General features: G+C 36.9%; 57 protein-coding genes and 1 tRNA gene (1 of these 58 running past the window's edge). 26 read left to right on the top strand and 32 right to left on the bottom strand.

Annotation, left to right across the window (positions count from 1 at the left end):
* From rppB to CY0110_RS14050, 8 genes are all read left to right on the top strand, one after another.
* Positions 1–313, top strand: the final stretch of a protein-coding gene (gene rppB / locus CY0110_RS14085; RefSeq protein ID WP_008276124.1) for a two-component system sensor histidine kinase RppB. 1,061 nt of this gene lie to the left of the window's left edge; only the last 313 of its 1,374 coding nucleotides appear in the window; its start codon lies beyond the left edge, outside the window; the stop codon is at positions 311–313.
* A gap of 139 nt (positions 314–452) precedes the next feature.
* On the top strand, positions 453–653 hold the full coding sequence (locus CY0110_RS14080; protein ID WP_008276123.1) for a type II toxin-antitoxin system VapB family antitoxin: 201 nt from the start codon (positions 453–455) through the stop codon (positions 651–653).
* Entirely contained in the window at positions 650–1,051 is a 402-nt protein-coding gene (gene vapC / locus CY0110_RS14075) for a type II toxin-antitoxin system VapC family toxin (RefSeq protein ID WP_008276122.1), read from the top strand. Before CY0110_RS14080 ends, vapC begins: the two co-directional genes overlap by 4 nt.
* An 82-nt stretch (positions 1,052–1,133) precedes the next feature.
* Positions 1,134–1,361, top strand: coding sequence for a hypothetical protein (locus CY0110_RS14070; protein ID WP_008276121.1), 228 nt, complete (start codon positions 1,134–1,136; stop codon positions 1,359–1,361).
* 51 nt (positions 1,362–1,412) lie between these two features.
* Entirely contained in the window at positions 1,413–2,171 is a 759-nt protein-coding gene (locus CY0110_RS14065) for a hypothetical protein (RefSeq protein ID WP_008276120.1), read from the top strand.
* Positions 2,172–2,225: 54 nt separating this feature from the next.
* On the top strand, positions 2,226–2,930 hold the full coding sequence (locus CY0110_RS14060; protein ID WP_008276119.1) for a glycoside hydrolase family 24 protein: 705 nt from the start codon (positions 2,226–2,228) through the stop codon (positions 2,928–2,930).
* Positions 2,931–3,021: 91 nt separating this feature from the next.
* Positions 3,022–3,657: an efflux RND transporter periplasmic adaptor subunit gene (locus tag CY0110_RS14055; protein ID WP_008276118.1), complete on the top strand. Its 636-nt coding sequence runs from the start codon at positions 3,022–3,024 to the stop codon at positions 3,655–3,657.
* Between the two features lie 143 nt (positions 3,658–3,800).
* Positions 3,801–6,947: a CusA/CzcA family heavy metal efflux RND transporter gene (locus tag CY0110_RS14050; RefSeq protein WP_008276117.1), complete on the top strand. Its 3,147-nt coding sequence runs from the start codon at positions 3,801–3,803 to the stop codon at positions 6,945–6,947.
* A 213-nt stretch (positions 6,948–7,160) separates the two neighbouring features.
* On the opposite strand, the gene CY0110_RS14045 is transcribed toward CY0110_RS14050, so the two are convergent.
* The gene (locus CY0110_RS14045; RefSeq protein WP_008276115.1) at positions 7,161–7,661 is read right to left on the bottom strand and encodes an anthrone oxygenase family protein; all 501 of its coding nucleotides are present in this window, start codon (positions 7,659–7,661) and stop codon (positions 7,161–7,163) included.
* Positions 7,662–7,681: 20 nt separating this feature from the next.
* A complete protein-coding gene (locus tag CY0110_RS14040; RefSeq protein ID WP_008276114.1) occupies positions 7,682–8,314 on the bottom strand; it encodes an NAD(P)-dependent oxidoreductase in 633 nt (210 codons plus the stop codon).
* A 139-nt stretch (positions 8,315–8,453) separates the two neighbouring features.
* On the opposite strand from CY0110_RS14040, the gene CY0110_RS14035 reads away from it, so the two are divergent.
* Genes CY0110_RS14035 through CY0110_RS14025 form a run of 3 tightly spaced genes read left to right on the top strand, consistent with a single transcriptional unit; the run spans position 8,454 to position 11,595 of the window.
* Positions 8,454–9,293 carry an AraC family transcriptional regulator gene (locus CY0110_RS14035; RefSeq protein ID WP_035799440.1) on the top strand — a complete coding sequence of 280 codons (840 nt, stop codon included), beginning with the start codon at positions 8,454–8,456 and terminating at the stop codon, positions 9,291–9,293.
* An 11-nt stretch (positions 9,294–9,304) separates the two neighbouring features.
* The gene (locus tag CY0110_RS14030; RefSeq protein ID WP_008276112.1) at positions 9,305–10,843 is read left to right on the top strand and encodes an HsdM family class I SAM-dependent methyltransferase; all 1,539 of its coding nucleotides are present in this window, start codon (positions 9,305–9,307) and stop codon (positions 10,841–10,843) included.
* A 47-nt stretch (positions 10,844–10,890) separates the two neighbouring features.
* A complete protein-coding gene (locus CY0110_RS14025) occupies positions 10,891–11,595 on the top strand; it encodes a YqiA/YcfP family alpha/beta fold hydrolase (protein WP_008276111.1) in 705 nt (234 codons plus the stop codon).
* On the opposite strand, the gene purH is transcribed toward CY0110_RS14025, so the two are convergent.
* Both purH and CY0110_RS14015 read right to left on the bottom strand, forming a co-directional pair.
* Positions 11,592–13,142, bottom strand: a complete 1,551-nt coding sequence (gene purH, locus CY0110_RS14020; protein ID WP_008276110.1) for a bifunctional phosphoribosylaminoimidazolecarboxamide formyltransferase/IMP cyclohydrolase — start codon at positions 13,140–13,142, stop codon at positions 11,592–11,594. The two genes, CY0110_RS14025 and purH, sit on opposite strands and share 4 nt — an antisense overlap.
* 125 nt (positions 13,143–13,267) lie before the next feature.
* Complete coding sequence (locus CY0110_RS14015) at positions 13,268–13,486, bottom strand: DUF4327 family protein (RefSeq protein ID WP_008276109.1); 219 nt, start codon at positions 13,484–13,486, stop codon at positions 13,268–13,270.
* Positions 13,487–13,792: 306 nt separating this feature from the next.
* On the opposite strand from CY0110_RS14015, the gene CY0110_RS31525 reads away from it, so the two are divergent.
* Together CY0110_RS31525 and CY0110_RS14005 are read left to right on the top strand one after the other, a co-directional pair.
* Entirely contained in the window at positions 13,793–16,033 is a 2,241-nt protein-coding gene (locus CY0110_RS31525; RefSeq protein ID WP_008276108.1) for an NADP-dependent malic enzyme, read from the top strand.
* A 165-nt stretch (positions 16,034–16,198) separates the two neighbouring features.
* The gene (locus CY0110_RS14005; protein ID WP_008276107.1) at positions 16,199–17,293 is read left to right on the top strand and encodes a class I SAM-dependent methyltransferase; all 1,095 of its coding nucleotides are present in this window, start codon (positions 16,199–16,201) and stop codon (positions 17,291–17,293) included.
* A gap of 156 nt (positions 17,294–17,449) precedes the next feature.
* On the opposite strand, the gene dnaK is transcribed toward CY0110_RS14005, so the two are convergent.
* From dnaK to CY0110_RS13990, 3 genes are all read right to left on the bottom strand, one after another.
* Entirely contained in the window at positions 17,450–19,513 is a 2,064-nt protein-coding gene (dnaK, locus tag CY0110_RS14000; RefSeq protein ID WP_008276106.1) for a molecular chaperone DnaK, read from the bottom strand.
* Positions 19,514–19,720: 207 nt separating this feature from the next.
* Positions 19,721–20,482: a nucleotide exchange factor GrpE gene (gene grpE / locus CY0110_RS13995; protein ID WP_008276105.1), complete on the bottom strand. Its 762-nt coding sequence runs from the start codon at positions 20,480–20,482 to the stop codon at positions 19,721–19,723.
* Positions 20,483–20,773: 291 nt separating this feature from the next.
* On the bottom strand, positions 20,774–21,622 hold the full coding sequence (locus tag CY0110_RS13990) for an Hpt domain-containing protein (RefSeq protein WP_008276104.1): 849 nt from the start codon (positions 21,620–21,622) through the stop codon (positions 20,774–20,776).
* 305 nt (positions 21,623–21,927) lie between these two features.
* Here CY0110_RS13990 and CY0110_RS13985 point away from each other — a divergent pair, with 305 nt between their 5' ends.
* Positions 21,928–22,602, top strand: coding sequence for a pentapeptide repeat-containing protein (locus tag CY0110_RS13985; RefSeq protein WP_008276103.1), 675 nt, complete (start codon positions 21,928–21,930; stop codon positions 22,600–22,602).
* Between the two features lie 11 nt (positions 22,603–22,613).
* Here CY0110_RS13985 and CY0110_RS13980 read toward each other — a convergent pair.
* Positions 22,614–22,686: transfer RNA gene (locus CY0110_RS13980), tRNA-Ala, on the bottom strand.
* A gap of 179 nt (positions 22,687–22,865) precedes the next feature.
* Positions 22,866–23,558, bottom strand: a complete 693-nt coding sequence (locus tag CY0110_RS13975; protein WP_008276102.1) for a PHP domain-containing protein — start codon at positions 23,556–23,558, stop codon at positions 22,866–22,868.
* 221 nt (positions 23,559–23,779) lie between these two features.
* Here CY0110_RS13975 and CY0110_RS13970 point away from each other — a divergent pair, with 221 nt between their 5' ends.
* Positions 23,780–25,393 (top strand): 2-isopropylmalate synthase, encoded by a 1,614-nt coding sequence (locus tag CY0110_RS13970; RefSeq protein ID WP_008276101.1) that lies wholly within the window; start codon positions 23,780–23,782, stop codon positions 25,391–25,393.
* Between the two features lie 63 nt (positions 25,394–25,456).
* Here CY0110_RS13970 and CY0110_RS13965 read toward each other — a convergent pair whose 3' ends face one another.
* On the bottom strand, positions 25,457–26,719 hold the full coding sequence (locus CY0110_RS13965) for a class I SAM-dependent methyltransferase (protein WP_008276100.1): 1,263 nt from the start codon (positions 26,717–26,719) through the stop codon (positions 25,457–25,459).
* Positions 26,720–26,875: 156 nt separating this feature from the next.
* Between CY0110_RS13965 and glsA the strand changes: the two genes are divergently transcribed.
* Entirely contained in the window at positions 26,876–28,867 is a 1,992-nt protein-coding gene (gene glsA / locus CY0110_RS13960) for a glutaminase A (RefSeq protein ID WP_008276099.1), read from the top strand.
* Here the strand turns inward: glsA and CY0110_RS13955 are convergent.
* The gene (locus tag CY0110_RS13955; protein WP_232285724.1) at positions 28,861–29,313 is read right to left on the bottom strand and encodes a CU044_2847 family protein; all 453 of its coding nucleotides are present in this window, start codon (positions 29,311–29,313) and stop codon (positions 28,861–28,863) included. The two genes, glsA and CY0110_RS13955, sit on opposite strands and share 7 nt — an antisense overlap.
* 45 nt (positions 29,314–29,358) lie before the next feature.
* On the opposite strand from CY0110_RS13955, the gene CY0110_RS29345 reads away from it, so the two are divergent.
* Both CY0110_RS29345 and CY0110_RS13940 read left to right on the top strand, forming a co-directional pair.
* Positions 29,359–30,307, top strand: a protein-coding gene (locus CY0110_RS29345) for an IS630 family transposase (protein WP_085961785.1) whose coding sequence is annotated in 2 segments (ribosomal slippage) — positions 29,359–29,699 and positions 29,698–30,307 — 951 coding nt in all. Because the reading frame shifts where the segments join, the coding sequence is not laid out codon by codon here.
* Positions 30,308–30,309: 2 nt separating this feature from the next.
* Positions 30,310–32,922 carry an nSTAND1 domain-containing NTPase gene (locus CY0110_RS13940; RefSeq protein WP_198139169.1) on the top strand — a complete coding sequence of 871 codons (2,613 nt, stop codon included), beginning with the start codon at positions 30,310–30,312 and terminating at the stop codon, positions 32,920–32,922.
* Positions 32,923–32,964: 42 nt separating this feature from the next.
* On the opposite strand, the gene CY0110_RS13935 is transcribed toward CY0110_RS13940, so the two are convergent.
* Both CY0110_RS13935 and CY0110_RS13930 read right to left on the bottom strand, forming a co-directional pair.
* The gene (locus tag CY0110_RS13935; RefSeq protein ID WP_008276096.1) at positions 32,965–33,390 is read right to left on the bottom strand and encodes a PIN domain-containing protein; all 426 of its coding nucleotides are present in this window, start codon (positions 33,388–33,390) and stop codon (positions 32,965–32,967) included.
* A gap of 13 nt (positions 33,391–33,403) precedes the next feature.
* On the bottom strand, positions 33,404–33,619 hold the full coding sequence (locus CY0110_RS13930; RefSeq protein ID WP_008276095.1) for a ribbon-helix-helix protein, CopG family: 216 nt from the start codon (positions 33,617–33,619) through the stop codon (positions 33,404–33,406).
* 226 nt (positions 33,620–33,845) lie between these two features.
* Here CY0110_RS13930 and CY0110_RS13925 point away from each other — a divergent pair, with 226 nt between their 5' ends.
* Positions 33,846–34,052 (top strand): DUF4258 domain-containing protein, encoded by a 207-nt coding sequence (locus CY0110_RS13925; RefSeq protein WP_232285723.1) that lies wholly within the window; start codon positions 33,846–33,848, stop codon positions 34,050–34,052.
* Between the two features lie 80 nt (positions 34,053–34,132).
* Positions 34,133–34,357 (top strand): type II toxin-antitoxin system MqsA family antitoxin, encoded by a 225-nt coding sequence (locus CY0110_RS13920; protein ID WP_035799446.1) that lies wholly within the window; start codon positions 34,133–34,135, stop codon positions 34,355–34,357.
* 36 nt (positions 34,358–34,393) lie between these two features.
* Here the strand turns inward: CY0110_RS13920 and CY0110_RS13915 are convergent, their stop codons facing one another.
* From CY0110_RS13915 to rpaB, 5 genes are all read right to left on the bottom strand, one after another.
* Positions 34,394–34,858, bottom strand: a complete 465-nt coding sequence (locus CY0110_RS13915) for a helix-turn-helix domain-containing protein (RefSeq protein ID WP_035799435.1) — start codon at positions 34,856–34,858, stop codon at positions 34,394–34,396.
* 59 nt (positions 34,859–34,917) lie between these two features.
* Positions 34,918–35,307 (bottom strand): hypothetical protein, encoded by a 390-nt coding sequence (locus CY0110_RS13910; protein ID WP_008276091.1) that lies wholly within the window; start codon positions 35,305–35,307, stop codon positions 34,918–34,920.
* Between the two features lie 2 nt (positions 35,308–35,309).
* Entirely contained in the window at positions 35,310–35,651 is a 342-nt protein-coding gene (locus CY0110_RS13905; protein ID WP_008276090.1) for a DUF6883 domain-containing protein, read from the bottom strand.
* A gap of 23 nt (positions 35,652–35,674) precedes the next feature.
* Positions 35,675–37,174 (bottom strand): asparagine synthase B, encoded by a 1,500-nt coding sequence (gene asnB, locus CY0110_RS13900; RefSeq protein WP_008276089.1) that lies wholly within the window; start codon positions 37,172–37,174, stop codon positions 35,675–35,677.
* A gap of 246 nt (positions 37,175–37,420) precedes the next feature.
* The gene (rpaB, locus tag CY0110_RS13895; RefSeq protein ID WP_008276088.1) at positions 37,421–38,152 is read right to left on the bottom strand and encodes a response regulator transcription factor RpaB; all 732 of its coding nucleotides are present in this window, start codon (positions 38,150–38,152) and stop codon (positions 37,421–37,423) included.
* 247 nt (positions 38,153–38,399) lie between these two features.
* Here rpaB and radA point away from each other — a divergent pair, with 247 nt between their 5' ends.
* On the top strand, positions 38,400–39,959 hold the full coding sequence (gene radA, locus CY0110_RS13890; protein ID WP_008276087.1) for a DNA repair protein RadA: 1,560 nt from the start codon (positions 38,400–38,402) through the stop codon (positions 39,957–39,959).
* Between the two features lie 269 nt (positions 39,960–40,228).
* On the opposite strand, the gene CY0110_RS13880 is transcribed toward radA, so the two are convergent.
* From CY0110_RS13880 to CY0110_RS13850, 7 genes are all read right to left on the bottom strand, one after another.
* Entirely contained in the window at positions 40,229–40,495 is a 267-nt protein-coding gene (locus CY0110_RS13880; protein ID WP_232285722.1) for a DNA repair protein, read from the bottom strand.
* Between the two features lie 80 nt (positions 40,496–40,575).
* Positions 40,576–41,061 (bottom strand): universal stress protein, encoded by a 486-nt coding sequence (locus CY0110_RS13875; RefSeq protein WP_008276084.1) that lies wholly within the window; start codon positions 41,059–41,061, stop codon positions 40,576–40,578.
* 218 nt (positions 41,062–41,279) lie between these two features.
* Complete coding sequence (gene fabG / locus CY0110_RS13870; RefSeq protein WP_008276083.1) at positions 41,280–42,035, bottom strand: 3-oxoacyl-[acyl-carrier-protein] reductase; 756 nt, start codon at positions 42,033–42,035, stop codon at positions 41,280–41,282.
* 35 nt (positions 42,036–42,070) lie between these two features.
* Positions 42,071–43,630: a hydantoinase B/oxoprolinase family protein gene (locus tag CY0110_RS13865; RefSeq protein ID WP_008276082.1), complete on the bottom strand. Its 1,560-nt coding sequence runs from the start codon at positions 43,628–43,630 to the stop codon at positions 42,071–42,073.
* A 212-nt stretch (positions 43,631–43,842) separates the two neighbouring features.
* On the bottom strand, positions 43,843–44,319 hold the full coding sequence (locus CY0110_RS13860) for a hydrogenase maturation protease (RefSeq protein ID WP_008276081.1): 477 nt from the start codon (positions 44,317–44,319) through the stop codon (positions 43,843–43,845).
* Between the two features lie 80 nt (positions 44,320–44,399).
* Positions 44,400–45,461, bottom strand: coding sequence for a threonine-phosphate decarboxylase CobD (gene cobD, locus CY0110_RS13855; RefSeq protein WP_008276080.1), 1,062 nt, complete (start codon positions 45,459–45,461; stop codon positions 44,400–44,402).
* A gap of 10 nt (positions 45,462–45,471) precedes the next feature.
* Entirely contained in the window at positions 45,472–45,753 is a 282-nt protein-coding gene (locus CY0110_RS13850) for an HU family DNA-binding protein (protein ID WP_008276079.1), read from the bottom strand.
* Positions 45,754–46,072: 319 nt separating this feature from the next.
* Here CY0110_RS13850 and CY0110_RS13845 point away from each other — a divergent pair, with 319 nt between their 5' ends.
* The 3 genes from CY0110_RS13845 (at position 46,073) to CY0110_RS13835 (ending at position 47,367) form a co-directional block, all read left to right on the top strand.
* Complete coding sequence (locus tag CY0110_RS13845) at positions 46,073–46,459, top strand: hypothetical protein (RefSeq protein WP_008276078.1); 387 nt, start codon at positions 46,073–46,075, stop codon at positions 46,457–46,459.
* 208 nt (positions 46,460–46,667) lie between these two features.
* On the top strand, positions 46,668–46,913 hold the full coding sequence (gene psaC, locus CY0110_RS13840; protein WP_008276077.1) for a photosystem I iron-sulfur center protein PsaC: 246 nt from the start codon (positions 46,668–46,670) through the stop codon (positions 46,911–46,913).
* A 190-nt stretch (positions 46,914–47,103) separates the two neighbouring features.
* On the top strand, positions 47,104–47,367 hold the full coding sequence (locus CY0110_RS13835; protein ID WP_008276076.1) for a GlsB/YeaQ/YmgE family stress response membrane protein: 264 nt from the start codon (positions 47,104–47,106) through the stop codon (positions 47,365–47,367).
* Positions 47,368–47,452: 85 nt separating this feature from the next.
* On the opposite strand, the gene CY0110_RS13830 is transcribed toward CY0110_RS13835, so the two are convergent.
* The 3 genes from CY0110_RS13830 to CY0110_RS13820 form a co-directional block, all read right to left on the bottom strand.
* On the bottom strand, positions 47,453–49,084 hold the full coding sequence (locus tag CY0110_RS13830; protein ID WP_008276075.1) for a mechanosensitive ion channel: 1,632 nt from the start codon (positions 49,082–49,084) through the stop codon (positions 47,453–47,455).
* A 129-nt stretch (positions 49,085–49,213) separates the two neighbouring features.
* Positions 49,214–49,915, bottom strand: a complete 702-nt coding sequence (locus tag CY0110_RS13825; protein WP_008276074.1) for a hypothetical protein — start codon at positions 49,913–49,915, stop codon at positions 49,214–49,216.
* A gap of 88 nt (positions 49,916–50,003) precedes the next feature.
* Positions 50,004–51,152 carry a histidine kinase gene (locus CY0110_RS13820; protein ID WP_008276073.1) on the bottom strand — a complete coding sequence of 383 codons (1,149 nt, stop codon included), beginning with the start codon at positions 51,150–51,152 and terminating at the stop codon, positions 50,004–50,006.
* A 158-nt stretch (positions 51,153–51,310) separates the two neighbouring features.
* Here CY0110_RS13820 and CY0110_RS13815 point away from each other — a divergent pair, with 158 nt between their 5' ends.
* Positions 51,311–52,933 (top strand): glycoside hydrolase family 57 protein, encoded by a 1,623-nt coding sequence (locus CY0110_RS13815; protein WP_008276072.1) that lies wholly within the window; start codon positions 51,311–51,313, stop codon positions 52,931–52,933.
* Positions 52,934–53,011: 78 nt separating this feature from the next.
* Here CY0110_RS13815 and CY0110_RS13810 read toward each other — a convergent pair whose 3' ends face one another.
* Together CY0110_RS13810 and pth are read right to left on the bottom strand one after the other, a co-directional pair.
* Positions 53,012–53,323 carry a 30S ribosomal protein PSRP-3 gene (locus CY0110_RS13810; protein ID WP_008276071.1) on the bottom strand — a complete coding sequence of 104 codons (312 nt, stop codon included), beginning with the start codon at positions 53,321–53,323 and terminating at the stop codon, positions 53,012–53,014.
* Positions 53,324–53,384: 61 nt separating this feature from the next.
* Complete coding sequence (pth, locus tag CY0110_RS13805) at positions 53,385–53,999, bottom strand: aminoacyl-tRNA hydrolase (protein WP_008276070.1); 615 nt, start codon at positions 53,997–53,999, stop codon at positions 53,385–53,387.
* Positions 54,000–54,049: 50 nt separating this feature from the next.
* Here pth and CY0110_RS13800 point away from each other — a divergent pair, with 50 nt between their 5' ends.
* Positions 54,050–54,550: a hypothetical protein gene (locus tag CY0110_RS13800; RefSeq protein ID WP_035799432.1), complete on the top strand. Its 501-nt coding sequence runs from the start codon at positions 54,050–54,052 to the stop codon at positions 54,548–54,550.
* A 158-nt stretch (positions 54,551–54,708) separates the two neighbouring features.
* On the opposite strand, the gene CY0110_RS13795 is transcribed toward CY0110_RS13800, so the two are convergent.
* A complete protein-coding gene (locus tag CY0110_RS13795; protein WP_008276068.1) occupies positions 54,709–55,791 on the bottom strand; it encodes a TIGR00341 family protein in 1,083 nt (360 codons plus the stop codon).
* A 242-nt stretch (positions 55,792–56,033) separates the two neighbouring features.
* Positions 56,034–57,671 (bottom strand): phosphopantetheine-binding protein (locus tag CY0110_RS13790; protein WP_008276067.1); only part of this gene is annotated, 1,638 nt, incomplete at its 5' end.

Here is a 57,671-nt window from a genome sequence, read left to right as displayed (position 1 = left end):
CATTCAATATACACCTAACAGTGGTCAAGTTATGGTTAGTTTAATCCTTAAAGAACACAGTGCATTAATTAAGATTAAAGATACAGGAATTGGCATTCCAAAAGAAGCACAAAAGCAAATTTTTGAGCGATTTTATCGTGTGGATAGCGATCGCGCTCGAAAAACAGGGGGAACTGGGTTAGGTTTGGCGATTGCTCAAGCGATAGCTTATCATCATCAAGGTTATATTACCGTTAAAAGTCAACTAGGGGGAGGTAGTGTATTTAAGATTTCTTTACCTCAAGTTATATCTTGCACCTTTGACTTCCACTAATAAAATTCGCATGGTTTTGTTATCTTAGTAATTTTCTTTATATAATACAATTGTAAAGATAAAAAAGATTATTTTACAGAATATAATTTTGTGGTTTATTTTGTAAAAGGGTCTGGACAACTCTAAGGTAAATAGTGATATGGCGACCAATTTAGAGATTGACGACAAATTAATTCAAGAAGCATTAAAACTCGGTGGACATAGAACTAAACGTGCAGTAGTTGAAGCCGCATTAAAAGAGTATGTTCAACGACGAAAACAACTAGAAATTACCGAATTATTCGGTACAATTGAGTACGAAGATGACTATGACTATAAACAACAACGTAATCAATCATGAAAGTCATTGTTGATACTTGTGTTTGGTCATTGGCATTAAGAAAAAGACAACAGACTAACGATGTCATAACAGACAAATTGAAGAATTTAATTGCTGATGGGCGAGTCGTCCTTTTAGGAACAGTTAGACAGGAAATTCTTTCGGGTATTAAACACAAAGAACAGTTTGAAAAATTGAGAAATAATCTTCAAGCTTTCCCTAATTTATTAACAGATATAGAAGACTACGAATTAGCGGCAGAGTATTTTAATGTTTGTCGTCGTCATGGTATTCAAGGATCAAACACAGACTTTTTGATGTGTGCAACGGCAAATCGTAGAAATTATAAAATTTTTACAACAGACAAAGATTTTATTAATTTTAGTCAGTATTTACCAATACTTTTGACACAAATGTAAACCATCATTTTTGTGATAGACTTTAGTTAATTTAGGAAAGATTTATATATTTTCTAATCTTATACTCAGAGGAAATGAACCCATGAAATTACAAGAAATGATTAACTCTCTTGATGATTTATCTAAGGAAGATATAGCTTATTTGTTTGAAATATTACGTTTAAAGTTATCAGACTTGAACACAAATAATCAGGAACAAATTATAGATGATGATGATACTTTGTGGGATATGACCCTTAGATTTCGGGAACAAATGGATAAGGAAGGGGTTGAATTTATAGATGAGGACTTAACTAATTTAAGAGTATGAGAGGATAATATTGTTTATAATAGAAGTTGTTTGAATTTTTGTCTAGTTTCAATGGATACTCAAGATTTACCTAATAATTCAGCTAAACGATTACTAGAAATTTTGTTAAAAATAAATTATCGAGGTAATATTGCTCTTTCAGAAAGTATTACTGAGTCATTCATGATGGTTTTTTGTAATGCTTTAGATATTGAAGAAACATCAGAGATATTTTACTTACAGTTAGGAAAATTATTTATATTGATAGAAGATTTAGAAAATGATATACAAAAATTACCAAAATTGAAAATAAAAGGCTATGAAAAGAGTTTACAGAAAATAAAACAATGGTTTTCAGAGGAACATCATAATGTTCATTGGCATGTTGTCAATGAACATTTAAGAGAATCTGATTCTTTAGGTTTTCATATGCTTTATAATTGTGCAATCGATTTAGGAGAACAAGAAGTTATCATTAATCAAGAGCAGTTAACTGAATTGAAGGCTCAGATATCCTCTTTATTGGAAAAAATAATAGAATCTGATCTTAGCCAACCTTTAAAAAGTTTACTAAGAGAAAAGTTAATAGAACTTAGAAAAGTTGTTAAAGATTATCAATTTTATGGCGCAGATGGTATTAGAAAAATTGCTGAAGAAAGTTTAGGCGCATTAATAATTAATAGTAGTGAAGTTAAAGCAGAACAAGATAAAAAACCAGTTCAAGACTTTTTCAAACTATTGAAAGACATCTTAGATATTGCTACTAAAACAAAACAATTGTTACCCGAAGGTATTGGAGAAACATTAAAAAATATTTTACCTCCTGGTTAATATTGTTATATTGTTTGTCTCACGATAAATCATCACCGTCTAATCCATACTTTTATGATTATTAAACATTTTATATTTGAACGCAATCTTAAAAAGAAAAGACTAAGAAAACCTTACAAGATCATATTAAATTTAATCATTATTATTACATTTTTGGGGTTAATATCTAGTTGCAAAAACAATAATCTATCTGTATTTAATCCATCATTAGTTGCTCATTTGCCTGAACTGGAAATGTCTGGAGGTGATCCTTATATTCGGGCTTTAATGTTAACAATTTCTGCTAGTGAATCTAATCATAATAATTCCTATTATCTCTTATATGGTGGTAGTCATGTTCATAATTTAAAACAGCATCCTGATCAGTGCATACCGATTAATATTGGACCCAATAAAGGTAAATGTTCAACCGCAGCAGGACGCTATCAATTTTTGAATTCTACTTGGCAAGAAAAAGCTAGGAAATATCATCCAAATCCTCAAACAAGTTACAGGGAATATATCTATAGTTTTGAACCAAAATATCAGGATATTGTTGTTTATAATTGGCTCAAAGATCATCATCAATGGAATGTAGATATATTAACTTTACTCAAACAAGATCGAGTCGAAGAGGTATTAAGAAAATTATCCAATGTTTGGACAAGTTTAGGGGGTGGGATTGAAGATAATTCTATGACTCCTCATTTACCTAGTATTTATCGTTATTTTTTGGCACAAGAATTGAACAAAGAAAACCTAGACCAAAATAGTTTGTAAATTTCTTAAAGAGATTTCATCTAGATTTCACCTACCCTATGGCAGACTATTAAAAATTTTGGATCAACCCTGCTTTTTGTGAGGAGTTATGATGAAATCTCTGTCATTGATTAGTCTTTTAAGTCTTAGTTTAACCCTTGGTGCGCCTACTGTTGTCCTTTCCCATGTGGGTCATGGAGATGAGTTTCAAGCGACGGGTGGTATAGAAAGAGTGGAAGTTAACCCCGAAAATGATCAGATGTTGGGTATTGTGGTTACTCCCATTGAACAAAGTGCAGCTAATGGGGTAATCATTCCTGTAACTGCGTTGGTAGAAGCGGACGAAAAACAACTGGTTTTTGTCCAATATGAAAATTTTTACGAACCAGTGGAAGTTACCATAGGGGAAACCCAAGGGGACTTAATTGAAATTAGCGAAGGGTTATCCGTTGGGGAACAATTAGTGACTCAGGGGAGTTTATCCCTATATGCTGAGTCTCGCAAGACGAAAACGGCGGAAACTGAACCAACGTCTGAACCCATGATTGTTTCTGAAACTGAAACTGAAACAACTTCTAACAATAATGATAATGCAGGAAATTCGGTTAAAGCGTCTGAGCCAGCAACGGAAGAAAAATCAGGGGGTTTTCCTCTGATGACAGTAGCTGCTATTGGTGGGGGAGTTGTTGTATTAGTGGGTGGTGCATTAGCGGTTATGGGTAGCGGTGGCAAAAAGGAAAATTCTTGATCAAATAGAAACACATTTTAACTCAAATGATGGGTTACGACGGATTGTTATATTCTTTGTTTCACCATAAATTATCACCGTCTAACCCATCCTACTTTGATGCTAACTCCTGACTTCGTTAAGCTCACCGACTAAATTTTAAAATGCTGAATTCTCTTCTTAATCAGATTATAAAAAGCTCTATTGCTCAACGATGGTTAATTGTTATTGGCGCAATTTTAGTTACCTTATGGGGCGTTTTTAATATTACCCAAATGCCCTTAGATGTGTTTCCTGAATTTGCTCCCCCACAAGTAGATGTTCAAACAGAAGTCCCAGGACTTGCCCCAGAAGAAATAGAAGCACAAATTACCGTACCCATCGAAAGCGCAGTGAATGGCTTACCAGGAGTAACAACGGTGAGATCCTCCTCGAAAGTGGGGTTATCGATGGTTCAAGTAGTATTTGACCAAAATGCCGACATTTACAAAGCGAGACAAGCAGTGACCGAACGACTGCAACAAATTAGTAGTCAATTCCCCGAAAACGCCCATCCTCCTGAAATTTCGCCGTTAGTTTCCCCATTAGGGACGATTTTACAATACGCCTTCACTGTTAAGGATCAAACCTCTTTAATGGAGTTGCGTCGCTTGGTAGAAGGAACCGTCAGTAATCAAGTTCTCTCGGTTCCAGGGGTTTCTCAAGTGACGGTATATGGGGGAGATGAACGACAAAAACAGGTATTAGTGAACCCCCAAAAATTGCGATCGCTCAACATCTCCCTCACAAATGTTACAGAAGCAGCCAAAGGCTCTAATTCTAACGCCCCTGGCGGTTTTCTCATTGGAGGTGGCCAAGAATTATTAATTCGTGGTATTGGGCAAGTACAGTCCATTGAAGACTTACAAACATCGGTAGTTAAAGTTAAAGACGGTGAACCCATTTTGCTCAAAGACGTGGCAACGGTGAAAACCGGATCAGCATTAAAACGGGGTGATGCTAGTTTTAACGGGCAACCTGCGGTAGTCATGATGATTAATAAACAGCCTGATGTAGATACCCCTACCGTTACCAAAGCAGTAGAAGCAGTTATCGCTAGTTTAAAGCCTAGTTTTCCAGAAGATGTAGAAATTACCAGAACGTTTCGTCAAGCCAATTTTATTGATGCTGCCATTCGCAATGTTAGTGGTTCTCTCATACAAGGCATCATTATCGTTTCGGTGATTATGTTGCTATTTTTGATGAACTGGCGCACTGCAATAATTACCCTTAGTGCCATTCCCCTCTCTTTAATCATCGGTTTATTGTTCATGAAAGCCTTTGGTTTGGGCATTAATACCATGACGTTAGGGGGTTTAGTGGTTGCTATTGGTTCGGTGGTAGATGATGCCATTGTGGATATGGAAAACTGTTATCGGGGACTTCGTACTAACCAAGCACAGGACAACCCAAAACATCCCTTTCAAGTGGTTTATGATACTTCCGTCGAGGTAAGGCTGGCGGTAATTTTTTCTACCGTGATTATTATTGTTGTCTTTGCCCCTATTTTTAGTTTGACGGGGGTAGAAGGGCGAATTTTTGCCCCCATGGGGTTAGCTTATTTATTCTCTATTGCTGCGTCTACCTTAGTAGCAATGACCCTTTCTCCTGCGTTGTGTGCCATTTTATTAGCGAATCAAACGTTACCCCCAGATGGGACGTTTATCTCTCGTTTTGTCATACGGGTTTATCGTCCTTTGCTCAATTTATCCCTAAAATTACCAAAAATTATCCTCTGTTGCGCTTTAGCTGCTTTAATTGCTACTTTTGCCATCGTTCCCAGTTTAGGACGGGTGTTTTTACCCGAGTTTCAAGAAAAATCAATGGTCAATTCAATGGTGTTGTTTCCTGGGGTATCTCTAGACATGACTAACCGTGCAGGAATGGCTCTCTATAACTCCCTCAAAGATAATCCTCTATATGAATGGGTACAAGTACGGGCTGGTCGTGCGCCAGGGGATGCAGATGGGGCAGGAGTGAGTATGGCTCATGTGGATATCGAATTGAGTGATTTGGCCTTAAAAGACCGTGAAACCAGCGTTAAACAGCTACGGGAAGCGTTCTTAGAGTTGCCAGGGGTTGCGCCCAATATTGGGGGGTTTATTTCCCATCGCATGGATGAAGTGTTATCAGGGGTGAGAAGTGCGATCGCTATTAAAATTTTTGGTCTTGACTTAATTGAACTGCGTCAAGTAGGGGAACAGGTACGAGATGCTATTGCACCCATCGAGGGCGTGGTTGACTTACAGCTTGAACCGCAGTTACCTATTCGTCAAGTACAAATACATTATGATCGCAGGGCGGCGGCCAATTATGGTTTAACCATGCAAACTATTTCTGAAGTAGTGGAAACAGCATTGAATGGTCAAGTTGTCTCTCAAGTACCTGAAGATCAGCAATTAATTGATATTACCGTTGGTTTAGAACCTTCAGCCCGCAATAATTTAGATGCTATTCGTTCTATTCCTATTTCTACCCCCACAGGAGAGATGATTCCCCTAAGTTCTGTGGCTAAAGTAGAGTATGGTATGGGGGCAAATGTGGTCAACCGTGAAGATGTTTCTCGTTTAATTGTGGTGTCTGCGAATGTGGCTGAAAGAGACTTAGGTAGTGTGGTGGCAGATATTCAAGCAACCATTAATCAACAAGTACAGTTACCGAAGGGTTATTTTATTCAATATGGAGGTCAATTTGAAGCGGAGCAAAATGCGACAAATGACCTCTTAGTGTATAGCATTTTAGCTGCGATTATTATCACCATTTTGATGTTCTTCTCGGTCAAATCTTTCCCTGCTACTATCGCCATTATGATTAATTTACCTTTAGCTTTAGTGGGGGGTATTGTTTCCATTATTTTCAGTGGTGGAGTGATGTCTATTGCCTCTTTAATTGGCTTTATTACCTTGTTTGGGGTAGCTGTTCGTAATGGTTTATTACTGGTGGATAATTATAACCAGAAATTTGCTCAAGGAATGGGCTTTAAAGATGTCATTGTTAAAGGTTCTCTTGACCGAGTAAATGCCATTTTAATGACCGCTTTAACCTCTGCTTTAGGGATGTTTCCGTTAGCCGTTGCTTCGGGTGCCGGTAATGAAATTTTGCAACCTTTAGCGATTGTTGTATTGGGGGGTTTATTTACTTCTACCGCTTTAACTTTATTAGTTATTCCTGCCCTTTATGCTCAGTTTGGTAAGTGGTTGATGCCTAAATATCCCCCAACTAACCAGACAAAAAATTATCAGTCAAAGAAACAATTCTTGAGTGTTAAGTAGGTCAGCATATTTAAACACACAATATCTGTAAGGTGGGCAATGCCTACCCTACCTTTATTTATCACTAATGAATCCGCTTATTATGAAAAAGGTATTGCTATGTGTTTAACTAGAAAACAAGAAATTACTGTAACATTTAATTCAATTCAATAATAATAAGAAGAGTTAGTGTAAAACACTAACTCCCCTGAATAAAAAATCCTTCTGTTTCGGCTAAATTTTTAACAGTAGAATGATTAACAGAGTCGATGTAAAACACGCAAAAATTGTTCTAATGATATTCCATCGATTCCAACGGGATTCAAAATCAAAACGGACTACTTTTAATGTGGTTTCATTCATATTGATAACATCCCAAGTTTGTAGTTTGTTATTCAAGGGAACATTGATCATGAAAGTCGGTAATTGAACCCCAAAAATGTAAACCAATGCACAGATAATCAGCAGAGGCACAAATTCGTTTAATTGCCCAATACCAAGCATAGCAGAAGTGATTAAAAATACCACTGAACCAATCCAAACTAGGACAAAAATCGGCTGATTGTTCTGAATAATGCCATCGATAACCTGAAAACTGCGAATAAACTCTTTATCATTTAAACGTTGTATTCCTGGCATGACGACTAAACCAAAAGCAAACAAAAATCCAGCGACTAAAGAACATAAAAGTGTGGCTATACTCAAAAAAATTGGTAATATTACTTCTGTTAACATGAAAAACTCCTTTTATTAATTTAATAAGATAAACTTGGTGCTTGATAGAGATAGAAATCATCAACCAATTGCTTCAAGATAAAATCAGCCACATCAGCATGGGTAATTTTTAGTTTTGAAGTCTTATCCGTTCCTGGAAAACCGTGGCGATACTCACCGGTACATTCACCCTCTATAAACGCTGCTGGTCGAATAATTGTCCACTCTAAATCACTGTTTTTTACCGTCTCTTCTTGTTGTTGATGGTCTGCAAACACATTCCGCAAAATGAAGCCAAACATAATATATTTCCAGTAAAAATTGAGACTTCCCCAACTCTCACCCAGTCCTAACGTAGTTTGACAAATTAACCGTTTCATCCCACATTTTTTCATAGCTAAGATAATGTTTTGAGTGCCTTGTGAGCGAACAGTCCCCGTTAATTTTTTTCCAGAACCCAAGGTACACACCACGATATCTTGACCTTGTAGTGCTTGTTGGACCCTTGCGCTCTCCATGACATCTCCCTGAAATAGCGTCAGTTTGGGGTGCTTAATATTGAGTTTGAGGGGGTTTCGTGCAAAAGCTGTCACCTCATGGCCTTGTTCAAGTGCTTGTTTTACCACTTGCTGACCAACATTTCCAGTTGCACCAAATACTACGAGTTTCATCATTAATATCTCCTAAATCGTAACAACACTGTCAGCTTAGAGATTTTTCTGTTGAGAAACTATCCTATTCTTGCTTTACTTAAACAATCTTGCGGTCAATTTTCATTTTCTTGCCTATAATTTAGCCAAAACGTTAAATAGTATGAATTCCCTTTCTTTACCGAAACAGACGCAACGGCCTGAAAATATCCGAGTTGAACACCTCCAAAACCCCCCTGGAGAAGGTAACTATCTTTGTGAGGATAAACATACTATATTTATCTCCCTCGCATCCCGTCCCCTTGAATATTTGCAGATTCAGGATGGTGTGACTTATAACGGGTTATATCGTCCTGGGGAAATATTGATTACCCCGGCTAATGTCCCTTTATTTGTTCGCTGGAAGGGTCAAGAAAATTGTTTACAGATTCAAATTAAAACCGAGTTTTTGCAGAATATTGCTCAAGAAACCCTTGATTCTGATAGTAATTTTTTTGAACTCATGCCTCAATTTCAGGTGCATGATTCCCATATTCAAGGAATTACAATGATGCTGCTTGAAGAATGTCAAAAAGAAGTGTCTAACAATCAACTTTATTTTGACTCTTTAGCTAATGTTTTAGCGGTTAATCTTATCCGAAATCATGGCATAACTAAACCTATATTATCAACTTATCAAGGAGGATTATCTCCTTATCAACTCAGCCAAGTTTTTGACTATATTGAAGCTCATCTTGACCAAAATCTGAAACTAGAAAATTTAGCTCAATTACTTGATATTAGTCAATTTCATTTTAGTCGTTTATTCAAGCAATCTGTTGGTTTATCTCCTCATCAATACTTAATTGAGCAACGAATAGAACGAGCTAAACAATTATTAAAACAAACTAATCAATCTATTCTTGATATTGCTTTAAATTGTGGATTTAGTAGTCATAGTCATTTAAGTAAACAGTTTCGACAATTAACTGGTATGACTCCAAAAGCTTATCGTATAAGTTAGGTGAAAATGTAATGCGTCAATCTGATTATATTAGTAACATTCCTATTAATTATAGAAAAGAGTATGGACAATTTTTTACTCCTTCTCTAGTTGCTCAAATGATGGCTAAATGGGTCACAGAAAATCATCCTGAAAAAATACTCGACCCTGCTTTTGGTTTAGGTATTTTTTATGAAGAAATTAGCAAACTAAAATTACAATATCAATGGCATTTTACCGCTTATGAAATTGATAATAATATTCTTAACTACCTACATAATATCCAAAACAATAATAATCTTACTATTTTTAACCAAGACTATTTAGAATCAGATATGGACTACTATGATGCAATTATTTGTAATCCTCCTTATCTACGGTTTCAGAAATTTAAGAATAGACATGATATACTTCCAAAAATAGAACAACAAATCGGTAAAAAATTAGGGGGATATTCTAATATTGCTTCTATTTTTCTCATTAAAGCATTACAACAACTTAATCTTAATGGAAGACTTGCTTTTATTCTTCCGTTTGAATTTTTTAATACAGGATATGGAAAAGAAATAAAAAAAACACTCATAGAAAATTATTTATTAAAACAGATTATTATTTTTGCTAACGAAAAAGACATTTTTCCCGATGCAACGACCACTATTTGTATTTTATTGTGTCAAAATGATCAACTTAAACAAGAGATTAAAATAACGAACATTCATAACACTCAAGAAATTAAAGAAATAGCCAATATTAGTAACTATTATCATCATCAATTAAATAATAGTCAATTACCTCCCCAGAAAAAATGGACATCGATTATTTTATCTTTAGTTTCAGATCAAAAAATTCCTGAAGGTTTCTGTAAAATTTCAGAATATGGTAATTTTAAGCGAGGTATTGCCACCGGTGCAAATGATTTTTTTGCCTTAAATAAAAGTAAAATTGAACAATTACAACTTAATGATAATAATCTGTGTTTATGTATCACTAAAAGTAATTTAATTAAGAAAGCTATTTTTACTGATGATGAATTAGAATTATTGATTAAACAAGATAAACCAATATACTGTTTAGATGTGCAAGAAGCAAATACTCAATCAGTAATCAATTATATTAAACTGGGAGAAGAAAAAGATTATCATGAAAGATATTTAACCCAAAATAGACAACCTTGGTATAAACTAGAAAAACGAGAACCTTCGCCTATTTTATTCGGCGTTTTTAATCGAGGAAAATTAAAAGTAATTCGGAATTTTACCCAAGTTATTAATTTAACTTGTTATCATGGTTTTTATCCCAATATTTTCGGAACCAATATTATTGATCAACTATTTATCTATTTCATTAGTGATATTGGACAAGATATTATTAAAATGAATAAACGAAGCTATGGTAATAACTTAGATAAATTTGAACCAGGAGACTTAAATAATAGTTATTGTCCTAATATTGAGCAATTTGATGCTATGGATAAACAAAAAGTCAATGAAATCATTGAACTTGCTAAAATAGATGAAAAAGAGGCCATTTTAATGAGTAACAAATTAATTAAATCAATAATTAATAGATAAATTACCCATTATTATTACGAGGATGTGGAGATTTCTCGTTCCTCGGAATGACAGTTGAAACAGACAAAAAATATTCTAACCAATTTTTATATCACTATATGTTAAATCATCAATCAAAATATATTTACTTACATGGATTTGCTTCTAGTCCTCATTCTATCAAAGCTCAAAAATTCAAAGCTCTTTTTGCTACTAAAAATATTCCTTTAATCATTCCTGATTTGAATCAAAACGATTTTTATCATTTAACCTTAACTCGACAAATTCAACAAATATCAACTTATCTTAAAAATGAACAAAATTCTGTTATTTTAATCGGCTCAAGTTTAGGAGGATTAACTGCAGCTTGGACAGCAGAAAAATACCTAAATGTAAAACAACTAATTTTGTTAGCACCTGCTTTTAATTTCTTTACTGATTGGTTACAAAGTATTGATCAAAATACGCTAAATAATTGGAAAAAACAAAGAGAATTATCTATTTATCATTATGGATATGATCAAGAATTACCCTTAAGTTATCAATTTATCACTGATGGTCAAACCTATGACGAAACTACTTTAAAGCGTTCCATTCCTACATTAATATTTCACGGTAAAAACGATGAAGTTATGCCCATTGAATCGAGTCATAGTTATGCTAAAAATAGAGAATGGGTTAAATTAATAGAACTGGATAGTAATCATGGATTAACTGATATGATTCCTGAAATTTGGAAACGCATTAAAAACAATATTAGATACAATTATTAATGAAGAAAATGGCGCATTTTAGTTAACACCATCACTAACCCCAACTCATTGGCTGCAGCAATAGAGTCTTTATCCCGTAATGAACCTCCAGGTTGCACGATCGCCCTTATTCCTGCTGCAGCAGCAGTGCGTACAGAGTCGTCGAAAGGGAAGAAACCATCACTGGCGAGGTATCCTCCCTTAGCGGTTTCTCCCGCTTCTTCTAGGGCAATTTTCACCGCTCCTACTCGATTCATTTGACCAGCACCTATACCCAAGGTGGTACGATTTTTTGTTACCACGATCGCATTAGATTTAACGTGCTTGGCTACTTTCCACGCAAACAATAATTCAGCTAGTTGTTCGGGGGTGGGTTGCTTTTCTGTGACGATTTCCCAGTCATTCGACACATCTACTGCGTCATCGGAATCTTGTACCAACAATCCTCCTGCGATTGCTTTGACGGTTTGTTTGGGTCCTTGGGTTAAATCAGGTAATAATAAGACTCTCACCTTCCCTTTTTTAGCAATAATCTTCTTAGCTTCTTCGGTACAATCGGGAGTTACGACACATTCTAAGAAGGTTTTGGTTAATTTGTCGGCGGTTTCTCCGTCTAAAGGCTGATTTAAGGCCACAATGCCTCCAAAGGCCGAAATAGAGTCAGCATTAAAGGCTTGTTCGTAGGCATCCGCTAAACGATTAGCTACGGCAACCCCACAGGGGTTCGTATGTTTGAGAACGACTGCTGCTGGTTCTTTGGGGTCAAATTCAGCAATAATGCGTCTAGCTGCTTCTAAATCTACCAAATTATTGTAACTGAGTTCTTTTCCTTGCAGTTGCGTGGCTGCTGTCCATCCTGTGACTTTGGTTCCCCGTTGATACCAAGTGGCATTTTGATGGGGATTTTCTCCATATCGGAGAGTTTGGAAGGCGGTTCCTGCAACGGTGTAACGACTGGGTAAGGTGGTGGTGTCTTCTGTAGAAAGATTGACAAAATAATCCGTAATAGCCCCATCATAAGCATTAGTTAAGGCGAAGGTTTCACCGGCCATTTTTTGTCGAAAACTTAAGGAGGTTTCTCCGTTATTATCTTTTAATTCTTGTAAGTAACTATTGTAATATTTGGGGTTAGATAAAACTGTCACATGGGCAAAATTCTTAGCTGAGGCGCGTAGTAAAGTGGGGCCTCCAATATCAATTTTTTCGATGGCTTCGGCTACGGTGACATTGGGTTTAGCGATGGTTTCTTCAAAGGGATAAAGATTAACTACTACTAAATCAATGGGACTAATATCATTACTGTTCATATCATCCACATCTTGAGGGATATCTCGACGGGATAAAATACCGCCATGAATACGAGGATGGAGGGTTTTAACTCTTCCTCCTAAAATTTCAGGAGAACCGGTATAATCACTAACTTTAGTAACTTTTAGTCCAGCTTCTTGTAGCGTTTTTGCTGTTCCTCCACTACTGATTAATTCAAAACCAAATTCATTGACTAATTGACGGGCTAATTCAACAATTCCTGTTTTATCTGATACACTCAGTAGGGCTAACGGTGCCATTGGGCAATTATCTCTCAAGTAAACATCCAATTAGTCCCATTATCCTATGAGTCAGCTTATCCTAAGCTAAAACAAATATTAATATTAGGGGTGTAGTCGCTCCATCCTTACACCCCTAATATTGTTTAATCGCTAGTCCAGTCTTGCATTGGAATCAAATCAGCAATAAAATCTCTGAGTAAGAAATCATTTCTTTCTAATTCAGTTTCGATGCAGCACCATTCCCCTGAAGGAAGATATTGACACAAAGTATAAATTCTTTGTTGTTTATCTACCTTACCTTGTTCTACTAGATGCCGTGCCTCATCTTTGATGTCTTCTATGGTGTATCTTGTCATTAACATAATTCAGTTTCTCCTTGCGCGTTAACTCTAATCGTGTTTAAATTTTGGTTAATATAGACTTGTAAAAAGAAAATAAATAGACAGCATACAAAGACAACCAGTTCAGATTGCTGGTTTCATCTGACTGCGGCAAGCATTTGCCCCTATTCATATTGTAGCCATTGTAACATTCTAGTAGGGGTAAAAATATTAAGAGTTAATTAAAGTTAAATTAACCTGACAAAACTTAAGGGGTAAAATAAGTTTTATTGATAATTATCGCTAAAAATCATTATCATTATCGATAATTTTTTTGGAGTCACTAAAATGGGTTCTTTAGGTGAAGATGCGCTGGAGTATCATCGTTTGGGTCGTCCGGGTAAATTAGAGGTAAATGGGACAAAACCATTTATTACCCAGAGGGATCTTTCTTTAGCTTATACTCCTGGTGTTGCAGAACCCTGTCGTCACATTCATCAAGATTCTGAACAGGTTTATGATTATACAACAAAAGGAAACTTAGTGGCAGTAGCAACTAACGGCACGGCAGTTTTAGGGTTAGGAAATATTGGACCATTAGCAGGGAAACCGGTAATGGAAGGAAAAGCAATTTTGTTTAAACGGTTTGCAGATATCGATGTTTTTGACCCCGATCAATTTATTGCAACTGTTAAAAGTTTAGAACCGACTTTTGGCGGAATTAATTTAGAAGATATTAAAGCACCAGATAGCTTTTATATTGAAGAAACCCTAAAAAAAGCGATGAGAATTCCTGTTTTTCATGACGATCAACATGGAACCGCTATTATTACATCTGCTGCTTTATTAAATGCTTTAAAAATCGCCAACAAATCCATTGAAACCGTTAAAGTAGTTTATTGTGGTGCCGGTGCTGCGGCCATTGCTTGTGCAAAACTCCATCTAACATTAGGAGTACATCCTGAGAATTTAATGATGTGTGATAGAAAAGGCGTAATTTATCAGGGCAGAAAAGAAGATATGAATCCATATAAAACCCTATTTGCTTCGACCACTAAAGCCAGAATATTAGAAGAAGCCATTAAAGATGCTGATGTGTTTATTGGACTATCAGTTAAGGGGGCTTTATCGGTTTCTATGTTGAAATCAATGGCTGAAAATCCGATTGTTTTTGCCTTAGCTAATCCCGATCCAGAAATTGAATATGATGAAGCAATTAATGCTCGATCTGATGTCATTATAGCAACAGGAAGATCGGATTATCCCAACCAAGTTAATAATGTTTTAGGATTTCCATTTATCTTTCGGGGGGCTTTAGATGTACGAGCAACAGATATTAATGAAACAATGAAAATTGCTGCAGTTAAAGCGTTAGCAACACTGACTCATGAAGAAGTTCCTTATACTGTTTTACGAGCTTATGGATTAAAAGAGCTTAGTTTTGGACGAAATTATTTAATTCCTAAACCATTTGACCATCGTGTTCTTTTTTGGGTAGCTCCTGCCGTTGCTCAAGCAGCTATGCACACAGGAGTAGCTCGAAAATCCCTTGATTTAGATAGTTATAAAGAGTCCTTAGAACAACGGATGGGAATCTCAAAAGAGATTATTCGTCACAGTATTCAAAAAGCAAAAACTAATTCTAAATCTATCGTTTTCTCTGAAGGAGAAAACCCAAAAATCTTAAAAGCCTGTCAAATTTTAATAGAAGAAGGAATCGCTAAACCCATTCTTATTGGTTCCGTGGAAAAAATTAATCAAAAAATAACAGAGTTGGGTTTAGAGTTAGACAATATTCCTATTATCGATCCTTTGAATTTTAGTGAACAAGATCACTATATTCAAAAATTATTTACCCTACGTCAACGTAAAGGAATGACCCTAACTCAAGCTAAACAAAGTGTTCTTGATCCCACTATTTTCGCTTTGTTAATGGTACAGTTAGGGCAAGCTAATGCAATGGTTGCAGGAGTCAGTCAAGCGTATCCTAGTATTCTGAGATCAGCCTTACAAATTATCGGAACTAAAGCCGATGTTAACTGCGCTTCTGGCGTGTATTTAATGTTATTTAAACATAGGGTTTACTTCTTTGCAGATACCACCGTTAATATTGAACCCAGCGCCGAAATTTTAGCGGATATTGCCTTAGAGAGTGCCACCTTAGCCAAAAGATTAGATATTGTTCCTCGCATTGCCATGCTGTCTTTTTCTAACTTTGGCAGTGTAAAACATCCCTTCTGCGATCGCGTTAAAAATGCCGTTCAATTAGTCAAAATGAGACAACCAAACTTAATCATTGATGGAGAAATGCAAGCAGATACGGCAGTTAATTCTAATTTAGTTGAAGAACATTATCCGTTGAGCGAAATAAAAGGAAACGCTAATATTTTAATATTTCCTGATTTACAGTCGGGAAATATTGCCTATAAATTACTCCATGAATTAGGAGGTGCAGAAGCCATTGGTCCTATTTTATTGGGAATGAAAAAGCCAATTCATATCCTACAGAGAGGCTGTCAAATCAATACCATTGTTAATATGTCTGCTATAGCTGTATTAGATGCCCAAGACTTAGGAAATCATTCTTAGAAATCATTATATTTCTTATAGTATGTCCCAATGCTATTCTAATTATTAATTGACTTTTGCCTATTTTCCGTTGCCTTAAAGAAAGATATTGAAATAACTGTTTTGAGTCGATATACTAATAAATAGTTTTTTAATATTTGCTTCCGTTACTAAAAACTGTTGTCAATGCAATCTACCCCTAATCCTGACTTACTATCATTCTTTTCTGAAGCGTTAACTAAGCTGGCTTATCAAGGATTCCAACAAAGTAAAAGTGTGTTCAGTCTAGCACATAAAACCATCAGCGATCGCTTGACGGATACTGTCATTCCGAGTCGTCAAAATCTAACAACTCCCCTGTCTCCAGAACTATTATTAGAGTTACAAAAAAGACGGAATAAACTGTGTGAAATCGATTGGCAAGATGCCCAAAAAGGAGTTTATCCTGTGGACATTTTATTTGATACTTTCTTACCAGATTTCTTGCGTTATTATCCTGAAATGTGGCTAGACTTACCCAAAATCTGGACAAGATTACAACAAAAACAATATCAAACCTTTGCAGAGGATATCGAAAAAGAAGGCTATCCCCGTTACTATTTACAAAACTTTCATTATCAAACCGATGGTTATCTTAGTGATTCATCAGCCAATCTCTACGACTTACAAGTAGACATTCTTTTTAATGGGGTAGCTGATAGTATGCGTCGACGTATTCTTGCCCCTTTAAAAGAGGGTTTAAAAACATTTTCATCTCTTCCACCTGATCAAATTAAAGTGTTAGACGTTGCTTGTGGTACTGGACGTACCTTAAAAGGGATTTGTGCTACCCTTTCTAAAGGCTCTTTATTTGGGGTTGACTTATCCCCTGCTTATTTGCGAAAAGCCAACCAGCTTCTCTCAGAAAATCCGAAGAAACTCCCCCAACTGACTCAAGCTAATGCAGAAGATTTACCCTATCCAGATAACTTCTTTCATGGATTAACCTGTGTGTTTCTCTTCCATGAATTGCCTGAGTTTGCCCGTCAGGAAGTCATTAATGAGTGTTTTCGGGTGACAAAACCAGGAGGAACTTTTATTATTTGCGATTCAATGCAATTATCAGATTCTCCTGAGTTTGAAGTAATGATGAATAATTTTTCTGCTATGTTTCATGAACCCTATTATCAAGATTATATTAGAGATAATATAGGAAAAAAGTTAGAAAAAACAGGGTTTGAACTGATCGAAACTCAACTGCATTTTGTGAGTAAATATTGGATTGCCCGTAAACCTATGTAAATTGACATTTACATTTAGATTTTAAATCGCAACCTCCTGTTTGTAAGCAGGGGTCAATTTATAATCTACAATTATATAAAACTGAACTTTCCCATTAAAAAATCGCTGAAAACCTTTTCCAAAGGTATCTTATAACGAGTCATTGATCCATAATCACTAATCTACTGCCTCATAGTCATTAGAAATAGTTTCATCATCATCAAAACTAAAAGTTACTTCTAGCTCCTCTATATCAACATCTTCAAGATCATCAAACTCTCCTAAAGAATCCATATCGATAGAAGCAGTCGTTTGATAAGAGACTGTGCTTTCAAAAGAAGACTCAGTTTGTGGTTGTGAGGGAACGTGAGTAGTTAAAGGTTCTCCTAAGGTTGCCTCAAAGGTATTTTGAAAGTCATTAGCGTTGATATTACCCTGTTGATAAACTTCTGTCCCCATCGTTAATATAACTTGTCTAAACTCATCTACGTAAGCTTTTAACTTATCTAAACTGATACCAGAATTGGTTAACGCTGCTTCAAGTTGTTCTTTCTTCTGCTTAGTTTTGACTTTTAACTCATCACTAATATACTCACTATTTTCATTAAGGGTTGTTTCATAGGTGTGAAATAAGCTGTCTGCTTGATTTTTGACTTCGATCATCTTCATTTGACGACGATCTTCTTCGGCATATTTATGAGCATCTTTCTGCATTCGCTCAATTTCACCAGATTTTAACCCTCCTGTATGGCTAATGACAATACTCTGTTCTTTCCCTGTTCCTTGGTCTTGGGCAGCCACTTTTAGAATACCATTGACATCAATTTCAAAACTGACCTCAATTTGTGGCACCCCTCTAGGGGCAGGAGGAATACCCGCTAAAAGACATTTACCTAAACTACGATTATCTCTCGCCATCGCTCGTTCCCCTTGTAAAACATGGATTTCTACAGAGGTTTGACCATCCGTTGCCGTAGAAAAGACCTGAGATTTACTGGTGGGAATAGTAGTGTTGCGTTCAATAATTTTGGTAAAGACTTCCCCTAGGGTTTCAATTCCCAAAGATAGGGGGGTCACATCCAGCAATAAGACATCTTTGACTTCGCCCCCTAAAACACCTCCTTGAATGGCAGCCCCTAACGCTACTGCTTCATCTGGATTAATTGAACGTTCCATTTGACTATTGGGAAAGACTTGCTGAATGACGCGGTGAATCGCTGGCATTCGAGTTGACCCCCCCACTAAAACCACTTTTTCTAATTCTTCTGCCTCAAGTTCACAATCATTGAGGGCTTGGGTTAGAGGTTTTAAAGTAGCTTGGGCTAAATTTTTGGTTAAGTCTTCAAACTGGGCGCGAGTTAGTTCTGTTTCTAGATGTTTAGGGCCACTATCATCGGCAGTAATAAAGGGTAAGTTAATCGAAGTCGTTAACATACTAGAAAGTTCGATTTTGGCTTTTTCGGCTGCTTCTCTGAGCCGTTGCAAAGCCATTTTATCGTTGCTGAGATCGATACTTTCCTCTTGTTTAAAATTGTCCGCCATCCACTGTACGATGGCGTTATCAAAGTCATCTCCTCCGAGATGGTTATTCCCGGCGGTGGCTTTAACTTCAAAGACTCCATTTCCCAGTTGTAAAATGGAAACGTCGAAAGTGCCACCCCCTAAGTCAAACACCAGTATATATTGTTCTTCGTCTTGCTTATCTAAACCGTAGGCTAAAGCAGCAGCAGTGGGTTCATTAATAATTCTACGTACATCTAACCCGGCAATGGTACCAGCATCTTTAGTGGCTTGTCGTTGAGCATCGGTAAAATAGGCAGGAACCGTAATGACTGCTTCGCTAACGGGTTCTCCTAGATAATCTTCGGCATCTTTTTTTAATTTTTGTAAAATCATTGAGGAAATTTCTTGGGCAGTGTAATGTTGCCCCCGAATTTCCACGTTAACCATATTATCTCTTCCTGTAACTGATTGATAGGGAACTCGCGATCGCTCTTCTGCGGTTTCGTCCCAACGCCGTCCAATAAACCGTTTGATACTGTAGATCGTATTTTCGGCATTCGTGACTGCTTGTCTTTTGGCTAACTGCCCTACTAATCTTTGATTCCCTTTACCAAAGGCCACAATACTCGGTGTTGTTCTTCCTCCCTCCGCATTAGGAATCACTATGGGTTTGCCCCCTTCTAAAACGGCGACACAGCTATTTGTCGTTCCTAGGTCAATACCAATAACTTTTCCCATAGCACTTGTTTTCTTAAATAGTTCATCATTAATCAGCTAAAAGTCACAGGAGACTTAAGAATAACAACAAAAGTAGAACCTATTCTTGATAGTTTAATGGATCGTTGTCTATTCCCTAGCTTGTAGCACTATGGTTCCTGCGACTTCTCTCCTTGATCTTTATCTTACCCATTAATTTCCCTAGTATTTTAGGGATAATTGCTTAATTTACTCGGCTGAGTTAGTTTGATCTGGGGTAGAAGTTTCGGGGTTTTCGGGGGACTCTGCAGGTTTTTCGGCTGCTACTTTAACCATAGCATGGCGTAAGACTTGGTCTCCTAACATATAACCGCGCATCAATTCTTCTATGACAGTTCCTTCAGGATATTCATCGGTATATTCCCGTAACATAGCTTCATGGTAGAGAGGATCAAAGGGTTGACCTTCTGGACGCATAGGACTTACCCCTAACCGTTTAAGACTATCAACTAGATTTTTGTAAACTCCTTGATAACTTTTGTGAATAATCGCTTCTCCATCATTATTGGGATTAATGGAGTTACGCGCCCTCTCAAAGTTATCCACGACGGATAATAGTTCTCCAATGGTTCTACATTTAACCTGAGTTTCTAAATCTTGTTTTTCTTTGGCTGTTCGTTTGCGATAGTTGTCGAACTCTGCTGTTAGGCGAATATGACTGTTTTTGAGTACATCGTACTGTTGAGCTTGTTCTTGCAGTTTGTTTTGTAGCCCTTCTAATTGTTCGGTTAAGGCTGTGATAGTTGCCTCTGGGGTCTCTGCTTGAGAAGATTCAGAGACAGGAGTAGGCGTTTCTACTTCTTCTGTTTCAACGGGTTCATCCGTTGGAGCGGTACTGTTTGTTTCTATTACAGTTTCTGTCTCAACAGTTACAGGGGTGTCCTCTGTTGCTTCAACTTCAGGGGTTTCTATGTTTTTTTCTAGTTGTTGTTCGTTTTGTTTAGTAGACATTCTGCTAAAATATATAAGCCGTCGGTATAATAAATCCTATGCTTTATTATATAGGGTAACTTGTCAGAGTTTTAAATTGATACTACCATCATTAACAATAATCTTCCCTTAAACCTATCAATATTTCCTTGAAGTAAGTCTGGTAGGTCTAGAGAATTTGAGGAATGCCGAAAGATTGTTGAGTTTGGTCGTCAATCCTAAAGCAGTTCAACTCAAAATAAAATCTTCTTACCTATCCTCACTAGCTAGTCTTATCAAAAGTGCAAGATATGAGTCTGAAAAAATTTTGGTTTAGGTTAAGGCTTTAGCCAATTGAGATAATTGTTGATTGTTTAAGACATTCCGTAAAGTCTTAGCAATATGATTAGGATCTAAACTAACTAAAATATAGGGTAATTTGGCTGAAGCTAATTGTTGTAAAGCTTCACTACACTTTATTTTATTTTCTTGTTTCAGTTCAATATAATCACTATTTTGCTTTAATTCCTTAATAATTACTGGAGCTAGGGTTGCGTAAGAATGTTGAGGATTAGCAATGGCTTTTGATGCAGTTTGAGTTAAAGTTTTCCAATTTTCAGTATCAGGAAAAATTTGCCCTAACTGAGTGCATAATTGTTGCAAACTTTGGCGATTTTGCTGATTTGCTTTTTCTTGGAATAAGGATAGCATTTGTGTTAATAAACCTTTAATCTGAGTAGAAACGTTCTCCTCATTTGAACTTTCATCTTGATTGATAATTTGATTAAGATAAGCTTGAAGTTCAACAAAGAAAGGTTCTGTTTCTTGAACAATTTGATCAGCTTCTTCTGGATTTAATCCAAAAGTTCCTTGAAGTTTCTCAATTAAATTCTGTAAAACATCATATCCTTTTAAAAAAAGAGATTCTAACTTTTGATCAGGAGAAATTTTATTTTCTCTGAGAATTTTAAACGCATCTTCTAAACGGTGAGCAATTTTTTGAATACTACTATAACCTAGCATAGCTGCTCCCCCTTTAATAGAATGAGCTGCCCGAAACATTTCATTGAGTTGTTCTTGATCTTCGACCACATTAGACAATTCTAAAAGTCCTGTTTCTAGGGTTTCTAGATGTTCTTTGGCTTCTTCAATGAAATAACCGAGTATTTTTTGCTGATCCAAAATTGTTCCCTCCTGTGATCTGTCAAATAGTTGTGACAGACAATCAAATCCTTAAGAGTACAATTTTATGATTCCCTGAAATAATTAAAAAATAACACAGGCTGGTTAAAAAGGAGGTAGAAGTTAAAAAGGATCAAAACAACAGTCCGCTTTTTGAAAATTGTTGATAGGGATGGTTAGATTTTTATATATTTTAAGCCCCATTTGCCGAAACAGCATTTATCCTAAAAGATAGAGTCAGTTTAGTTTAGAAACTATGCCCCATCTTATCTAAATTGGTTCCATTGTCGTTAAGTCGCGTGGTAATGAAAGAGATAGAACGATACTATAGAGTATTAGGATTAGAGGTTGGTGCCTCCCTTGAGGAAATTAACCAAGCTTATCGAGACTTGGCTTTTATTTGGCATCCCGATCGCCTACCAAAAGACAATGAAAGATTGTTGGCTAAAGCGGTGGCTAAATTACAAGAAATTAATTATGCTCGTGAACAACTAAAAACTCACCAATTAGTCTCCCATCCTTCAAAAACTGTCTCGTCTCCTCGAGAAACTTATTCTTCTGCTTCCCAAAGTCATTATAATCAAAATTATCAAACCTATGCCCAACGTCCCTATTATCGTGACTGGAGTGGAGCGGATTTAAAAGGGGCTAATTTGAAAGAAAAGGATCTTTCTGGACGCAAGTTAATCCAAGCAGATTTAAGTTACGCTGATCTCAGCGATAGTTTTTTGCACAAAATTAATTTAGAAAAGGCTAATCTGTTTCGGGCTAACCTGTTTCGAGCCAATTTATTACGGGCTAATTTACGATACGCTAATCTACAACAAGTTAACTTAGTAGGAGCCGATTTAAGTGGGGCTGATTTGAGTGGGGCTGATTTGAGTGGGGCAAAAGTTGGCTCAGGTAATCGAATTATGGTGAAATTAACAGGAACCATTCTCAAAGGGTCTATTCTACCTGATGGTAGTATTCATCGATAGTTCTCAAGGTATGGAGCTAAGCGGACTCGAACCGCTGACTTTCACAATGCCATTGTGACACTCTACCAACTGAGTTATAGCCCCTAAAAAGTCCCATTAGGAACTTAAGGAATAAAGCGCATTAACTACAATGCCTTAATTGATGATGTTTCGTCAAGCCCTTCAACAAAATATGTTTAATAATTGAACCAAGTGGGTAGGGAAAAGAATTAATTATGTTGTCGACTTAGCTCTAATAAAAGATTGGGCTAATTTGCGATCGCTTATATTCTTTGCAATAAATTAACTCCATGAGTATCTGTGCCACAAGTATGATACAGTCCGTAAAGAAAACTAAGATTGAGGACGGTTTCGGTTTGACGAGGGCTAGTTTTCCAAGGTTTAGGGTTATTATAAGCGTAAAAAGCTTCAACTCCATCAATGCCTAAATCGGCTGCTGCAGGAATTACTTTTGTCGCCGAATAAGGGTATCTTTCAGGATGAGCTAAAACTGCCATTCCCCCTGCTTGATGAATAGCATAGATAACCTGACTGGCCAGAGCTTGAGTTCCTTGAGGAGACTCTCCCCAGAGATAAGGTTCTATTACTCGGTGTTGAGGATTAAAACCATAGCCTAAAATATGAACTTCGATATCGAGTAAACGAGAGGTGATCTCAATTCCTGTCCATAGATGAGGTAAACTTTCTTTTGGCTGTTGAAGGGAAGTTTTCTCAAGCCATTGTTGAGCAATTTGATAACCTTCAACGGAATGATGATCGGTAATAGCGAGTCCTTTTAGTCCGATTTGAGTGGCTTGTGTAATCAGTTGTTCGGGGGTTAATTGTCCATCGGAACAGATGGTGTGCATATGAAAATTATATTCATGGGGACAACTGTGAGGGTTGAGTCTTGACCAGACTTCTTGTAACGCTTGAGTATCTTGAGACGATGGTTTCGTTGAAGTTGAAACAATCATAGTGAGTGATAGTAATCCGTTAAAGATTGCAATTTGTTACATATCGGTAACATTTCTAAGTATAAGCTGTTTTTACTGGATTGGGTGTGATCTATAATGTCAACTTTACAACTTAACCAATCGAGTCATAATAGATAGTCTTAATGTAGAAGCCTAGGACTTTAAGATATAATTGAATAGTAGAAATTGTGTTCTTGATGAAATTCTCTTAAGTCGTTCCTATGAGCAATCAACCCGATCGCATTATCATTTTTGATACTACCCTCAGAGACGGAGAACAGTCCCCAGGTGCTAGTTTAACGGTTGAAGAAAAACTTACCATTGCTCGGTCATTAGCACGACTTGGAGTCGATATCATAGAAGCAGGATTTCCTTACGCTAGTCCAGGAGATTTTAAAGCGGTTCAAAAAATTGCTCAAACCGTGGGAACAGAAAACGGGCCGACTATCTGTGGCTTAGCTAGGGCTACGAAGAACGATATCAAAACTGCAGCAGAAGCCCTTAAACCTGCCTTTAAGTCGCGTATTCATACCTTTATCGCTACATCAGATATCCACCTCAAACATAAACTGAAAAAAACACGAGAAGAAGTCTTAGCGATCGCACCAGAAATGGTGGCTTATGCCAAAACCTTCACCGATGATGTGGAATTCTCCCCAGAAGATGCAGGCCGTAGTGATCCTGAATTTATGTATCAAGTGCTAGAAGCAGCGATCGCGGCCGGAGCAACCACGATCAATATTCCTGATACGGTTGGTTATACCACCCCCAGTGAGTTTGGGGCTTTAATTAAAGGCATTAAAGACAATGTGCCGAATATTGATCAAGCCATTATTTCTGTTCATGGACATGATGATCTTGGCTTAGCCGTAGCTAACTTCCTAGAAGCGGTGAAAAATGGAGCCAGACAGCTAGAATGCACCATTAACGGGATCGGAGAAAGAGCCGGCAATGCAGCCCTAGAAGAGTTGGTAATGGCTCTCCATGTACGTCGTCAATATTTTAATCCCTTCTTAGGTCGTTCCGTGGATGCAACCGAACCGTTAACCAATATAAACACTCAAGAAATTTACAAAACCTCTCGCCTGGTATCTAACCTGACGGGGATGATTGTACAGCCCAATAAAGCCATTGTAGGAGCTAATGCTTTCGCTCATGAATCTGGGATTCATCAAGATGGGGTACTGAAAAATAAGTTAACCTATGAGATCATGGATGCAGAGTCCATTGGGTTGACCAATAATCAAATTGTATTAGGTAAACTGTCAGGCCGTAATGCTTTTCGGACTCGTTTAAATGAATTAGGTTTTGAACTCTCAGAAACTGAATTGAATAATGCCTTTCTGCGGTTTAAAGAAGTTGCAGACAAGAAAAAAGAGATCACCGACTGGGACTTAGAAGCGATCGTCAACGATGAAATTCAACAAGCTCCCGAATTGTTCCGTTTAGAATTAGTACAGGTATCCTGTGGGGATCATTCGGCTCCTACGGCAACTGTTACCCTAAGAAATCCTGAAGGCAAAGAATTAACCGATGCAGCGATCGGGACTGGTCCGGTAGATGCAGTGTATAAGGCCATCAACCGAGTGGTTAATGTTCCCAACGAGTTAATCGAGTTTTCCGTTAAGTCTGTCACCGCAGGTATTGATGCTATGGGAGAAGTCACCATCAGGTTACGGTATGAAGGTCGTATCTATTCAGGTTATGCAGCTAACACAGACATTATCACCGCTTCGGCTCGTGCCTATATTAGCGCGTTAAATCGGCTCTATGGATCGATTCAAGAGGAAAGTAAAGAAAATTCTTCTCAAGGGGTTTTAACCCCTCAAGGTTAAATCTGATATTAGAAATTAAGTCCCCTAACTGTTTGTTTTGAGCAGTTAGGGTGTTTTGTCATGTTATTTTTTAATCTTCAACACAGCAATTAAACCATGACCACAACCCCAACCCCGTTGCATCTCATATTCTAAGGTTCTCAAAGCGTAGCCTAACTGGGGTTCAATAATGTTAGCGCGAGGATCACCGTACCACATCCAACCTACATCAGCAATAACGCGATCAATGGTCATTAAAGCGAATTGTAATGGCTTAGGAAAGTCATCCCATCCTTTGATTTCAGGTAAAGAAAAATTATGGGACAGACGACGTTGTGTAAACTCAAGTAAAATATTCCAAGAGTTAATCAATTCGTGGAGTAGGGGAGTAATGAAGGGATGATCAGGAAAAATACTTGAATCTAACATTAATTCATCTAAATTAGTTCGCAAATAATCTTCATGAAGAGAATTAATAGAGCGACGAATGGGTTTTAGTTTTGAATTAAAGGATCTTGTATCGGTGTGACGGCCTACCAAAATAGAACGGTCAACTAATCTGACCACTTCAAGTTCGACCCCAACTTGAGCCGTAATTTCTTGTGTTAATTCTCTAACTTCTTCTCCAGTCCAAAAACGAATGGGGAAAGACTCAATGTCAGCCGTTTGACGGACTTCATCTGAGTAGAGATAACCCATATTATACTGACGGACTTTCTCATCTTCTGATTGAGCATACCAAAAATCAGGCCATTCAATCGAGTAGCGTCCGATGAGATCCATGACGATATAACTACCATCTCGACCATGATGGCAAATATCCCCTAATAAGGTGACTAAATCTTTTCGTGCTAAATGGGATAATGAACCGTAGGAAGAAAAATATAAATCAAAGGGTGATTCTGTCTGTTTTATTTCTCCAAGTCCTTGACTTAAATCTGCTTGTTGAAATTGAACATAGGGATGAGTTGAAAATAAGGTCTGGCCTTTTTCTACCATTGCTTGGCTAATATCTAGACCCAAAAACATAGACAAATCATCGGGGGGTAAAACTCGTTTATGTTGCAGACCTAAATCGAGGTCTCGACGGTCAATTTTTGTGAGGATATCGTAACCTTGACCCGCACCACAGCCGAGATCAACAATTCTGACTCCTTTTTGTTCGGAACGACAATTTTCAACAATTTCCCAGAGATACGGACGTAAAACAATTCGAGTTAGTTGATCTTCCCAATAGGTACGAACGTTATCATACTTACCGAATAAATTGCCAACATAGAGATCATATTTACCCTCTTTGACGGCTTGTGTATAGGTTTTGAATCCATCTAAATTAGCTGGTTTCATAAATTTTTATCTCAATAAACAATAATAATCGTTCTAAAGCGTGGTAAATTTCTCTAACATTCTTGTTCCTTTAGTAGGTTACTCCTTTGTTGTGATTTTGTACATTAAGATTCAGAAAAGTTCGATTAACTCACTTGGTGCAGCAATTTTCTTAATATGACATTATCTAACGACTCAAAAAGTTGGCCACATTTATCTCTTGACGATCCCTTGTTTGGTGAATCTTGTTTAGCATTTCTTGAGGATTTATATCAACGCTATCTTACAGTGACAGAAGGAGAGAACGCTGACTATATTCCAGAATTAGCCCAGATTAATCCCGATTTACTGGGAATTGCCATTGTTACGACCCAAGGAAAAATTTATAGTGTTGGAGATGCTTTGGAATTATTCACTATACAATCTATTGCTAAACCTTTAGTTTATGGCATGGTTTTAGAAGACTGGGGGTGGGAGTCTGTTTTTAATAAAATTGGAGTTGAACCTACGGGAGAACCGTTTAATGACATTATTGACCCCGATGAAATTCAACAGAAAAAATATAATCCGATGGTTAATGCTGGTGCGATTACGACTACCAGTTTAATTAAAGGTAACAGCTTAGAAGAACGTCAACAGCGATTATTTGAGATGTTTCAACTCTATTTTGCACGGGATGTTGAAGTGGATCAATCTATCTTTTGGTCACGAAAAACCAGGGATAATTTGAATCGAGCGATCGCTTATATGATGCTCCATTTTAATTTGATTGAAGACAATATAGAAGAGGTGTTAGACCTTTATTTTCAGCAATGTTCAGTGTTAGTTAATTGTCAAGATTTAGCGTTAATGGCTGCTACGTTAGCCAATTCGGGTTTAAATCCGATTACGGGAGAAAGGGTATTACAGTCTGACAATGCAAAACGCTTAATGAGTGTGATGTATACCAGTGGATTGTATCAATTTTCGGGTCAATGGGCTTATCAAGTGGGTTTACCAGCTAAAAGTGGCTTATCGGGGGCGATTGTGGGTATTGTTCCCCATCAAATGGGGATTGCTGTTTTTTCTCCGCCTTTAGGAGAACACAGAAAAAGTGTGCGAGGGGTGAACATTTTTAAGAAACTTTCCCATCACTTTAAACTACATATTTTTAATGAAATACAGAGTAATAAATCAAAGCATAAAGAGAAAAACAAACCTTTTCTTTTTTCATCGGAATCCCCTTCAATTAATAACTTTTTAGAGTATTTATATGCAAAATATTTACCTCTTAATGAAGGAAATAGTTATGTGAGTGAACCTGATATTACTGAAGTTGATCCTAACTGGTTTTCTATTTGTATAGTTACCACTGATGGTCAATTTTATGGAGTGGGAGATGTAGAACAATCTTTTTTGATCCAGTCTATTTCTAAGGTATTTGCTTATGGTTTGGCATTAGAAGATCATGGTAGAGATTATGTTTTAAAAACCGTTGATGTTGAACCTACAGGAGATGCTTATAATTCTATTATTAAAGTAGAAGAAAATTCTAAACGTCCCTATAATGCAATGGTGAATACAGGGGCGATCGCTATTACCAATTTAATTAAAGGAAAAAGTCAGGCACATAAGCTAAATCGTGTTTTAAAAATGTATCAACGTCATATTGGTCATCCTGTTTATGTGGATACTGGAGCGGTGGTTTCCGAGCAAACTAAAGGCGATCGCAATTGGGCGATTTCTTATTTATTGCGTAATTTTGAGATGATTTCTGGTGATATTAAAGAAACATTGCAACTCTATTTACAACAATGTTCTGTTATTATTAATTGTCGTGATTTAGCGATTATGGCTGCTACTTTAGCGAATAATGGAACTAATCCTATGACGGGAAAACAAGCAATTAACCCCGATTATATTCAGGATTTATTGAGTGTTATGTTTACTTGTGGGATGTATGATTTTGCAGGAGAATGGGCTTATAAAGTGGGGTTTCCTGCTAAAAGTGGTGTAGGTGGTGGTATTTTAGCAGTGGTTCCTGGGGTAATGGGAATTGGTGTATTTTCTCCTCCTCTTGATCAACGGGGTAATAGTATTAGAGGAATTAAAGTTTGTGAGGAATTATCTCACCATTTTCGCTTACATATTTTTGAACCGATTTCTTCTCCGATTGAGAAAAATTATTGAGGAAATTTACATTTGATTTCTATCTCGATGTTGCTTTCTGCTGTCCCTTTGCTAATATAAGGAATACCAGCTTCTCCTCCTAATTTTATACCGAATTTTAAGGTAATTTCATCGACTTCAGCAGCAGCAAAATTCTTGAAAGAATTGAGAGTATATTCTGCACAGTCTCTTATCATTTCTTGTGCTTTATCAAGTTGTTGAGTAACATCAATGGGTAAACCTCCCATTTCATCAATTCCATCATCTTCTTCAGGGGGAATTATAACAGGATTGACATCAATATTATCTAATCCTTGATCGGTTTCAAAATAGAGTTTTGTTGTTACATCAATATGGAGATTATGACATAACAAGATTTCCCAGAAAAGGAAATGCTGATACAGCAGACTACGAGATGAAAGCAGGAAAAGTAACAGATGAAGATTTATAGCATTTCCCTGACTCATGAGGTACATTATAGATTGTAATATCTATTACTGATGTACTAAAAAATGAAGCCTTATTCTATAGACTTTAGAGAAAAAATCATAGAAGTGTGGAAAAAAGAAAACCTCTCTATCAGGAATCTAGCTAAGCGTTTTGGAGTAGCGAAAAGCTTTATTCAAAAATTGCTTAAACAATATCAACAAACTGGAGATATTAGACCTTTACCGCAAGGAGGAAGCCCATCTCCTAAGCTTAATAGTGAGCAATTGGTTATTTTAGTGGAAATCATGGAAAAAAATAATGATGCAACTCTCGAAGAATTATGTGAGTTACTCTATAAAGAAACAGGAGTGCAAGTCAAAAAAACCACAATGGGAAGAATCAGCCAAAGATTGAATTATAGTGTCAAAAAAAACTTTATATGCACCTGAAAAAGACAATGAAAAAGTCCATCAAAAAAGAGTGAAGTTTTGGGAAACCATTCGAGATGTAAAGACAAATAATTTAATTTTTATAGACGAATCAGGAGTGAATTTAGCAATGCTGAGACTATACGCTAGGTCGCTAAAAGGCACGAGAGCTAGGGGAGAAAAACCCCAGAAGCGAGGCAAAAATATTTCTATTATTAGTGCATTATCCTTAGATAAAGTTCTGGCAACAAAGAATATTTACGGGTCAGTAGACGGAATTACATTTGAAGCTTTTATCCTCACAGAATTAGTACCAAAGCTATGGAAAGATGCTTGTGTTGTTATGGATAATGCTAGAATTCATCTGGGAGAAATGGTCAAAGAATCTATTGAAAAAGTCGGGGCTAATGTAATTTACCTACCTCCTTATTCTCCTGAATTTTCTCCGATTGAAAATTTCTGGTCAAAAGTCAAAGCTATTTTGAGAAAAATCAAAGCAAGAAACTATAAAGACCTAATAGAAGGTATTACATCAGCTATGTTACAAGTTACCAAACAAGATATTCGTAACTGGTTTACTCATTGCTGCTACTGTACCTCATGACTATGGGAATTGCTATATATAATGAATTAGAACTATTTTTAACTAAAAAAGCAAACAATCAACCAGCTTTAATTTATTTTACAGGTCATGGGTTTACGATCTGCGATCGCTTGGGAAGAGAAAAGGGATTTTTAGCGACTTCAAATTGTAAAGTGACAGTTAAAGATAATCAGATTATTAAACAAGATAATGCTTTACCTTTGGAGGATTTAAACTATTTAATTGAGCAAGCAAATTTAAGTGAACTGGTTTTATTGTTAGATGCTTGTCATAGTGGCAATTTTATTGAAACTCATTTAATACAAAAGAGTTTACAGATGTTTGAATATAGAAAGAATTATTATTTAATAACCGCTAGTCGTTTTTTTGAAACAGCGAAAACAATTAAAAAAGAAGACCATAGTGTTTTTTCGTGTGCAGTTATTGAAGGATTATCTGAGAGTAATAAAGATGAAACAGGGAAGATAAGTTGCGATCGCTTGTTTGATTTTGTCAATACAAAAATCGGTGGTAAGTTACAAACGCCAATGCGGATGGGAATTGGTGGATCAATTACTTTGGTTAAGCATCCTCTATCTAATAGTGAAGCAATTCCAGAAATTGAACCGATACGAGATAATAATGGTGAAATTGTTTGTCCCTATCAGGGTTTAAATGTGTTTACTGCGAAGGAAAAAGTCTTTTTCTTTGGAAGACAGCGATTAACGGAAAACATTAAACAAAAATTAGAGAATTTTGGCGTTATTCCCATTATTGGAGCTTCTGGGAGTGGTAAATCTTCGGTGGTGTATGCAGGTGTGATGGCATGGTTAGAAGTAGACAATCAAGAATGGTGTATTTTACCTACGATTAAACCAGGAATCGAACCTTTAAGCGAGTTGAGGAGAGTGTTTAAGGATTATGTCAGTTTAGATGAAGTTGAGTTAAAAGAGATTATTGAGGATGAAGAGAGAGAAATGAGCAATATTATTGAATTTTTGCCCAATTCTAAGAAATGTTTTTTATTTATTGATCAATTTGAAGAAATTTTTACCATTTGTCGTTCAGAAGACGATAGAAGACGATTTATTGAACTCATTACTGATTTTAGGAACAAAAATGAGCAAAATATAGTGATTGCGATCGCCATGAGAGCAGACTTTTTAGATCGCTGTTTACAATATCAATCTCTATGTGAAATTATCCAACATCAGGCGATTTATATGCCTCCCTTAGAAGGAAAAGATAGACAAGACATTATTATTAAACCGGCTGAAAGACAAGGATATAGAATAGAAAGTGATTTATTACTACAGTTACTAAGTGATGTAGGAAGAAAGCAAGGATTTTTGCCTTTATTGGAGTTTGCTTTGTTGCTTTTATGGGAAAAACGAGACGAAGATAATAAAGTGTTGACGTTAGATGCTTATAAAAAGTTGGGAGAAGAAAGATCCCCCCTAACCCCCCTTAACCAAAGGAAGAATGATGTGTCAAAAACAGGGTTAACAAAAGCTTTGAATATTTATGCAGAGAAAGTGTATAACTATCAAGACTTTAACAGGGATAATCCTCAAAAAGAGCGAACAGAGATAGAAAAAGAGTTAATTAAGTTGATTTTTCTGCGATTAATTCGTACCAATAATCAAGAACAAGATACTAGACAACGACAACCAAAAGAAATTTTATTAAACATTGCCAATGAAGACGAAGAAAAGCAGAAAATTCTAGAAAAACTAATTTATGGTAAGCAAGGATTAGTTAATGCTCGTTTATTAGTTACAGGTAGTGATATATCTTCTAAGAATATTCATAGTGTATGGGTTGATTTAGTACATGAGGCATTAATTGAAGGATGGCAAAGATTTAAGCGGTGGCGAGAGGAAGATAGAGATTTATTGCGACTTAGTGAAAGATTAGAAGATCAACGCCAACAATGGCTAAAAAATCCCATTGATGAAAATTTAATGATGGGAGGGTTGTTAATGCAGGTAAGACAGCAATGGGAAAAGTTACAGCCTTATTTACTGTATCCCACTGAAGCAGCAGAATTTTATAGGGAGAGTGATGAATATGAACAAGAACAGCGTGAGAAAAGAGAAGAATTAGAAATCAAACTTCAAAAAATGTCTCGTCTAACTTATCTTGATGGTTTAACGGAAACATATAACCGTCGCTTTTTTCAACAAGAGTTACAAAAACAATATCAACTGACAAAGGAAAATAGCAGTTTATTATGCTTAATTTTAGCAGATATAGATTATTTCAAACACTACAACGATACTTATGGTCATTTGCAAGGAGATGAGTGTTTAAAAAGGGTTGCAAAAACTCTTAAATATATAATGAATTCTTATCAAGATTCCTCCGTCTGTCGTTTTGGAGGAGAAGAGTTTACCATCATATTACCAAATACCTCAAGCTCTGAATCGGAAAAAATTGGAGAGAAGATATTAAAGGCAGTCCATCAACTGAAGATACCTCATAAAAATTCACCAATTAAGCCTTACGTTACTTTGAGTTTAGGAATCGCAACTGTTAATTCTAATCAACTATTAGAGTCATTTTCGATGCAGGATTTAATTATGGAAGCTGATAACGCTTTATATCAGGCAAAACAGCAAGGACAGGGTTGTTAGATTATGGTAAATTATGAACAAATTTATGCTTAATAGAACTATCTAAATATATTTCCAATTGATTATTCTTAAAGGATAGCCTAATAATTGAATTTTTTTATAATGTTTAGTATTGTTAGTAACCAAAATTAAGTTATTGGATATAGCAATTGAGGCTATTAATACATCAGCTAATCCAATCGGTTGACCATTCTTTTCTAATTCTGCATTAATCAAGCCTAATAATTCAGCACTTTTTAGGTCTACGGGTAATATTTCTATTTGTTCTAAATCTTGTAAAAATTCTCTAACCCGATCATCTCGATTAATTTTTTTCCATCCCTTAATAATTTCCGAAACGGTGATTACTGAGATAGTATATTTTTTAAAGATTGTTTTATAAGCAATAGCTTGTGTAATGACATTAATATTTTTACCTTTCCTAATTTCTGAAAATATATCTGTATCTAGTAAACATTTTTGACTCATAAACAATCACTTTTTAGATTCTATTATGAACAATTTCTGCCATAATTTCGTCAACAAGTTCAGCATCATTTGACCACTTTCCAATTGATGAATCATTCATTATTTCGGGTTGAGTTAATTGTTCAACCATCGCTTTAATTAAGTCAGAAACTTTACAATGATGGGTTTTTGCTAATTGTTCAATCTTCTCGTAGGTTTTTTCGTCTAGTTCAATTTCTAATCTTTTCATTGATTTTTTTACACTAGATTTTTGTCTATTGTAACATAAAATATAGTTATTCTATTTTTACGAATTTTACGAAAATAAATGACACCAGTTCTCAGAAATAGCGAGTAAGGTTACTTCGGGGTATTTTTAGTAAAAGTGAAAGCTTACAGTTTATATTACCCCTCACAATGACTATTTAAGTATCCAGTTACTTTTGAGAATTGGTATTAGTTTAATAAGTCAAAATTTGAAGTACGAAAATTTGTTTTTTTCGAGTCATGCTATTCAACAAATGTTTTTTCGACGGATTACTAAACAAGACGTGAAAACTGCTATTAATTATGGAGAAGTTATTGAAGAAAAACCTAATGATAGTCCCTTTCCTAGTTATTTAATTCTAGATTTCATTAACTGCAAACCAATTCATGTCGTTTTGTCTTATGATAAAGTTTAAAAAATAGGATATATAGTCACTGCTTATATTCCTGATCATCAATTATGGACTAATAATTTTAGAAAACGGAGATAATGATTATGGAATGTGTAATTTGTAAACACGGAAAAACTAAACCAGGATTTGTTACCGTAACATTAGAAAGAGATAACTGTATTATCATTTTAAAACAAGTTCCGGCAGATGTTTGCGAAAATTGTGGTGAATATTATTTAAGTGAGTTAGTCACAGAAACAGTTTTAACAAAAGCTGAAGATGCAGTTAACAAAGGGAGTGAAGTCGAAATTATTCGATATGTTGCTTAAACTAATATAGTTTTAACGAATAAAAAGAATTAGTTTTTACCCAAAACATTGAGTCGCCAAAGGATTAGATAATTCTATCCTTCGCAAAATCTCTGGATTGACTTCTACCCAAACCGTCGCCCCACAGGGTTTCGGATGGTCAGGACTATACACCACTGTACATAAACCTCCTAAAATCTCAACTTTGTCGCAATATCGTTCTTTTATACCTTCCCTCACACAAATAACAGGCTCTCTTTCCGCTTTATGATGATTATCTCGAATTCTATTACTATTCACATGAATATAAGTGGTAGCTCTTTGGGGACGCTTGCGCCAGGTTCCCTTACGACCTCGTTCTGTTGGTATAACTTGGGGCATATCATGCTCTAGGAACGGAATTTGCCAAAATCGCCCCTCTTTAAACGCTCCTTTGATTCTCCCTGCATATAATAACTGTTGTACCCGTTGACGGGAAATACCTAACAGATAAGCAGCTTTTGCAACACGAACGTACATCATAATAGTAATAACCTAGCGCTAGATTTAATCATATCCGAATACTATATCTGAATAGAAGATTAAAATTCTTTTACCTGCTTCTGCTGTAAAAACTCAGCAAAATCCCGAACTTCTACTACTTTTTCGTCGGATAACTCATCAAGCAAACTTAACAAATGTCCTCGAACACTTATCATTTCTGACGCTTTTTGAACTAATTCTAATTGGTGAGGATAAACTGTCTCAACTCCAATGGTTTCCATGAAAGACTCCTTCTCTTGGAAAGCAACTGATACAAAATTTTCTGACTCATTATATTTAACCCATCGACCAAATAACTCGACTAAATAAGCTTCTCCTTCATTAAACACTTCAACAATTGTACCCAGAGTTCCCACAGGTGCTATTCTTCCATCGCTCAAGGAAACACCTTCTTTTAATTTGACTGAATCAAAAAGTTTGTAAGGCATAATTATAATCCTCCTAAAGAATCAGGGACTGCGGTGACAAACCTGGCTATATCTTCATTGAATCGTATAATCCAAACAGTACGGATTCGTCGCGATAATCCATGAAGCCCCGTAATTCTGACATAAGTGCGATACAGATAACCAAAATTATTTTGTCCTTGGAATTGTAACATGAGAGGAGAAACCTTTGACAAAATAGCCTCTCGAATTGCCTCGGCTGATTCAAAACCCATGTAAATCCGCCAAAAGCTTTGTTTGTCACCCCCAACGCCTTGGCTGGTTTTATAGGTCAGGAGATATTCAGCTTTAGCCCAAGAAAATTCAAACCGTGTTGCTGAAGTCATAAAAAGGGTTATCTGACTTAGCTTTAAATTGGACGTTCTGCCCAACGGGCAACATTATTTAAGATAGCTGTAGGGTTGTCAAACACCTCCATGAAAATTTGATGATAGTAACATTCTTCTGCCGATCGCAAATTAACATGGTTATGTTCTTTTTGATAAGCTTGTGCCTGTTCTTCACTCATCACATCTTTTAAAGTATCCACTAATAGATCCACCGTGCCACTGCCTTCGTCAAATTGTTCTTTTTTGCGCCAAACAATTTCATCGGGCAGAATATCTTCAAAGGCTTTTCTTAAAATCCATTTTTCTATGGGTGGATTACCTCTCAGTTTAAGATGCGCTGGAATTTTTTGACCTAATTCAATCATTTTCAAGTCTAAAAATGGCACTCTTCCCTCAATAGAATGAGCCATCGTTAAGCGATCAACCCGTTGCAAATTAATATTATGTAAACTAGAAACTGATCGCCTTAATTCTGTGTGTAAAATATCATCACTAGGAATATCTTTATAGTAAGTATAGCCAGCAAATAGTTCGTCAGCCCCTTCTCCTGTGAGAATCACTTTCACATATTGGGCTGCTAAACGAGAGGTAAAATAACAGGGGATCGCACTTCTAACTAAATCTTGATCAAAGGATTCTAGGGCATAAATAATCTCAGGAAGTTTCGCGATCGCTTCAGAGGGTGTGATTAAATATTCATGGTGAATAGTTCCTAAATAATCCGAAACAAAACGGGCTGCTTTAATATCTTTACTCCCTTCTACTCCTACAGAAAACGTATGTAATTCAGATTTATGTTTTTTAGCGATCGCTGCAATAATACTACTATCTAATCCTCCCGAAAGAAATGCCCCTAATGGTACATCAGCCATCAACCTTTTAACAACTGAAGCTTCTACAGTTTCCTGAATTTCTTTAACAATATCATCGACATTAGCATCCATTTCTGGGGGAATATCAGGTAACTTATAATAAGTTGAAAATCCCGTTTCTGAAGAGAAGAAAGTGCCGGGGGGAAATTCTTTTACCTCTTCGCAAAATTTAGTAATGGCTTTTAGTTCTGAAGCAAACCAAAAATTACCATCTTTTTCACTGTAATATAAAGGCTTAATGCCAATGGGATCACGAGCAGCAATAAATTTATTATTATCAATAATGGCAAAACTAAACATCCCATCCAATTCAGGGATAGCGGTTATATTTTTGTCGTCATATAAATGTAAAATTGCTTCGGTATCGCTTTTCGTAACGAATTGATATTTTGACTCTAAATCTGAAAAAAGTTGAGGATAATTGTAAATTTCTCCATTACCGATAATTGCTTTTTTCTCATCTCCATAAATGGGTTGATCCCCTCCTTCAACATCCATAATACTGAGTCTTTGATGGCCTAAAATTCCTGAGCCATCAGGAACCACAAAAATTCCTTTTGCATCTGGTCCACGATGAACTAGACTTTCCATCATCGCCTCAATATTACCCTGACTGGTTTTTCCCCAAATCCCAGCAATCCCACACATAAGCTTTCTTGGTTGGTTATCCAATAATTATATTTTGAATTCTATTGTACTAGACTCAGCAAAAGAGACTGTTTTTGTTTTTACTTTCTTCACTTTTAGAGCGTCATTTCCATACTGGTTAGGTCTCGAATTTTTTAGTTTTTGGGAACAGGGAATAGGTTTACAATGAGCTTAGTCGAAGTGGAATAGGGAACAGTTTGATTCGTGTGATTTTAGGGTTTAATCCGATTAAACCCCTAATCATAATTAAGGTTCTTCTCCTGGTTCTAAAATGCGTTGAAATAAATAGCCTGTTCCCCTAGCAGTCAAAATTAATTCAGGATTACTCGGATCATCTTCCAATTTTGCTCTTAAACGAGATATATGCACATCCACTACTCTAGTATCCACATGACGTTCCGGAGTATAGCCCCAAACTTCTTGTAAAATTTCAGAACGGGAAAAGGGTTCCCCTGAACGACTGACGAGTAACTCTAATAAACTAAATTCCATCCCCGTCAAACGAATGCGTTCATCGCCTTTATAAACTTGCCGTTTATTGGTATCAATTTTAATCGAGGCAATGGAAATAACTCCAGAACTGGGAATACCCGGTGCGCCATTTTTTTCAACTCGTCTAAGAACTGAACGAATTCTCGCTTCTAATTCTTTGGGAGAAAAAGGTTTGACCACATAATCATCAGCCCCTAATTCTAACCCTGTAATGCGATCGGCTACATCTCCTAAAGCGGTTAACATAATAATAGGAATGTCTGATTCTTTGCGTAACTCTTGACAAACTCCATAACCGTCTAACTTAGGCATCATCACGTCTAATACCACTAAGTCGGGAATGGCTTCATGAAAGATGTCTAACGCTTCCTCTCCGTCGGCTGCGGTAACCACATCATAGCCAATCATAGAAAGACGGGTTTCTAGAATGCGACGAATACTAGCTTCGTCATCAACGACTAAAATTTTCTCTTTATGTGTTTCCAATTTTGGCCAAGCTCCCTAATACTAAGTAAAATTGCTAATCTTTAAGTTAAATGGTTTCCCATTGATCTTCCTAAGATCCAGAATATCCCTTTTTTGCTATCCTTAAGCCTCAATTCTTGCTTTAGAATCTAAACATAATCTGAGTTTAAGGCGGGTTATCCTCTTAATACTCCTTATCATTTTCTAGGGTCTTTTTGTTGAAATCCAGTATTTTTTTAATTTTTTTAACGTTTCTTTAAATTTCATTATGGCTAAAACACGAACTATCTACATTTGTAGTGCTTGTGGTGCAGAATCGGTTCAATGGTTTGGTAAGTGCGAAGCTTGTCAGTCCTATGGAACCCTAGAAGAACAAATGGTTAGCACCTCGAATTCTCCTGTGGGAGTCGCCAGAGGTGGCTGGCAATCTAACGGCAGAACAGATCATCGTGCCAATGTTGCCCCAAAACCTCGTATTTCTGTCTCTTTTAATGATATTACCGAAGAAGAACAAGCTCGTTTTCAATCCGGTTATGGGGAATTAGACCGAGTGTTAGGGGGTGGTGTGGTTCCTGGATCTTTGGTTTTAATTGGGGGAGATCCTGGCATTGGTAAATCTACATTATTATTACAAACCGCTAACCAATTATCCCAAAGATTACCCCGTATTTTATATGTTTCGGCTGAAGAATCAGGCCAACAAATTAAGTTAAGGGCTTCTCGTTTAGGAGTAGCAGAAGCCAGTAGTGTGAATGAAGCTAAAAAAGCAGACAGTAATGGCAAAAATGGCAATGGCAAAGTTGCTAAAAAGAAAGAGAAGGACTTAGATAAGGCTAACCTTTTCATTCTCCCAGAAACGGACTTAGAAGAGATTTTACGAGAATTAGAATCCTTACAACCTCAAGTGGCCATTATCGATAGTATTCAAACCTTATACTTTGCTGCGTTGACTTCTGCGCCGGGTTCAGTTGCCCAAGTTAGAGAATGTACCTCCGCTTTGATGCAAGTAGCGAAACGGGACAATATCACTCTGTTTATCGTTGGTCATGTTACCAAAGAAGGGGCGATCGCAGGGCCAAGAGTTTTAGAACATTTAGTGGATACGGTACTCTATTTTGAAGGCGATCGCTATGCTTCCCATCGTCTGTTGCGATCAGTTAAAAATCGTTTTGGAGCAACCCATGAAATCGGTATTTTTGAAATGGCTGAACATGGGTTAGTGGAAGTAGAGAACCCCTCAGAATTATTCTTAGGCAACCGAGATGAGTTTGTTCCTGGAACGGCAACCGTTGTCGCTTGCGAAGGAACTCGTCCTATTGTGGTGGAGTTACAAGCGTTAGTGAGTCCCACCAGCTATGCGTCTCCTCGTCGCTCTACTACGGGAGTGGAATATAGTCGCTTACAACAGATTTTAGCCGTGTTGGAGAAACGGGTAGGGATACCGTTATCCAAATTAGACGCTTATGTGGCTTCTGCCGGGGGTTTAGGGGTAGAAGAACCGGCTGCTGATTTAGGGGTAGCGATCGCCGTTGTAGCGAGTTTTCGAGACAGGGTAGTTGATCCTAGAACCGTATTAATTGGGGAAGTTGGCTTAGGGGGACAGGTTCGTTTAGTCGCTCAAATGGAATTACGGTTAAAAGAAGCAGCAAAATTAGGATTTAAACGGGCGATCGTTCCCAAAGGACAGAGTTTTGCTGATGATATTGGCATCGAAATTGTCCCAGTTGGTAAAGTAATTGATGCTATTATTGCTGCGATTCCTCCTCAACAAAAGTTCGGTAAAGATTTAGAGGAGTTTGCAGAAGAAGAGCATTCTGAAGACTTTTAAACCTCAGAAAATTTATGGTTAATTATCAATCTAGAAATCAAAATTTTATTATTAATGCTATTAATGATTTCATTAAAATTGCTAATAATAAAGGCATCCCCGATGACACCATTTATAAATTAGGGAAAAATCGGTACATAGTAGTTCTCATATTTGTCTTTGTACCTTACAAGTATAGGGACTGCTATAATTATAATGCTTGAGATTGATATAAGTAGTGAAGTTGACAATTAATGAGTCGCTCTTCACTAATGGAATAGTTTGAAAAACTAATATTCAATGCCTCGATATCGGCGTTTTTTCTCTTGTAATTGATTACTGTTTTTAGCTGTGATTTTAGTAGATTGGGTAACTGGTTTTAGCTCTTTGTTAACTAAAGTGAGTTGATTGCTTTTTAATAATCTTAAAAGAGTCTCCCAAGTTTCTTGAGAATACTCTTTTAACCATCCTTCTGCAATCTTTATTCCTTCTGATGGGTTAACATCAAAACGCATAAACAATATAGTTAACACATTATTTTGGTGCTTGTCGATCATTTGAGTCGTTTCCGATATCATTTTGATGTCTATTAGTATTCCCTTGAAGACACCAAAAATTAAACTAAAATCAACATTTTTCACTTAGGTTGCACAATTAACACAGAACAATGAGCATGATGTAACACATAATTACTAACACTCCCTAAGAAAAATTCTTCGAGTCCAGAGCGTCCCCTATGACCAATAACAATGACATCGGCGTGCCATTCATTGGCTATTTTACAAATTCTCGATCCAGGATTACCATAAATTTGTTTATAGTCTATTTTAATATTTGTTTCTATTGCTTTCTTTTGATAAGATTCTAACATTTCGTTTCCAGATGTTTCAAAAGCTTGCCATTGTTCTTTCCAGGTTTCTAGGGTTAAATCATTACCGGCTGCCGGATACATTTCTTTAAGATCAGGAGGAACTGGTAAAGGACTATTTTCTTCTTCTCCTGAGAGAATATGTAGCAATAATAATTGTGGATTTTTTTCTTGTGTTGCTAATGATAAGCCGTGGTCAAAGACTGTTTCTGCCATTTCTGACATATCTAACGCGATTAAAATTTTTTGATACATGGTTTTTCTAAAGATAAATAGCTTGATTGTGAATACTCTATTGAACTAAGTATTAGAAAGTGTTTGTTCTATGAACATGAAAACCCAGTTTTGTAAGGTGGGCAAAGTTTTCTATTTTACGGGTAGTCTAGATTGATCGCTGATTTACCCACCCTACCCTCTTAGATTAAATTATATTTTTCAGAGACTTAATTGTTTTAAGTCTCTATCACAAGGTTCTAGGCCATCACCATACCACCATCAACATTAAACACTTGTCCGGTAATATAAGCGGCCGCTGGATCGGTGGCTAAAAATCTCACCATTCCTGCAACTTCTTCGGCGGTTCCTAACCGTCCCAAAGGGATAAATTGAAGGATATCGTCTGTTTTGACTTTCTCAGTCATATCGGTGACAATAAACCCAGGAGCAACGGCATTGACAGTAACACCACGACTAGCCACTTCTTTGGCCACTGCTTTGGTTAAACCGATCACCCCGGCTTTAGCTGCGCTATAATTCGCTTGACCGGGGTTGCCCATTTCTCCTACCACCGAAGAAATATTGATAATACGCCCTGTTTTCTGCTTTAACATGGGTTTAGTAACAGCTTTGGTACAGAGAAAAACCCCGGTGAGATTGAGATCGATCACCGCTTGCCAGTCTTCGGGTTTCATCCGCATTAAGAGAGTATCACGGGTGATCCCTGCATTGTTAACTAAAATATCGATGCGTCCAAACTTATCTAAGGTGGTTTTGATGAGGTTATCTACCTGTTCGCTTTGGGATACATCTCCTTGGACAGCGATCGCTTCTCCTGAGCTTTCTGTGATCTGTTTTACCACTTCGTCGGCTGCGCTGCTAGAACTGGCATAGTTGACCACGACTTTGACACCCAGGGTTCCCAATGTTACGGCGATCGCTCGACCGATACCCCGTGATGCTCCGGTAACAATGGCCACTTGTTCGCTGAGGGGTGGGGCGACAGTTGACATAATACTTACCTTTTCTCGATTGCTTGACAATTATATTATGTTTTGAGGTGAGAATCTCCAAACCCTCCACCTCCAGGAGTTTCTATAATAAAATTATCTCCAAATTCCATTTCTATCGTTGCGGTACTATTTAATATTTCTTTTGTTCCATCTTTGCGTTTAACCCAATTTTTCCCAACTTTTCCGGCTTCTCCTCCAGCTAACCCAAAGGGAGAAATAACTCGATGACTTGATAAAATATTAGCGGTCATGGGTTCTAAAAATTTGATGTTTCTGATAACACCATTCCCTCCAGAATATTGACCTTTTCCTCCGCTATTTTTTCTAATTTTAAATTCCTCTATTAACACAGGATAACGAAATTCTAAGACTTCAGGATCAGTTAATCGAGAGTTGGTCATGTGAGTCTGTACTGCGTCAGTTCCATTAAAGTTAATTCCAGCACCAGAACCACCACAAATTGTCTCGTAATATTGATAGGTTTCGTTACCAAAAGTGAAATTATTCATAGTTCCTTGAGAGGCTGCTAATATCCCTAAAGCTCCATATAAAGTATCAACAATCACTTGAGAGGTTTCTACATTTCCAGCAACCACAGCAGCCGGATATTTAGGGTTTAACATACTACCTTCAGGAATGATTAACTGTAAGGGTTTAAGACAGCCGGCATTGAGGGGAATATCATCATTGACTAAGGTACGAAATACATATAAAACCGCAGCTTGTGTGACAGCTTTGGGGGCATTAAAATTATTATTTAATTGTTCGGATGTTCCTGTAAAGTCAATGGTTACACTACGAGTTTGATTGTTAATTGTCACTTTAACTTTAATCACTGCTCCCTGATCCATTTGATAATTAAATTCCCCATCAGTCAGAACCTCAATGGCTTTTCTGACACATTCTTCGGCATTGTCTTGAACAAACTTCATATAAGCTTGTACCGTTTCTAACCCATATTGACTAACCATTTTTTGCAGTTCTTGAAGTCCCTTTTCGTTGGCTGCAATTTGTGCCTGAAAATCAGCAATATTTTGTTCAGGGTTTCTCGCTGGATAATGATTATCAGCTAAAATATCTCTTACTTTTTGTTCTCGAAACTGCCCTTTTTCCACCAATAAAAAGTTATCAAATAAGATCCCTTCTTCTAAAATTGAAGTAGAATGAGGTGGCATCGAACCCGGTGTAATTCCCCCAATATCTGCTTGATGTCCACGGGAAGCAACATAAAACAAAATGTGTTGATTGTTATCATCAAATACAGGAGTTATAGCAGTGACATCGGGTAAATGAGTTCCGCCATTATAGGGATTATTAGAGAGATAAACATCCCCAGGTTGTAGCTTATTTTCCTTATCTTGAATAAGACTTTTAATACTTTCGCTCATACTGCCTAAATGAACAGGAATATGAGGTGCATTTGCCACTAATAACCCTTGTTGATCGAAAATTGCACAAGAAAAGTCTAGCCGTTCTTTAATATTAACTGAAGATGCCGTATTTTGTAGAGTAATTCCCATTTGCTCAGCAATAAATTGATAGAGATTTTTGAAGATTTCGAGGTAAATAGGATCAGGTCGAGATAAATTTAACATAACAAGTAATAGAATTTAATGGTTACTATTTTTAAAATTTCATTTTGAACAGAACCCCCAAAGGAACTGTAGAAGGAATCAATCAAACAATTGAGTAATTGAGTTAATTAAGAGGAGGGGTTATATCCTAAACAATTTTAATAATTTTAGACATAGAGTCTTGCTAAATTGGTATTTTTGTTAGTAATTTATCATAATCAATCTAGAAAAATCTAATTTTTTGAATAAAAATTATTAATGTCCTTTTCTATCGATTCAATTACTTTTTTAATAGGATCTTTTAAACTAGGACTAATTTCTAATCCTAATCCTAAATTTTCTGCTTCAATTAAATAAACCGTTACATCATTAGGAAACTCCTCTTTAAATATTTTTCTTCCTGCTGCTAAAGCATGATCCCAACGAAAATCATGTAAACTATAACTAGGTTCGGGTAATTCTTCTAGTTCTTCTCCTGGTACTTTATAAATAGTTCCTGGCTCTGAATCTGTCGAACAAGCATCAATAATAATTAATTTTTCACTTCCTCTTGCTTGAAACATCACTTCCATTCCAGCAGTCCCGCAATCATAAATTTTTAGATTACATAAGTTAGCGTCTTGAAAAATCTTTTGTAATTTCTGAGCAATGATAACGCCAACTGCATCATCACATCGATTAAGATTACCGCAACCAATTACTGTCAACATCTCTTATCTTTTTAATTTAGATTATTAGCTATTATAGTTATAGCTATCCAGTTACTAAAATTAAAACAAAATTATTGCCTTTAACTGAAAATAGTTAATAAACCCTCAAGTAATTTATTATTATCTTCAACTGTGCGGACTGCGATGCGAAAATAGCGATCGCCTAAGGTTTCAAAACTTAAGCAATCTCGGATTAATATACGATACTTTTGTAATAATTTTAGTTGTAATTGAGAACTCGGAATTTGAGTTTTAACTAAGATAAAATTAACAGAACTAGGAATCGGTTCTAAACCTTGAATTTGTGATAATCCTGTGAATAATTGTTGATAAGCTGATAATAGCCATTGTCTGGTTTGTTGGGTAAACGCTTCATCTTGAATAGCAGCAATACCAGCATGAACCGCTAAACTATTGACCGGCCAAGGATCACGCCAGGTTTGCCATTGTTGTAAACGGTGAGGATGAGCGATCGCATAACCTAACCGCAGACCCGGAAGACTATAAAATTTAGTCAGCGATCGCAAAATCACTAGATTCGGATAGTCTTCAATGACAGGAATTAAACTTTGTTGTTGAGAAGGGGGGACAAAATCCATAAATGCTTCATCAACCACCACTAAGTTAAACCGTTCTAATAGGGATAATAACGTCTCTGTGGTGAATAATTTACCTGTTGGATTATGAGGATTATTAATAATAATCCCGGCATCAGTTTCGGGACAGTTATCCAAAAGATCAAAACAGTTAGCGGTTTGCCAAGGAAAAGAAATAGGGGTAATGGTTGCCCCAAATGCTTGTAACCCTCGCCAATAATCCCTAAATCCAGGAGTCATGACATAAGTTTGTTGTTCCTGTGCCAATTCCCGGCCAGCCCAGGTTAATAACTCTGCTGCCCCATTCCCCGGTAAAATCCAATCAGAGGGCAATTGATGCCATTGTGAGAGAGCTTGTCTCAATTTTAGGTAATAGGGGTCAGGGTAATGTTTAAGAGTGTCTAAAGCCGTTTGGATAGCTGCTAGAACAGATTGAGGAGGACCGAGAGGATTAATACTAGCAGAAAAATCTACAATAGAAGAAACTGGACAGCCGATTTGAGCAGCTGCCCAGACTAAATTACCACCATGAATGGGTTGTTTCATCTGCCGAAAACTACTTTTTCGGCGCAACCCGTTCTTTAAACAACTTCCCGGCCGAAAAAGCAGGGACTTTAGTAGCAGGAATACTCATTTTTTCATTGGTTTTGGGGTTACGTCCCTCACGAGCTTTGCGATCGCGGGCTTCAAAGGAACCAAAACCCACTAGAGTGACTTTATCATCTCCCGCCACTGCTTCCATAATTGTCTCTATGGTGGCACTAATTACGGTTTCTGCTTGTTTTTTGGTGACTTCAGCCTTATTAGCGACTGCATCAATTAATTCACCTTTATTCATCGAATAATCTCCTGATATTGTGTGTTATGTCCTATGGTGTTTTGGCACATCCTAATAAAAAAAGGATGAATTATAAGTAATATTTATAGACATAAATCGCCAAAATCCCCATAGGCTAAATGTTTCACTGCATTATTCTAAGCCGAATTGTCCCCAATCGATCCCTTAAAACAGTAATTTATATAGATTTTTTGTATTTCAGTTCAAATCAATTAAGTCAATAGAAGGAAAGTTTAAGGATTTTTTGCCAATGAGATAGGGGATAGCGATAACATAGAGAGACATCAGTCGCTAAACAAAGCAACCTAGGAGAGAGATTGTGAATAATTATTCTCCAAAACTACTATGGCTCAATAATTCTGGGTTAGGGTGTTTATTAAATTTACTTTTATTGGCCATCTTATTAGTCTCTGTTGGCTTGGGATGGGTGGTTAATGGGTTTTTGATTTTATTGGGGGTGATTTTAATTACGCCTGTGATTGGATTATGGATATTACGATGGTGGGTTCAGCGTAACTTAGTCGAAAATCAATGTCCCGTGTGTAGCTATGAATTTACAGGGTTTAATGGGGTAGACACGCGCTGTCCTAGTTGTGGTGAAGCACTAGAAATTGAAGAGGGTAAGTTTAAACGGGTGACTCCCCCAGGAACTATTGATGTGGATGTGGTTGATGTCTCGGTCAAACAATTTGATGATCCTGATTAAGCCTCGATTGTTACATAATTTAAAGTTCTACCACAATTTTTATGAGGAGATTCTACCACTGCGGTAAACTAGCCCTTAATCCTGACTATTTTTACAACAGACAGATAAGATACTCTTAAGTCTTTGTTCAGTTGGGAAACCTCGACTAGAATTCATTTTAGTTGAAGTGCTTGACTAAGGAGAACACTCGGTTAAGGAGCCGGAATCAATGTCACACAAAGTTAAAATCTACGATACCTGTATTGGTTGTACTCAGTGCGTTCGCGCTTGTCCCCTAGATGTTTTAGAGATGGTTCCCTGGGATGGTTGTAAAGCAAGTCAAATTGCTTCATCTCCCCGAACAGAGGATTGTGTCGGCTGTAAACGATGTGAAACAGCTTGTCCTACGGATTTCTTAAGCATCCGTGTCTATCTTGGGGCAGAAACAACCCGCAGTATGGGATTAGCCTACTAAAAAACCTGCAATTAAACTTGTCATTTATGACATTTCCCCCACCTAATCGACAAATAGATTAGGTGGGACTTTTATTTTTTATTTTTACTCACATATTGCTACTTCTAGTTCTCAAGAAAGATGTATTACATTAGAGGTCAAAGATAAAATTTAAAAAACTTAGACTAAATTTTAGGAGCGATTAATTATCATGAATATTATTGCCTGGATTATTTTAGGTTTATTAGCCGGGGCGATCGCTAAATTTATTTTTCCTGGTCATCAGGGAGGTGGCTTTATAGCCACAATGTTTCTCGGAATTATTGGGGCATTTATTGGCGGAACCCTAATGACTTTCATCCGCACAGGAACCCTACAATTGGTTGGAGCATCTCTAAGCATTCCAGGAGTTGTTATTGCTGTATTAGGGGCAATTATTGCTATTTGGCTCTGGGGTTTAATTAATCGTGGCTAACCTTTGCTCACACTTAATCTGAATAAGATAACTTTTACCATTTTCGTAGGGGTCAACAATCGTTGACCCCTATAACATTAATTTCCTAGTTTTGTTTGATGTTATTTAACCACTCTCGCAGTTGTTCGCCAGCCACTTCTCGTCCTCCTAACCCAAAGGCTAAGGCAATGGCTGCAGCAATACCACCCACTAATAAGCCAAAGGCTAAATTGACGATATTGGGAGCAATTCCCATCTGTTGCAAGGCCATGGCCACCACAAAGATGAGGATAGAAATGCGAGCCGTATGGCCTAAAAATTTAGCTTGACGAGTGCCTGAGTTGGTAATGAGATTAAAGCAAAAATTAGCCAAGTAGAGTCCCACAGCTAAAACAGCCAGTCCTACCAAAACTTGACCAGCAATAGCTAACAACGCCCCAACTACTACTCTTAACGCTTCGATTTTAAGGATATCTACCGCCGTTAAAGACGCAAGTAACATCACAACAACTAAAACAACAATCCCGGCGATTTCTGAAGGGGTTCGGGTTGAAGTCGTAGGCGTTGGAATGGTATCAGTTGAAGTTGCAGGCGGTACAGTGGGAGGAACTTCAGTCGTATCGATTGGAGTTGCGGGAGTTGGGGCGGTTGTAGGAGTTGGAGGCGTTGTAGGAGTTTGAGCAATACCCAACCATTGAAAAATGTTGTTGAAGCCAACACTTCTTAAGACATTCGTTACCATGTCTGAGAGATACTGTCCTCCCACATAAGCTAACCCTAAGACCACTGTGGCTGCAAATAATTTGGGCAAGAGATTTAAGATTTGATTGAGCATATCCGTTGCTGGTTCGGAAATAGCGTCAATTTGCAGCGCGTCTAAAGCAGTAATTGCAACAGGAATTAAAATGAGGACATTAACAACGGTGCCAATGATATTGGATAAGGAGTTGCCAGTGGGATCACTGGATAAGCCGAATTTTTCCCCAACTTGGTTTAGGGGAGTTGTGGCTAATAAACTGCTAACCACCCGTTGTACAATTTTAGCCACAACCCAGCCCACGGCTGCAATAATGACAGCAGCGAGAATATTGGGAATAATGGCTAAAATTTCATTTAAGAGTCCTTGTACTGGTGCTAAGGTTCCTTCTAACTGAAGGGTACTGAGAATCGAGGGTAAAAACAGCAGAATAACCAACCAGTAAACCGCATTACCGATGGTTTGGGACACAGAAATTTGCTCGCTGTCTCCTCCTAACCGTTGTTCTAGATTAAAGGTAGCTAAAACACGGGTAATGAGTGTTTTTGATAAGGCAGCTAAGACCCAAGCAATAGCCACAAGGATTCCGGCCCCTAAGAGTTTGGGTAAGAAATTGGTAATTTCTCCGAGAAGACTATTGAGAGGTTCATAAACTGCCTCAAGTTGCAGCGTGTTTAAAAAAGCAACAACAGCGAAGAGAATGATTAGCCAATAAGCAAAATCAGAGACCCATTTTTCGATGGGAATTGAACTACCAGAGGAATCATCTCCAGCAATCCAAGCAGCGATTTGATTATCGATTTCGGTACTATTGAGAACTTTTTTGACAATGCCTCGGACAATAGAGGCAATAATCCAACCAACTAAGAGAATAATCAGACCTTGTAACAAAGTCCAACCATCAGAAAATAGTTGATTTAATAAAGACGGATCAACAATTGGGGTTTCTTGTGCTAGAAACCAGCGGGTTAACGTAGTCATGATATAACCTTTGAAAAATCAAGCGGTATATTTTCGGTTTTAATATAACGAAATACCAACTTAATGTTCAAAATGGGTGAAGTTATCCAGACTGCGCTTGACAATTAATTATACTTAGTTCCTAGCCTATTAAGAACAGCTTCCCGTCAAACTAGGAAGAGGTTGATGGGTCAAACAATGCCAATAACAAGCAAATAAATTAGGGTAAGGATAGTTCAGAGAAGCGATCGCAGGGGCTGCTGGAAAGGGCCATAAACGGTCAAAAACAATCTGTTGACCTTTGAGACGAAATTGTAATAAGTACAACGATGGAGGGGCATCTAGAGATTTTAGTAACCCTTCTGCTAACTCATAAAGAGGACGGCGTAAGGACTGATTTAAGGTAATCGGTTGTTCGTAGGAATTGGGGAATGCCCCTTCTCCAATAATCTCTCCATAGATGAATTCTGCGGGAGTCACGGCAATGGGTAACCATAAATCCCCTAACCAGGAATCTCCAATACTGGTTTTGTACCCTAAGGTGTTTTCTACCCATTGTCTGCATTTTTTGATATCTTTGCAATCTTGGTAAATTTTTTGTTCGGGAAAAGATAGCCAAGTCGGTATTTCTATGGTCAGGGGACAATAGATAGTATTGGTATCACCTTTGGGGGGCTGGACATTTCTTGACCATAACGTGGCTGCTGCTATCACTTCAACCTGAGTTGAGGGAGAATCAGCATAGATGGCTGTTTCAAGTGCCATAACCATTTTTTCTGTTGCAGGGGAAGCTAAATAAGTGGTCCCTTCAGCTTTGACCTCAGCATTGACGATAATTAAAGCTTTACGCATATCGGTTGAATGATTGAGCGACTCTTGTGGTTTCTAGTTAGTGGAGAAATTTAAAATACCTCTATAAAGAGATTACCCATGTTTATCATTAACGATAAACAGGCAATGTAAAATGAAAACAACTACCTTGTTCTGGTACACTATCAACCCAAATTTGGCCATAGTGGACACGAACAATTTTACGACATAAGGATAACCCTAATCCATAACCTTCTTTCCCTTGATCCCTTTGCAAGCGGAAGTGACCTTCAAAAATCCGCTCTTGTTTTTCTTCAGGAATGCCAGGCCCTGTATCACAGACACTGACTTGTACTTTTTGACTGGTGCGGTGGAGAATCGATAGGGTAATTTCTCCTCCTTCTGGTGTATATTTAATCGCATTATCGATCAAGTTGACAATCACCTGACGGATTAATTCTTCATCGGCATAGACACCGGGTACGTCTTGGGGAACATCTTGGATTAATTTTAAGGATTTTTCTGTTAATAAATCGTTATATTGTTCTACGATCTCCTTGGATAAGCGAGGTAAGAAAACTTCTGTGTGGTGGACTTGTAGTTGAGCATTCATGCTTTTGGATGCTTGTAAGATATCTGTAATCAGACGATTCATCACCCGAAATTGGTTACGGGTTTGTTGAAATAGTTGTACTGTTAATTTTTGTTTTTTTTCAGTAGGGGCTTGATTTTGCGCCAGTTCTAGGGTTTCTACGGCAATAGAAGCAGCCGTTAAAGGACTTCTTAAATCATGGGCTAACATCGCTAAAACTTGATCTTTGAACTTGATTTGTTCAAGTAAGTTTTCTTTATCTTTCTTAAGACGAAATATCTCATCAGAAAGACGCATCAGTTCCCCTGAATAACCAACATTGTTGGATTTTTCTACCAATGGCTCATCATGATTTTCTTCTAAGGATGATAGCCATTTTGGCCACCATTTTTTCAGTTGATTGACAAGATTACTTCCTGCTAGGGTTTGTCTCGGTTCCGGTACGACTTTAACCAAGGCCGGAGTAGCTACTAGGCGAAAATGCTCCACTAGATGGGGTTGTTCGTGAATTTCAATCACTTCTAACTGGCAAGAACAATCTTGGCTGACGGTTTTAACGTAGTCTCGGATGGGTTGAATATACTCATGGGAACTGGGACGCTCATCGACAAACAACAGTAACTGAATCGACATCGGTGCAGCCTGATCAGTTTTAGCGGTTGTTTGATGGTTGGGGGGTTCTAGCACTGCGACTCAATACTATATACTGACAAATGAAGAAGGTTCTTTGAATAAGAGATTTTTCCTATCTATTTTATTCTAGATTCTTAAGATAGTATAAAATCAACTACACTTAATCTTATAGCTTAATTGTAAAAATTTTACTGTAATGGTTGAAAACGATTATGGCTCTTGGCTATGTTGCCCTTGTCCTTCATGCTCATTTACCGTTTGTACGACACCCTGAACGGGACTATGTCCTAGAGGAAGAGTGGCTGTATGAAGCTATTACAGAAACTTATATTCCTCTCTTGCGAGTTTTTGAAGGACTACAACGGGATGGTATTGATTTTAAACTCACAATGAGTTTAACCCCTCCTCTGGTGTCAATGTTGCGAGATCCTTTATTACAAGAACGCTACGCGGAGCATCTGGGTAAATTAGAAGAACTAATTGTTAAAGAAATTGAGAATAATCAACACAATGGTCATATTCGTTATTTGGCTGAATTTTATCACCAAGAATTTACTAAAATTCGCCAAACATGGGAACAATACAATGGAGATTTAATTTCTGGCTTTAAGCAATTCCTAGAAAGCAATAATCTTGAAATCATGACCTCTGGGGCGACTCACGGTTATCTCCCGTTGATGAAAATGTATCCTCAAGCGGTTTGGTCACAAATTAAAGTAGCCTGTGACCATTATCAAGAAACCTTTGGCCGCCCCCCTAAAGGCATCTGGTTGCCCGAATGTGCCTATTATGAGGGGTTGGAAACGATGCTGGCTCAAGCGGGTTTACGTTATTTTATTATCGATGGTCATGGTGTTTTATACGCTCATCCTCGGCCTCGTTATGGAACCTATGCTCCTGTCTTTACCGAAGCAGGAGTGGCTGCTTTTGGTCGGGATCATGAGTCATCTAGTCAGGTTTGGTCTTCTAAAATGGGCTATCCGAGTGATCCTGAATATCGAGAATTTTATAAGGATTTGGGTTGGGAAGCTGATTATGATTACATTAAGCCCTATATTATGCCCAATGGTCAACGAAAAAATACAGGGATTAAATACCACAAAATTACTAATATTCAGGGCAATATGGAGGATAAAGCTTTTTACGACCCTTATTGGGCTAAGGAGAAGGCTGCCGAACACGCAGGAAATTTTATGTACAATCGTGAGCAACAAATTGCTCATTTAGCTAACATGATGCAGCGTTCTCCAATCGTGGTGGCTCCTTATGATGCTGAATTGTTTGGCCATTGGTGGTATGAGGGCCCCTGGTTTATTGATTATTTATTTCGTAAGGCTTGGTATGACCAAAGTACCTTTGATATGGTTCATTTGGCTGATTATTTACGCTATAACCCCACTCAGCAGTTATGTCGTCTATCTCAGTCGAGTTGGGGTTATAAGGGGTTTCATGAGTTTTGGCTAAATGATGCTAATACTTGGATTTATCCTCATCTCCATGAAGCGACGGAACGGATGATTGAATTAAGTAACATAGAACCAGCAGATGAACTCGAACAAAGGGCCTTAAATCAAGCTGCACGAGAGTTGTTATTAGCACAGTCTTCTGATTGGGCTTTTATTATGCGTACGGGTACGATGGTTCCCTATGCTGTTGAAAGGACAAAAACCCATCTTCTACGGTTTAACCAAATTTATGATGATTTTCAACTAGGAACTATCAATGCTACTTTCTTAGACAGCGTTGAGACAATGGATAATATTTTCCCGAATCTTGATTATCGGGTTTATCGTTTCTCAGAAAACGGGGGAGAGAGAACAGGGAACAGAAAATAAATGTATCATGGTGTTTCTCTTGACAAGTGAGATACGCTTAACACCATCTACCTTCTGCCTACTGTCTCCTGCCTTTATTTAATTACTCCCGCTAAAAGTAACTTCTGGAAACTTCCCTTGAGCTTCCTTCATCGTAATGCTTCTACCTTGATTTTTCAGATCCTGCCAGTAATTAATCACTTCTGTGGCTTTATTTAATACTTCGATTCTTTCTGCTTCTAAAATCCAGTGTTTCGCTTCTAATTCTTCTTTTAATTGTTGCCAAGCATCGTTGCGTGGCCAGAAAAAATAAGCGGTTAAAGGACTGGTTCCCTTTCCTACTACTTGATCAACAGCGATCGCCACATTGGCATCTAACCATAGCACTTTTAAAATAAATCTAGGCTCCAATTGCCCCTCCAGTTGAATAAACGACAACTATATTTAATAATACACAACACATTATTATACCCTATTGAGTCACCGTTTTACGATTAAATAGGCTCATTGCTTTTTCAATTCCTTCTTTTAGGCTTGTTTCAATAGCATCAACCACTAAAGGAAAGGTTTTATTAATAATTGTTCTTTCTTCAGGGGCAAATCGTCCTAAAACATGGGAAACCGTATTATCTAATTGATTAGATTTACCAATCCCGATCCGCAAACGAGGAAAATCTTGCCCTCCCAAATGGGAAATAATAGATTTCATCCCATTATGACCACCGGCTGATCCTGATAAGCGCATTCTTATACGACCAATGGATAAATCCATGTCATCATAAATAACTAAGACATCCGTTGATGCGAGTTTATACCAATCAGTTACCGCGCGGACAGATTGACCGGAACGATTCATATAAGTTAAAGGTTTAAGTAGATAGATTTTTTGATTATTTCTGCTGTTTCCTTCTGCTATCATTCCTTGAAAACGGCGGTTTTCTTTCCAAGAGAGTCCCCAACTTTCAGCTAAAAGATCAACCATTTCAAAACCAATATTGTGACGGGTTTTATCATATTTAGGTTCAGGATTTCCTAATCCTACAATTAATTGAGGGATAATTAATTCGTTAGAGTTTGCTGGAGACATTTAGCTAGACTAGATATTTTCTCTACTTTTTATTTTTATTTTATCTTAAAATGGCTATTATTCCAGTTCTTAGAAATAGTATGTTTATTAAAGGGCAAGTATTTAATACTTTAGGAGTTCCTACAGAAGATATGGTTGAGTGGGGTATAGAGTTATTAACTTTAGGTTATGATAGTCCTAATCTGCGTATTTTAGCAGGATTAACTGACTTGAATGATCGTTGGGAAGTCACTGATTATGTCAATAAAACTCTCAAAGATTTTAATATTTCTGAGTTAACAGGAAAAGATGCTGTTATTGCTTATACTTCTGTCATTTTAAAAGAATTTTTAACTAGAAAAATATCCCAAGAAAGAATGTTAAGACAGATTGAACAGTTGTATTTATCTTGGGATTATTTAAAAGAAATCATGGATTTTTATCTATTGTGGAATGCTAAATATGATTTAAGCTATGGTGATGTTCAGTATTATTGGCCGGATGCAACAAGAGATAATATTAATAGGATTATTAAAGAACAAGCAGAAATGTGGCTCAAAAACTATAGTTAAAAATAAGTTTACTTCTATTTAACTTTACGTGAGTTCGATGGGAAAAACTAAGTCAAATAGTTATTCTTATACTAAACTATAGTCGATAACTTTTATTTGACAGATGATGTAATTTGGGAAATACTAGAAAAGTTCAGATATAAAACTAGCATTAATTATTAATTAGGCACAGTAAAACGTTGGAGAGGAACAACTTCGACATTTAAGAAAATATCCTTACCAATTTTTTTAGCTAAGGCATCTTGAACTACTTCAACTTGTTTTTGCTTAATTGAACCAAGGGGAGCGGACACTTCAATATCTACTTTAAGATAACCATGTTTGGGAGTTACTGCAATAGAGTTGATAGTCGAATTAATCGCCTCTCTGGTAAATATTTCAGTTTCATAGAAAATAAAGTCTTCAATTTGATGACGTACATTCTTTTTAATAATTAACTCACGCATTGAAAGACTGAGAGGAACGCCGAGTACGAACATCACTACTGTAGACATTACTAATCCTGTTTTGGCTCGTTCGATATTGCCATAGGATTGAAACAGAAAGACTAAACTACCAAAAAAGACAATGCAAATCAGGTTAGTTAAAAAGAGTAATAGCGCACCAAGCGCAATATCTGTCTCTCCTTGAGCCAAACCAATACCGACAACACTTAACGGCGGAACTAACGCGACTGCGATCGCAACTCCAGGGATAGCACTAGAAATACTACGACGGGTATTAGTAAAAGCTCCTGCTGCTCCTGCTGCCATAGCAATTCCAAAATCAATCAAGGTTGGCTTTACGCGAGACATAATCTCTGTATCGACAGTATCTAAACCAATAATTGAAGTAACTAGCCAAGCAACGCCAATAGTTAAGAAAATCCCTTTTACTACGGTAAAACTAGAACGACGTAGCAACCGACGGTTACCCATCGCTGTAGAATAAGCCATGCCAACAATAGGCCCCATTAACGGAGCAATAATCATTGCTCCAATAATTACCGCAGCACTATTTGCTAGTAGTCCTAAGGTGGCAATGATCGTCGATAAGCTCAACATGAAGTGAAAGCTAAAAGTGGGAACAGACAACCGCCAAATACTTCGATTAAGACTAGCAATGGGTACGGGTTTTTCTTTGAGCCAATGCCAATCACCATTATCTTGTTCCCATAGTTTCTTAAAACTCCTATTTATTTTGCACAATAATAATTTGGCACGGATGATGTAGCGAGGATGATAAGTAAGGATAATTGACATGGCGATTACTTAGGGATTGATGATATATGTTAGGGACAGCAATTGAAATCCAGGAAAATTATAGAAGTTACTTTATTATTCTCCATATAAGTGATGTTTAAATCATTCTTTAGACATATTCGCTCCTTAAGTATGGAGAAACAGAAGGCGATCTCCGTTTAACTTTAATTAGTACATATATACTTAATCCTCGTTCACGAATCCGAAACAACCTTTCAAGTGGAGATTTTTTCAAAAGGAGATTATTTTAAGTTTTGTTCGTCTAAAGGATAAGTTTCCAGATAAGAATTTAATTTTGTAACTAATACCTGAATATAAGGCTCTTGAAATAAAGTATGATGATATCCAGGGATTTCGTGAACTTCAATATTATCTTTAAAAAAGTTTGTTAAGTTGGATGTATGGAGTAGGCGATATTCTTGAGATAAGAATAAAATTACTTTGGCTTGAGATGGTTGAGGATAATATTGACTTCTAGCCGTTTTTAAAGCTCGGAGTAGCTGAATATCTTTGATGTACCGAGGTGACGATTGTTTATTCACCGAAGAAAGTTCAGATAGGGTTTGTTTTAGAAAAATAATGAATTGTTCTTTTTGATAACGAAATTTACTTTTAACTTTTTCAAGGAAATAACCAAGACCAAATTCACGTAGATTATACCCATGTAAGTAAACGCCTAAATCTTCAGGTTCCCAGAAAGAATCAATCAAGAAAAGCAAAGGAATTTTATGTCCTTTTCTTTGTAATTGTTTTATAATTTCTAAAGTTAGAGAAAAATCTCCACAGTAAGTAATTAGATGATAAAGACTATTTGGACAGGCTTTTTCCATATCTTCAACGAATTTAGTTGCAATATCTTCTAAGGTTAAATTTTCTAGTTTAGGGGTCAAAAATTCTGTTATTCCAAAAATATTGAGAATATAAAATGGCTGATCTTTTTCAAGATAGGAAGCAAATTTTTGAGCGTAACTTATAGAATTAACAAAAAATAAGGGGATTTTCTCTCCTTGGGTTTGAACAGGAACAACAGAGGATTCTATACTAATATTTTTGGTTTCATTAATTAAATTAATAAGGGCAAAAATAGTAGGATTTTGTAAGAAGGTAGATAAAGGAATATCAATGTTAAATTCTTGTTCTATTTTAGCTAATAAACGAATTGCTAATAAAGAATGACCTCCTAGCTCAAAGAAATTGTCGTGAATGCTAATATTTTTGATGGTAAGAACTTGTCTCCAAATGTTAGCTATAATTTCCTCTGTTGCGTTTCTAGGAGCCACATAATTACTTTGAAAAGTAGAAAAATCAGGTTCAGGAAGAGCGCGATAATTAATTTTTCCGTTAGGGGTTAATGGAAAAGACTCTAACAGCATAAAAGCAGCAGGAATCATATAATTAGGTAATTGCTGTTTTAAATCTTCACGAATCTTCTCGTTGATTTCTGTGATAGATTGTTGATTGTAATTGGGGATAATATAGGCAACTAACTGCTTATTATTATCTTGATTTTCTCTGCTAACTACTTTAGCTTCTTTGACATAGTTATGTTGATTTAATACGGCTTCTATCTCTCCTAATTCTATTCTAAATCCTCTGATTTTTACTTGGTTGTCTATTCTTTCTATAAACTCAATATTTCCATCTGATAAGTATCTAACATAATCACCAGTTTTATATAATTTTTCTTGGGGATTAAAAGGATTTTTAATGAAACTTTGTTGAGTTAATTCGGGAAGATTCAAATATTCTTTTGCTAATCCGTCTCCTCCGATATAAAGTTCACCTATTACCCCAATAGGTACAGGGTTTAAATGAGCATCTAAAATATAAACTTCTGTATTAGCAATCGGACGACCAATCAGAATTGATTTAGTCATTTG

Origin of the sequence: Crocosphaera chwakensis CCY0110 (assembly GCF_000169335.1) — a bacterium.
Taxonomy (GTDB): Bacteria; Cyanobacteriota; Cyanobacteriia; order Cyanobacteriales; family Microcystaceae; genus Crocosphaera; species Crocosphaera chwakensis.
This window is presented reverse-complemented; position numbering and strand designations above follow the sequence as displayed.

Excerpts from the sequence above, each read along its gene's own strand:
- CY0110_RS14070 (WP_008276121.1), top strand. The coding sequence starts at position 1,134 with ATGAAATTACAAGAAATGATTAACTCTCTTGATGATTTATCTAAGGAA.
- CY0110_RS13835 (WP_008276076.1), top strand. The coding sequence starts at position 47,104 with ATGAATATTATTGCCTGGATTATTTTAGGTTTATTAGCCGGGGCGATC.
- CY0110_RS13865 (WP_008276082.1), bottom strand. The coding sequence starts at position 43,630 with ATGTTAAATTTATCTCGACCTGATCCTATTTACCTCGAAATCTTCAAA.
- CY0110_RS13965 (WP_008276100.1), bottom strand. The coding sequence starts at position 26,719 with ATGAAACCAGCTAATTTAGATGGATTCAAAACCTATACACAAGCCGTC.
- CY0110_RS13800 (WP_035799432.1), top strand. The coding sequence starts at position 54,050 with ATGGCTATTATTCCAGTTCTTAGAAATAGTATGTTTATTAAAGGGCAA.
- CY0110_RS13930 (WP_008276095.1), bottom strand. The coding sequence starts at position 33,619 with ATGAAAAGATTAGAAATTGAACTAGACGAAAAAACCTACGAGAAGATT.
- CY0110_RS13910 (WP_008276091.1), bottom strand. The coding sequence starts at position 35,307 with ATGCCTTACAAACTTTTTGATTCAGTCAAATTAAAAGAAGGTGTTTCC.
- CY0110_RS13850 (WP_008276079.1), bottom strand. The coding sequence starts at position 45,753 with ATGAATAAAGGTGAATTAATTGATGCAGTCGCTAATAAGGCTGAAGTC.
- asnB (WP_008276089.1), bottom strand. The coding sequence starts at position 37,174 with ATGTGTGGGATTGCTGGGATTTGGGGAAAAACCAGTCAGGGTAATATT.
- CY0110_RS14005 (WP_008276107.1), top strand. The coding sequence starts at position 16,199 with ATGCAATCTACCCCTAATCCTGACTTACTATCATTCTTTTCTGAAGCG.
- CY0110_RS14045 (WP_008276115.1), bottom strand. The coding sequence starts at position 7,661 with ATGTTAACAGAAGTAATATTACCAATTTTTTTGAGTATAGCCACACTT.
- CY0110_RS13825 (WP_008276074.1), bottom strand. The coding sequence starts at position 49,915 with ATGCGTAAAGCTTTAATTATCGTCAATGCTGAGGTCAAAGCTGAAGGG.
- cobD (WP_008276080.1), bottom strand. The coding sequence starts at position 45,461 with ATGAAACAACCCATTCATGGTGGTAATTTAGTCTGGGCAGCTGCTCAA.
- dnaK (WP_008276106.1), bottom strand. The coding sequence starts at position 19,513 with ATGGGAAAAGTTATTGGTATTGACCTAGGAACGACAAATAGCTGTGTC.
- CY0110_RS14065 (WP_008276120.1), top strand. The coding sequence starts at position 1,413 with ATGGATACTCAAGATTTACCTAATAATTCAGCTAAACGATTACTAGAA.
- CY0110_RS13975 (WP_008276102.1), bottom strand. The coding sequence starts at position 23,558 with ATGATTGTTTCAACTTCAACGAAACCATCGTCTCAAGATACTCAAGCG.
- fabG (WP_008276083.1), bottom strand. The coding sequence starts at position 42,035 with ATGTCAACTGTCGCCCCACCCCTCAGCGAACAAGTGGCCATTGTTACC.
- pth (WP_008276070.1), bottom strand. The coding sequence starts at position 53,999 with ATGTCTCCAGCAAACTCTAACGAATTAATTATCCCTCAATTAATTGTA.
- CY0110_RS13875 (WP_008276084.1), bottom strand. The coding sequence starts at position 41,061 with ATGTATCAAAAAATTTTAATCGCGTTAGATATGTCAGAAATGGCAGAA.
- CY0110_RS31525 (WP_008276108.1), top strand. The coding sequence starts at position 13,793 with ATGGGTTCTTTAGGTGAAGATGCGCTGGAGTATCATCGTTTGGGTCGT.
- CY0110_RS13970 (WP_008276101.1), top strand. The coding sequence starts at position 23,780 with ATGAGCAATCAACCCGATCGCATTATCATTTTTGATACTACCCTCAGA.
- purH (WP_008276110.1), bottom strand. The coding sequence starts at position 13,142 with ATGGCACCGTTAGCCCTACTGAGTGTATCAGATAAAACAGGAATTGTT.
- grpE (WP_008276105.1), bottom strand. The coding sequence starts at position 20,482 with ATGTCTACTAAACAAAACGAACAACAACTAGAAAAAAACATAGAAACC.
- CY0110_RS13905 (WP_008276090.1), bottom strand. The coding sequence starts at position 35,651 with ATGACTTCAGCAACACGGTTTGAATTTTCTTGGGCTAAAGCTGAATAT.
- CY0110_RS13795 (WP_008276068.1), bottom strand. The coding sequence starts at position 55,791 with ATGTCAATTATCCTTACTTATCATCCTCGCTACATCATCCGTGCCAAA.
- radA (WP_008276087.1), top strand. The coding sequence starts at position 38,400 with ATGGCTAAAACACGAACTATCTACATTTGTAGTGCTTGTGGTGCAGAA.
- CY0110_RS13920 (WP_035799446.1), top strand. The coding sequence starts at position 34,133 with ATGGAATGTGTAATTTGTAAACACGGAAAAACTAAACCAGGATTTGTT.
- CY0110_RS14040 (WP_008276114.1), bottom strand. The coding sequence starts at position 8,314 with ATGATGAAACTCGTAGTATTTGGTGCAACTGGAAATGTTGGTCAGCAA.
- CY0110_RS14050 (WP_008276117.1), top strand. The coding sequence starts at position 3,801 with ATGCTGAATTCTCTTCTTAATCAGATTATAAAAAGCTCTATTGCTCAA.
- glsA (WP_008276099.1), top strand. The coding sequence starts at position 26,876 with ATGACATTATCTAACGACTCAAAAAGTTGGCCACATTTATCTCTTGAC.
- CY0110_RS14080 (WP_008276123.1), top strand. The coding sequence starts at position 453 with ATGGCGACCAATTTAGAGATTGACGACAAATTAATTCAAGAAGCATTA.
- CY0110_RS13935 (WP_008276096.1), bottom strand. The coding sequence starts at position 33,390 with ATGAGTCAAAAATGTTTACTAGATACAGATATATTTTCAGAAATTAGG.
- CY0110_RS13815 (WP_008276072.1), top strand. The coding sequence starts at position 51,311 with ATGGCTCTTGGCTATGTTGCCCTTGTCCTTCATGCTCATTTACCGTTT.
- CY0110_RS14025 (WP_008276111.1), top strand. The coding sequence starts at position 10,891 with ATGACAGTTGAAACAGACAAAAAATATTCTAACCAATTTTTATATCAC.
- CY0110_RS14060 (WP_008276119.1), top strand. The coding sequence starts at position 2,226 with ATGATTATTAAACATTTTATATTTGAACGCAATCTTAAAAAGAAAAGA.
- CY0110_RS13940 (WP_198139169.1), top strand. The coding sequence starts at position 30,310 with ATGGGAATTGCTATATATAATGAATTAGAACTATTTTTAACTAAAAAA.
- CY0110_RS13860 (WP_008276081.1), bottom strand. The coding sequence starts at position 44,319 with ATGTTGACAGTAATTGGTTGCGGTAATCTTAATCGATGTGATGATGCA.
- CY0110_RS14015 (WP_008276109.1), bottom strand. The coding sequence starts at position 13,486 with ATGTTAATGACAAGATACACCATAGAAGACATCAAAGATGAGGCACGG.
- CY0110_RS13985 (WP_008276103.1), top strand. The coding sequence starts at position 21,928 with ATGAAAGAGATAGAACGATACTATAGAGTATTAGGATTAGAGGTTGGT.
- CY0110_RS13915 (WP_035799435.1), bottom strand. The coding sequence starts at position 34,858 with ATGATGTACGTTCGTGTTGCAAAAGCTGCTTATCTGTTAGGTATTTCC.
- CY0110_RS14055 (WP_008276118.1), top strand. The coding sequence starts at position 3,022 with ATGAAATCTCTGTCATTGATTAGTCTTTTAAGTCTTAGTTTAACCCTT.
- CY0110_RS13830 (WP_008276075.1), bottom strand. The coding sequence starts at position 49,084 with ATGACTACGTTAACCCGCTGGTTTCTAGCACAAGAAACCCCAATTGTT.
- CY0110_RS14035 (WP_035799440.1), top strand. The coding sequence starts at position 8,454 with ATGAATTCCCTTTCTTTACCGAAACAGACGCAACGGCCTGAAAATATC.
- CY0110_RS13955 (WP_232285724.1), bottom strand. The coding sequence starts at position 29,313 with ATGAGTCAGGGAAATGCTATAAATCTTCATCTGTTACTTTTCCTGCTT.
- vapC (WP_008276122.1), top strand. The coding sequence starts at position 650 with ATGAAAGTCATTGTTGATACTTGTGTTTGGTCATTGGCATTAAGAAAA.
- CY0110_RS14030 (WP_008276112.1), top strand. The coding sequence starts at position 9,305 with ATGCGTCAATCTGATTATATTAGTAACATTCCTATTAATTATAGAAAA.
- CY0110_RS13880 (WP_232285722.1), bottom strand. The coding sequence starts at position 40,495 with ATGATCGACAAGCACCAAAATAATGTGTTAACTATATTGTTTATGCGT.
- psaC (WP_008276077.1), top strand. The coding sequence starts at position 46,668 with ATGTCACACAAAGTTAAAATCTACGATACCTGTATTGGTTGTACTCAG.